Annotated in this window: 54 protein-coding genes and 2 pseudogenes (2 of these 56 running past the window's edge); 8 read left to right on the plus strand and 48 right to left on the minus strand. The window is 71.0% G+C overall.

Features of this window, described 5'->3' with window-relative positions; translation table 11 throughout:
* The 24 genes and pseudogenes from caldi_RS11380 to caldi_RS11495 all read right to left on the minus strand — a co-directional run.
* Window positions 1–602, minus strand: a pseudogene (locus tag caldi_RS11380) (LAGLIDADG family homing endonuclease) (its annotated part extends 2,689 nt beyond the left edge of the window); the annotation flags it as partial.
* A 42-nt stretch (window positions 603–644) separates the two neighbouring features.
* Window positions 645–2,393: pseudogene (locus caldi_RS11385) on the minus strand (ribonucleotide reductase N-terminal alpha domain-containing protein); the annotation flags it as partial.
* A 36-nt stretch (window positions 2,394–2,429) separates the two neighbouring features.
* A complete protein-coding gene (gene nrdR / locus caldi_RS11390; protein ID WP_264841883.1) occupies window positions 2,430–2,882 on the minus strand; it encodes a transcriptional regulator NrdR in 453 nt (150 codons plus the stop codon).
* A gap of 312 nt (window positions 2,883–3,194) precedes the next feature.
* On the minus strand, window positions 3,195–3,968 hold the full coding sequence (locus tag caldi_RS11395; protein WP_264841884.1) for an SIR2 family NAD-dependent protein deacylase: 774 nt from the start codon (window positions 3,966–3,968) through the stop codon (window positions 3,195–3,197).
* A gap of 41 nt (window positions 3,969–4,009) precedes the next feature.
* On the minus strand, window positions 4,010–4,507 hold the full coding sequence (locus caldi_RS11400; RefSeq protein WP_264841885.1) for a hypothetical protein: 498 nt from the start codon (window positions 4,505–4,507) through the stop codon (window positions 4,010–4,012).
* 89 nt (window positions 4,508–4,596) lie between these two features.
* Window positions 4,597–5,664, minus strand: coding sequence for a type IV pilus twitching motility protein PilT (locus caldi_RS11405; RefSeq protein ID WP_264841886.1), 1,068 nt, complete (start codon window positions 5,662–5,664; stop codon window positions 4,597–4,599).
* A 46-nt stretch (window positions 5,665–5,710) separates the two neighbouring features.
* Window positions 5,711–6,406 (minus strand): DNA/RNA nuclease SfsA, encoded by a 696-nt coding sequence (gene sfsA, locus caldi_RS11410; protein ID WP_264841887.1) that lies wholly within the window; start codon window positions 6,404–6,406, stop codon window positions 5,711–5,713.
* Window positions 6,407–7,155: 749 nt separating this feature from the next.
* The gene (locus tag caldi_RS11415) at window positions 7,156–8,385 is read right to left on the minus strand and encodes a cation:proton antiporter (RefSeq protein ID WP_264841888.1); all 1,230 of its coding nucleotides are present in this window, start codon (window positions 8,383–8,385) and stop codon (window positions 7,156–7,158) included.
* Between the two features lie 136 nt (window positions 8,386–8,521).
* Window positions 8,522–9,991: an NADH-quinone oxidoreductase subunit N gene (locus caldi_RS11420; protein ID WP_264841889.1), complete on the minus strand. Its 1,470-nt coding sequence runs from the start codon at window positions 9,989–9,991 to the stop codon at window positions 8,522–8,524.
* A gap of 3 nt (window positions 9,992–9,994) precedes the next feature.
* Window positions 9,995–11,461: a complex I subunit 4 family protein gene (locus tag caldi_RS11425; RefSeq protein WP_264841890.1), complete on the minus strand. Its 1,467-nt coding sequence runs from the start codon at window positions 11,459–11,461 to the stop codon at window positions 9,995–9,997.
* A 9-nt stretch (window positions 11,462–11,470) separates the two neighbouring features.
* Window positions 11,471–13,558 (minus strand): NADH-quinone oxidoreductase subunit L, encoded by a 2,088-nt coding sequence (gene nuoL, locus caldi_RS11430; RefSeq protein WP_264841891.1) that lies wholly within the window; start codon window positions 13,556–13,558, stop codon window positions 11,471–11,473.
* 13 nt (window positions 13,559–13,571) lie between these two features.
* Window positions 13,572–13,883 (minus strand): NADH-quinone oxidoreductase subunit NuoK, encoded by a 312-nt coding sequence (nuoK, locus tag caldi_RS11435; protein ID WP_264841892.1) that lies wholly within the window; start codon window positions 13,881–13,883, stop codon window positions 13,572–13,574.
* A complete protein-coding gene (locus caldi_RS11440; RefSeq protein WP_264844787.1) occupies window positions 13,883–14,386 on the minus strand; it encodes an NADH-quinone oxidoreductase subunit J in 504 nt (167 codons plus the stop codon). The genes nuoK and caldi_RS11440 overlap by 1 nt, the downstream gene beginning before the upstream one ends.
* Window positions 14,387–14,408: 22 nt before the next feature.
* Window positions 14,409–15,506 carry an NADH-quinone oxidoreductase subunit NuoH gene (nuoH, locus tag caldi_RS11445; protein ID WP_264841893.1) on the minus strand — a complete coding sequence of 366 codons (1,098 nt, stop codon included), beginning with the start codon at window positions 15,504–15,506 and terminating at the stop codon, window positions 14,409–14,411.
* A 3-nt stretch (window positions 15,507–15,509) separates the two neighbouring features.
* On the minus strand, window positions 15,510–16,655 hold the full coding sequence (locus caldi_RS11450; protein ID WP_264841894.1) for an NADH-quinone oxidoreductase subunit D: 1,146 nt from the start codon (window positions 16,653–16,655) through the stop codon (window positions 15,510–15,512).
* A 45-nt stretch (window positions 16,656–16,700) separates the two neighbouring features.
* Window positions 16,701–17,195 (minus strand): NADH-quinone oxidoreductase subunit C, encoded by a 495-nt coding sequence (locus caldi_RS11455; RefSeq protein ID WP_264841895.1) that lies wholly within the window; start codon window positions 17,193–17,195, stop codon window positions 16,701–16,703.
* Window positions 17,196–17,348: 153 nt separating this feature from the next.
* Complete coding sequence (locus caldi_RS11460; RefSeq protein WP_264841896.1) at window positions 17,349–17,705, minus strand: NADH-quinone oxidoreductase subunit A; 357 nt, start codon at window positions 17,703–17,705, stop codon at window positions 17,349–17,351.
* Window positions 17,706–17,913: 208 nt separating this feature from the next.
* Complete coding sequence (locus caldi_RS11465; RefSeq protein ID WP_406568127.1) at window positions 17,914–18,456, minus strand: NADH-quinone oxidoreductase subunit B; 543 nt, start codon at window positions 18,454–18,456, stop codon at window positions 17,914–17,916.
* Between the two features lie 184 nt (window positions 18,457–18,640).
* The gene (locus caldi_RS11470; RefSeq protein WP_264841897.1) at window positions 18,641–19,354 is read right to left on the minus strand and encodes a B3/B4 domain-containing protein; all 714 of its coding nucleotides are present in this window, start codon (window positions 19,352–19,354) and stop codon (window positions 18,641–18,643) included.
* A 12-nt stretch (window positions 19,355–19,366) separates the two neighbouring features.
* Window positions 19,367–20,080, minus strand: coding sequence for an HAD family hydrolase (locus caldi_RS11475; RefSeq protein ID WP_264841898.1), 714 nt, complete (start codon window positions 20,078–20,080; stop codon window positions 19,367–19,369).
* A gap of 17 nt (window positions 20,081–20,097) precedes the next feature.
* Complete coding sequence (gene dat, locus caldi_RS11480) at window positions 20,098–20,937, minus strand: D-amino-acid transaminase (RefSeq protein WP_264841899.1); 840 nt, start codon at window positions 20,935–20,937, stop codon at window positions 20,098–20,100.
* Between the two features lie 139 nt (window positions 20,938–21,076).
* On the minus strand, window positions 21,077–21,532 hold the full coding sequence (locus caldi_RS11485) for a YaaR family protein (RefSeq protein WP_264841900.1): 456 nt from the start codon (window positions 21,530–21,532) through the stop codon (window positions 21,077–21,079).
* A 36-nt stretch (window positions 21,533–21,568) separates the two neighbouring features.
* On the minus strand, window positions 21,569–22,273 hold the full coding sequence (nth, locus tag caldi_RS11490) for an endonuclease III (RefSeq protein WP_264844789.1): 705 nt from the start codon (window positions 22,271–22,273) through the stop codon (window positions 21,569–21,571).
* A 19-nt stretch (window positions 22,274–22,292) separates the two neighbouring features.
* The gene (locus caldi_RS11495) at window positions 22,293–23,228 is read right to left on the minus strand and encodes a 2-dehydropantoate 2-reductase (RefSeq protein ID WP_264841901.1); all 936 of its coding nucleotides are present in this window, start codon (window positions 23,226–23,228) and stop codon (window positions 22,293–22,295) included.
* Between the two features lie 206 nt (window positions 23,229–23,434).
* Here caldi_RS11495 and caldi_RS11500 point away from each other — a divergent pair, with 206 nt between their 5' ends.
* Entirely contained in the window at window positions 23,435–24,754 is a 1,320-nt protein-coding gene (locus caldi_RS11500; protein ID WP_264841902.1) for a glutamate-1-semialdehyde 2,1-aminomutase, read from the plus strand.
* Between the two features lies 1 nt (window position 24,755).
* Here caldi_RS11500 and caldi_RS11505 read toward each other — a convergent pair whose 3' ends face one another.
* The 3 genes from caldi_RS11505 to caldi_RS11515 form a co-directional block, all read right to left on the minus strand.
* Entirely contained in the window at window positions 24,756–25,358 is a 603-nt protein-coding gene (locus tag caldi_RS11505; RefSeq protein WP_264841903.1) for a hypothetical protein, read from the minus strand.
* Window positions 25,359–26,238: 880 nt separating this feature from the next.
* A complete protein-coding gene (locus caldi_RS11510; protein WP_264841904.1) occupies window positions 26,239–27,099 on the minus strand; it encodes an alpha/beta hydrolase in 861 nt (286 codons plus the stop codon).
* 136 nt (window positions 27,100–27,235) lie between these two features.
* Window positions 27,236–27,496 carry an RNA recognition motif domain-containing protein gene (locus tag caldi_RS11515; protein ID WP_264841905.1) on the minus strand — a complete coding sequence of 87 codons (261 nt, stop codon included), beginning with the start codon at window positions 27,494–27,496 and terminating at the stop codon, window positions 27,236–27,238.
* Between the two features lie 359 nt (window positions 27,497–27,855).
* On the opposite strand from caldi_RS11515, the gene caldi_RS11520 reads away from it, so the two are divergent.
* Entirely contained in the window at window positions 27,856–28,392 is a 537-nt protein-coding gene (locus tag caldi_RS11520) for a 2'-5' RNA ligase family protein (RefSeq protein WP_264841906.1), read from the plus strand.
* Between the two features lie 92 nt (window positions 28,393–28,484).
* Here the strand turns inward: caldi_RS11520 and rlmD are convergent, their stop codons facing one another.
* The 5 genes from rlmD to gatC are packed head-to-tail and all read right to left on the minus strand — an operon-like array spanning window position 28,485 to window position 34,183.
* Complete coding sequence (rlmD, locus tag caldi_RS11525; protein WP_264841907.1) at window positions 28,485–29,876, minus strand: 23S rRNA (uracil(1939)-C(5))-methyltransferase RlmD; 1,392 nt, start codon at window positions 29,874–29,876, stop codon at window positions 28,485–28,487.
* Window positions 29,877–29,901: 25 nt separating this feature from the next.
* Window positions 29,902–30,915 (minus strand): S66 peptidase family protein, encoded by a 1,014-nt coding sequence (locus caldi_RS11530; RefSeq protein WP_264841908.1) that lies wholly within the window; start codon window positions 30,913–30,915, stop codon window positions 29,902–29,904.
* Complete coding sequence (gene gatB, locus caldi_RS11535; RefSeq protein ID WP_319951749.1) at window positions 30,908–32,401, minus strand: Asp-tRNA(Asn)/Glu-tRNA(Gln) amidotransferase subunit GatB; 1,494 nt, start codon at window positions 32,399–32,401, stop codon at window positions 30,908–30,910. Before gatB ends, caldi_RS11530 begins: the two co-directional genes overlap by 8 nt.
* A 12-nt stretch (window positions 32,402–32,413) precedes the next feature.
* Window positions 32,414–33,889, minus strand: a complete 1,476-nt coding sequence (gatA, locus tag caldi_RS11540) for an Asp-tRNA(Asn)/Glu-tRNA(Gln) amidotransferase subunit GatA (protein ID WP_264841909.1) — start codon at window positions 33,887–33,889, stop codon at window positions 32,414–32,416.
* A gap of 3 nt (window positions 33,890–33,892) precedes the next feature.
* Entirely contained in the window at window positions 33,893–34,183 is a 291-nt protein-coding gene (gene gatC / locus caldi_RS11545) for an Asp-tRNA(Asn)/Glu-tRNA(Gln) amidotransferase subunit GatC (RefSeq protein WP_264841910.1), read from the minus strand.
* Window positions 34,184–34,467: 284 nt separating this feature from the next.
* Here gatC and caldi_RS11550 point away from each other — a divergent pair, with 284 nt between their 5' ends.
* Window positions 34,468–35,004, plus strand: coding sequence for a MarR family winged helix-turn-helix transcriptional regulator (locus caldi_RS11550; RefSeq protein ID WP_264841911.1), 537 nt, complete (start codon window positions 34,468–34,470; stop codon window positions 35,002–35,004).
* A 200-nt stretch (window positions 35,005–35,204) separates the two neighbouring features.
* On the opposite strand, the gene caldi_RS11555 is transcribed toward caldi_RS11550, so the two are convergent.
* The 4 genes from caldi_RS11555 to pcrA form a co-directional block, all read right to left on the minus strand.
* Window positions 35,205–36,206: an ABC transporter ATP-binding protein gene (locus caldi_RS11555; RefSeq protein ID WP_264841912.1), complete on the minus strand. Its 1,002-nt coding sequence runs from the start codon at window positions 36,204–36,206 to the stop codon at window positions 35,205–35,207.
* Between the two features lies 1 nt (window position 36,207).
* The gene (locus caldi_RS11560; RefSeq protein WP_264841913.1) at window positions 36,208–37,209 is read right to left on the minus strand and encodes an ABC transporter ATP-binding protein; all 1,002 of its coding nucleotides are present in this window, start codon (window positions 37,207–37,209) and stop codon (window positions 36,208–36,210) included.
* Window positions 37,210–37,336: 127 nt separating this feature from the next.
* On the minus strand, window positions 37,337–39,382 hold the full coding sequence (gene ligA / locus caldi_RS11565; RefSeq protein WP_406568128.1) for an NAD-dependent DNA ligase LigA: 2,046 nt from the start codon (window positions 39,380–39,382) through the stop codon (window positions 37,337–37,339).
* A 24-nt stretch (window positions 39,383–39,406) separates the two neighbouring features.
* Complete coding sequence (pcrA, locus tag caldi_RS11570; RefSeq protein ID WP_319951750.1) at window positions 39,407–41,605, minus strand: DNA helicase PcrA; 2,199 nt, start codon at window positions 41,603–41,605, stop codon at window positions 39,407–39,409.
* A gap of 176 nt (window positions 41,606–41,781) precedes the next feature.
* Between pcrA and caldi_RS11575 the strand changes: the two genes are divergently transcribed.
* The gene (locus caldi_RS11575) at window positions 41,782–42,039 is read left to right on the plus strand and encodes a hypothetical protein (RefSeq protein ID WP_264841915.1); all 258 of its coding nucleotides are present in this window, start codon (window positions 41,782–41,784) and stop codon (window positions 42,037–42,039) included.
* 2 nt (window positions 42,040–42,041) lie between these two features.
* Here the strand turns inward: caldi_RS11575 and caldi_RS11580 are convergent, their stop codons facing one another.
* From caldi_RS11580 to caldi_RS11595, 4 genes are all read right to left on the minus strand, one after another.
* Entirely contained in the window at window positions 42,042–43,004 is a 963-nt protein-coding gene (locus caldi_RS11580; RefSeq protein WP_264841916.1) for a LysR family transcriptional regulator, read from the minus strand.
* Between the two features lie 22 nt (window positions 43,005–43,026).
* Window positions 43,027–44,487, minus strand: a complete 1,461-nt coding sequence (locus caldi_RS11585) for a nicotinate phosphoribosyltransferase (RefSeq protein ID WP_264841917.1) — start codon at window positions 44,485–44,487, stop codon at window positions 43,027–43,029.
* A gap of 13 nt (window positions 44,488–44,500) precedes the next feature.
* Window positions 44,501–45,106, minus strand: a complete 606-nt coding sequence (locus caldi_RS11590; protein ID WP_264841918.1) for a cysteine hydrolase family protein — start codon at window positions 45,104–45,106, stop codon at window positions 44,501–44,503.
* A gap of 179 nt (window positions 45,107–45,285) precedes the next feature.
* Window positions 45,286–46,050 carry an NUDIX hydrolase gene (locus caldi_RS11595; protein ID WP_264841919.1) on the minus strand — a complete coding sequence of 255 codons (765 nt, stop codon included), beginning with the start codon at window positions 46,048–46,050 and terminating at the stop codon, window positions 45,286–45,288.
* A gap of 317 nt (window positions 46,051–46,367) precedes the next feature.
* On the opposite strand from caldi_RS11595, the gene caldi_RS11600 reads away from it, so the two are divergent.
* The 4 genes from caldi_RS11600 (at window position 46,368) to caldi_RS11615 (ending at window position 49,936) form a co-directional block, all read left to right on the plus strand.
* The gene (locus tag caldi_RS11600) at window positions 46,368–47,573 is read left to right on the plus strand and encodes an MBL fold metallo-hydrolase (protein WP_264841920.1); all 1,206 of its coding nucleotides are present in this window, start codon (window positions 46,368–46,370) and stop codon (window positions 47,571–47,573) included.
* Window positions 47,574–47,623: 50 nt separating this feature from the next.
* Window positions 47,624–48,502 carry a GntR family transcriptional regulator gene (locus caldi_RS11605; RefSeq protein WP_264841921.1) on the plus strand — a complete coding sequence of 293 codons (879 nt, stop codon included), beginning with the start codon at window positions 47,624–47,626 and terminating at the stop codon, window positions 48,500–48,502.
* 70 nt (window positions 48,503–48,572) lie between these two features.
* Window positions 48,573–49,493 carry a sulfite exporter TauE/SafE family protein gene (locus tag caldi_RS11610; RefSeq protein WP_264841922.1) on the plus strand — a complete coding sequence of 307 codons (921 nt, stop codon included), beginning with the start codon at window positions 48,573–48,575 and terminating at the stop codon, window positions 49,491–49,493.
* Window positions 49,490–49,936, plus strand: a complete 447-nt coding sequence (locus caldi_RS11615) for a DUF1634 domain-containing protein (protein ID WP_264841923.1) — start codon at window positions 49,490–49,492, stop codon at window positions 49,934–49,936. Before caldi_RS11610 ends, caldi_RS11615 begins: the two co-directional genes overlap by 4 nt.
* 5 nt (window positions 49,937–49,941) lie before the next feature.
* Here caldi_RS11615 and caldi_RS11620 read toward each other — a convergent pair whose 3' ends face one another.
* The 8 genes from caldi_RS11620 to hisG all read right to left on the minus strand — a co-directional run.
* Window positions 49,942–50,439 carry a hypothetical protein gene (locus caldi_RS11620; protein ID WP_264841924.1) on the minus strand — a complete coding sequence of 166 codons (498 nt, stop codon included), beginning with the start codon at window positions 50,437–50,439 and terminating at the stop codon, window positions 49,942–49,944.
* Window positions 50,440–50,519: 80 nt separating this feature from the next.
* On the minus strand, window positions 50,520–51,605 hold the full coding sequence (gene hisC, locus caldi_RS11625; RefSeq protein WP_264841925.1) for a histidinol-phosphate transaminase: 1,086 nt from the start codon (window positions 51,603–51,605) through the stop codon (window positions 50,520–50,522).
* Between the two features lie 108 nt (window positions 51,606–51,713).
* The gene (hisIE, locus tag caldi_RS11630) at window positions 51,714–52,493 is read right to left on the minus strand and encodes a bifunctional phosphoribosyl-AMP cyclohydrolase/phosphoribosyl-ATP diphosphatase HisIE (RefSeq protein ID WP_264841926.1); all 780 of its coding nucleotides are present in this window, start codon (window positions 52,491–52,493) and stop codon (window positions 51,714–51,716) included.
* Window positions 52,490–53,251: an imidazole glycerol phosphate synthase subunit HisF gene (gene hisF / locus caldi_RS11635; protein WP_264841927.1), complete on the minus strand. Its 762-nt coding sequence runs from the start codon at window positions 53,249–53,251 to the stop codon at window positions 52,490–52,492. Before hisF ends, hisIE begins: the two co-directional genes overlap by 4 nt.
* On the minus strand, window positions 53,252–54,625 hold the full coding sequence (gene hisH, locus caldi_RS17655; RefSeq protein ID WP_319951751.1) for an imidazole glycerol phosphate synthase subunit HisH: 1,374 nt from the start codon (window positions 54,623–54,625) through the stop codon (window positions 53,252–53,254).
* Window positions 54,625–55,218 carry an imidazoleglycerol-phosphate dehydratase HisB gene (gene hisB / locus caldi_RS11650; RefSeq protein WP_264841928.1) on the minus strand — a complete coding sequence of 198 codons (594 nt, stop codon included), beginning with the start codon at window positions 55,216–55,218 and terminating at the stop codon, window positions 54,625–54,627. The genes hisH and hisB overlap by 1 nt, the downstream gene beginning before the upstream one ends.
* The gene (hisD, locus tag caldi_RS11655) at window positions 55,205–56,539 is read right to left on the minus strand and encodes a histidinol dehydrogenase (RefSeq protein ID WP_264841929.1); all 1,335 of its coding nucleotides are present in this window, start codon (window positions 56,537–56,539) and stop codon (window positions 55,205–55,207) included. Before hisD ends, hisB begins: the two co-directional genes overlap by 14 nt.
* A protein-coding gene (gene hisG / locus caldi_RS11660) for an ATP phosphoribosyltransferase (protein ID WP_264841930.1) crosses the window boundary here: on the minus strand, window positions 56,523–56,938 show its 3' portion. It continues 244 nt past the right edge of the window; 416 of the gene's 660 nt are visible here — the last part of the coding sequence; its start codon lies off the right edge, out of view — the gene reads right to left on this strand; it ends in the stop codon at window positions 56,523–56,525. The genes hisD and hisG overlap by 17 nt, the downstream gene beginning before the upstream one ends.

Genomic DNA, 56,938 nt, shown 5'->3' on the forward strand with positions numbered 1-56,938 from the left:
CGGCCTCCCACGACCACGGCTTCGTTCCAGACGCGGTCGTCAGTCGCAACCTGAATCCAGCCCCCCTGCGCCCGGCGGTACAAGTCCTCGATGCGTTCGAGACCGCGCTCGGTGGCGATCCGTGTGTCGGGATGGAAGCAGGGGTTCGTTGCCTCGATGACCTCTACATGGTTGTTCGGATTCCGCCGGTTGATCCGGTCGATGAACACCAGGCCCGGCTCGCCGGTCGCCCAGGCGGACTGGATGAGCTCGTCCCAGACCTGCCGGGCCCGAAGCTTCTTCACGACCTCGCCGTTGCGCGGGTTGACGAGTTCATACTCCTCGTCCCGCTCCAGCGCCTCCATGAAGCGGTCGGTGATGGCGACGGAGATGTTGAAGTTCGTGACCTGCGTGAGGTCGTCCTTGCAGTGGATGAATTCGAGGATGTCGGGGTGGTCGACCCGCAGGATGCCCATGTTGGCCCCGCGGCGGGTCCCGCCCTGCTTCACCGCCTCCGTGCTGGCGTTGTAGACCTTGAGGAACGAGACCGGGCCGCTCGCCACGCCCTGGCTCGACCGGACCACGTCCCCGGCCGGGCGCAGCCGGGAGAAGGCGAAGCCGGTGTTGTGGACGACCGTGAACTTGCCCGGGCCGCCGCCCGCGAGGTAGTTGTTGTAACCCTCGACCGTGAAGTCGTAGAACGGCTTCGGTTCCTGCGCCCGCTCCACGCGCTCCACCACGGTCCAACCTTCGGCCAGCCGCTCAAGCTGGTCGAGCCGCTCTGCATGGGTGGGGGGTACCAGGGGGCGCAGCGCCCTCACCAGCCGGCGGAGTTTATCCTCGCCGATCCCGTGGCCCCACTTCGCGCGGTGGAGCCAGATGCGCTCTCCGGCGACCTGGACGGGTAGCCTGTGGATCGAGGTGTCTCTCGTCTCGACCCCGGCCGCTAGGAGGAGGCCCTCCAGCACCTCGAAGGGCAGCGGGATGCGGAGATGGGTGTTGTGCTGCGCCTGCTCCCGCAGGGCGGCGAGCCGCTCCCGCTTGAGCGGGTCGTGCACCCACTCCGCCACCAGGTCCACCAGGTCGGGCACCCGCCTTGCGTCCGCCAGGTGAATGCGATACTCGACCCGCCGGCCTTTCTTCCCGGGAGCCTTCGGATACATCGACGGGTTGAACCCGAGCGCGCTGAGGAGCGAGACCAACCGGCGCGCCAGTTGAGGGCACACCGTGGTGAACTCGACCCGCCGCCGCCTGACGCTCACGTGACCGTCGGAGTCGATCAGACCACCGAGGAAGGCCCCGACCACGGAGAGCGGCGATTTGGCCACCCATTCCGGCAGCGTGAGGTCCTCCTTGGGGCCGGGCGTCACCTGCGACAGGCGAGCGAACCTCGGCACGAAGTCCTGGTTCGTCGTGGTGAGCCGCCACAGGCCGCGGCCATCCTGGTCGGGCGTGACCTCCACGCCGTGCGCGGCCAGCACCTGTGCGGCGAACCGGATGCTCTCCGGGCGCCCGTCGAACAGCCGGAGGCGGAGCGCCTCGTACCGGGTCTTCCGGTTCCGGAACCGGTCCAAGCTGCCATCCCCGAGGAAGAAGCCGACCAGCCAGGCCAGCGGCTCGTCGAGCCGGAGTCCCTCTACCTCCAACGGCTCCTTGAATGGCCAGGCGGCTCGGACCGAGCCGTTCGACGTCAGGAGGATGTCCCCGGGACGGAGCTCGTCCGCACGGCGCTCTTCAATCCCCCTTGCTGTGAACACCAGGAACGGGTGCCAGCTGCTGGTGGTGATCTCCGTGCCGTCGCGGCACCGTACCGTGTACTGATACTCGGCCGGAACGTCCCACTGCCACAAGTGCGTGACCTGTCTCGTTTCGAACCGCCCCGTGGCCGGGTCGACCGCGAAGGTGCGGATGCCCAGGTCGGTCACGTCCATGACCCGATGTCCTGGCCGCTGCTCCTCCGGGACACCAAGGGCCCGTACCCGCTCGTACAGCGTGCGGATTTGCTCGACCCCGCAGAACGTCGTGTACACGTGCGCGTCCCCGGCCACGCAGCCGCCGCCCGTCTGGTGGATGAGGGCGGCCTGCTTCATCGTCTCGTAGATCTCGCCCAGGGAATCGCCGACGGGCAACACGAAGCACGCGGAGAGCTGGCCCAGCTCGGTCCCGGCGCCCGTGAACGTGGGGCTGTTCGGCATGAAGTCCTGGCTGTCGATCAGGTTGTAGAAGTCCTCTTCCGTCTTCCGGACGTCTTCCGGGCTGGCGCCGTAATTCGCGTCGACCGCGGCGACCACGCGCGCCACGCGGCGCACCATCTCGTCCGGCGTTTCCTGCGTGCCGTCCGGCTTCCGCCGCAGGTAGCGCTTGGCCATCACGGTCCTGGCGATGTGCGTCAGTCTCACGCTCTGACCTCCCATGGGGTGGAGGGCGGGGCCACGCACGAGCCCGCCCGGCTACCTGGAACCCAGAAGCTTCTCGAGCTGCTCACGGAACTCGTGAACGTCCTTGAACTCCCGGTACACGGAGGCGAACCGGACGTACGCGACACCGTCCAGGGCGCGGAGGCGCTCCATCACGAGCTCGCCGATGAGCTTCGACGGCACCTCCCGCTCCAGGGTGCTACGCACCTCCTTCTCGACCTCGGCCACCAGGCGCTCCACGTCCTCCATGCGGACCGGGCGCTTCTCGCAGGCGCGCAGAACGCCGCTGAGGATCTTGTTGCGGTCGAACGCCTCCCGGCGGCCGTCCTTCTTGATGACGACCAGCGGCGCCTCCTCGGCCCGCTCCATCGTCGTGAAGCGCCGGCCGCAGGCCAGGCACTCGCGCCGGCGCCGGATCGCGGCTCCCTCGTCCACGTGCCGGGACTCGAGCACCTTGGTCTCGCCGCCGCAATACGGGCACTTCAAGCCGTACAGCCCCCCTGCGGCCCGCCCCCCTTCGGGCCGCCCACGTGTGGCCCCGTCCCGTCCGGCTCCAGCCCGCCGGGCCCGGGCAGGCCGTATCCCGACGGAGACGGGACCCCACATCTAGTGGTACACAGCCCAAGTTTAGCACTACATGTAGGAGAGGTCAGCCGTGCTCCGAGCCGTTTGGTCGCACCTGTACCGGCCACGCGGCCCGAGGCTCACGCGCACGCGTTCGCACGCCCCTGGACGGGCTTTCCAGGGGCGCGAGCCGGAGAGCGGCCGGCCCCGCGGGCCGGTGCCCGCAGCCGGTGCTCACTCCCGGGGAACCTCGACCCCCAGCTCCCGGGCGACCTCCGCCAGTACCTCGCCGGCCTTGGCCGGCACGAGCCAGCGGGCCAGGTGGTCGAAGGGCGTGGGCATCAGGTTGATGATCGCCACCTCGCCCCCGTGGTCGGCGACGAGGCGCGGCAGCAGGTTCACCGGCCCCACCTGCAGCGAGGAGCCGACGACGAGGCACAGGTCCGCCTCCTCGGCCGCAGCGAAGGCCGCATGCACCGCGTCGTGGGGCAATACCTCCTCGAACAGCACGATGTTCGGGCGGATGACCCCGCCGCATGGGCAGCGGGGGATGTCCGCCGCGTCCTCCACGTCCACGTCGACCGCCTCGATCGGGTACGGCGCCCCGCACCGGTGGCAGCGCGCGGAGCGGAGGCTCCCGTGCACCTCGATCACCGTCTTGTGGCCCGCCGCCTGGTGCAGGCCGTCGACGTTCTGCGTCACGAGCCAGTGGATGTAGCCTGCCCGCTCCAGCGCCGCGAGCGCGCGGTGGGCCGGCCCGGGCCGCGCCCCCCGCAGGGTGGCGAGGCGGTGCCGGTAGAACTGGTAGAACTCGACCGGGTTGTACTCGAGCGCAGTGAGCGAGGCGACCTGCCTCGGGTCGCGGCTGCGCCAGATGCCGGACGGGCCGCGCCAGTCCGGCAGGCCCGCCTCCGTGCTCGCACCGGCGCCCGTCAGGACCAGGGTGCGGGGCCGGCGGCGAAGGGCCTCGGCAAGGGAACGTGCCGCCTCCGTGGACGGGTCCTGCATGAAAACCACTCCCGGGCGAGACTTCGCCTGGAAGCCGGCCCCTACCTGCCACCGGGCACACCGGGGTCGGGCCGCCGGCCCGGGTCGCCGCCCAGCCAGGCGCCGGCCCCCGCGTCCAGAACGTCGATGCTGACCCCTCGCGGGGACGGCGCGGGTTCCTGGCCCACCAGGAGGTATTCCACCCGGATTCCGAACAGAGCGCTGTACAGGCGGATCAGGTACGGGGACACCGGGTACTCCCCTCGGGCCATCTCGAACAGGTCTTTCTCCCCGTGCTCGATGTAGCGCAGCCAGCGGGCCCACTGCCCGGCCGGAAGGGCCTGGCGAAGAACGTCGTTCAGGAACTGCAGGCGGGCGTGCATCCCGCCTTCCAGCAGGCGGACGCGGTCCTTGTACGAGATCGCCCCGAAGCGGCACCAGAACGCCTTGCGCAGGCGGCAGAGGCTGACCTCGTCCAGGCCCGTGCGGCTGAGGAGATCCCCGTCGATCTCCGTCCGATGGTAACCGGCCTTGCGGCGGCGCATCGCAGCCGGCAGCACGCGGATACCCCCTCCGTCCTGCCGGTCGGCCCGGCAGTGCGCTCACACCAATGAGTACGAACAGGGGGTGGCGGCGGTTCGGCTGCCCCTCAGACTCCCTCCCCACCCCGGGGGTCACGCTCCCGGAGGATCTCCTGGTACTCGTCCGGATGGACGATGCCGCGCCGCGCCAGGTCCTGAACCGAAGCCTCCATCGTCCGCATGCCGAGGCGCCCGCCGGTCTGGATCACCGACAGCAGCTGGTGCGTCTTGCCCTCCCGGATGAGGCTCCGCACGGCCGGCGTGGCCACGAGGACCTCGCACGCCGCGATCCGGCCTGGGCGGTCCGCGCGCCGCAGAAGCCGCTGGCAGACCACCCCCTGGAGGACCCCGGCGAGCTGAACCCGCACCTGTGCCTGGTGCTGGGCGGGGAACACATCGATGATGCGGTCCACCGTGGCCGGGGCGCTTGCCGTGTGCAGGGTCGACAGCACCAGGTGTCCTGTCTCCGCCGCCTCCAGGGCGATCCGCATCGTGTCCAGATCGCGCATCTCTCCGACGAGGATCACGTCCGGATCCTGCCGGAGGGCGGCCCTGAGGCCGCTGGCGAAGGAACGCGTGTCCGAGCCGACCTCGCGCTGGTTGATGATCGACAGCCGGTGGCGATGGAGGTACTCGATCGGGTCCTCCAGCGTCACCACGTGCGCCCTTCGGGTGCGGTTGATGAAGTCGATCATCGCGGCAAGGGTGGTCGACTTGCCGCTGCCGCTGGGGCCCGCCACCAGCACGAGGCCGTTCGGCCGGGAAGCCAGGTCCGCAAGGACCTGCGCCACCCCGGGCTGCAGGCTCAGCTCCTCCAGCGGCGTCACGGTGTAGGGGATCAGCCGCATCGCGATCGCAGGCGTGCCCCGTTGCCGGTAGACGTTGACCCGGAAGCGGCCGGTCCCCGGGAGCGAGTAGGAGAAGTCCACCTCGCCGTGGCGGCGGAACGCCGCCTGCCGTTCCGGGGGCACGAGCGCCTCCGCCACGGACTCGAGGTCGTCCGGGCGCAGCACTGCGGCGTCGACGGGTTCCAGCACGCCGTTCACGCGCAGCACCGGCGGCTGCTCGACGCAGAGGTGCACGTCCGATGCCCCCCGCGCCACAGCCAGGCGGAGCAGCTCGTCCACGACCAGCATGTGCGTGGCCCCCTTCTCCTCCGGGAACCTGTCGCCGGCCCCGGGGTCACGAGAGGTCCACCGGGACCGGCTCGTCCGTCAGGACCTCGACCCGCGGCGGGTCGACCCGGCAGCGGTACGCATACACCTCGACGCCCTGCGCCGCCGCCCGCCGCAGGGCCTGGCCGAACGGCGGGTCCTGCCGGTCGTGCGGCCGGAAACAGCGCGCGTCGGGACGCTGCACCAGGAAGAGAACCGCCGCCCGCAGCCCCTCGGCCCGCGCCCGGGCAAGCTCGTCCAGGTGGCGGGCGCCCCGCAGGGTGGGCGCGTCGGGGAAGAGCGCCACGCCGTCCTGCACGAGCGTGACGGACTTCACCTCCAGGAGACAGGGCGGGAGACCCCGCTCGTCCCCGTTCAGGAGGAAGTCGATCCTCCCTGCGCCGTACGGGTACTCCGGTCTCACCCGGGTGTACGCGGCCAGAGGCGGCAGCCGCCGCTCCTGCAGCAGCCGACCGAGGATCCGCGTCGGCACCTGGGTGTCGATGCTCACCCAGACGTCGCGATCCCTCGCGAACACGATCCGGCCCTGGGTCTTCCCGCCGGGCCGCCGGGCGGCCTGCACAAGCACCTCGTTTCCGGGGAACAGGAGCTCTGCCAGCCGCCCGGACGACGGAACGTGTACGTACCACTCGCCGTCAGGCACGTGCACCAGCGCGCCGAAGCGGTGCAGGCGCCGGACCAGAGTTGCACCCACCAGGCTCACGCGGGCTGTCCGCCCGCTTTCCAGCGGCTCCGCACAGCCTTGCCCCTTCCCGTTCACCGGCGTCCCGAGGAGCCCTTCGCCTGGACGTCCCTCGGGTCCTGCAGCAGCGGGGCCTCAACGGAACGTGATCGACCCCGACCGCCCGTCGGGGCTGTCCCGCCGCAGCGGCCCGGCCGTCGCGCCCTCGGTCGCCGCAGGGACCGCGGCCGGAGCGGTGGGTCCCGGCACGGCTGACCCGGCGACCACTGCGCGACCGCCGGCAGGGGGAGCGGGCATCCCCACCGCGGCAACCGGCCCCCCTGCGCCGGGTGCCGCGGGCGCAGCCGGCACCGGCCAGGGCAGGGCCGCGGGCCCCGGCGGTATCCCCCAGAAGGGCGCCCACCACCCTCCCCAGACGGCCGGCGGCCACGCCGGGACCGGTGACCCCCAACAGGACCCAGGCGCAGGAAGGGAAAGCCCCCAGGCGCCAGGCCCCGGTGGCGACCACGGCGGCACCCAGGCGCAGGCCCTTCCCCCCGTTCCCACGTGCTGTGCCAGAGTGGCCAGAAGGCCGCGGGTCGCCAGGTCTCGCACGAGTTCGACGAGGGCGAGCGTCTCCTCGCTCACCGGCTCGGGGCGCCTGCGGCCGCCCACCGGCTCCGTCAGCCCCGCGGCGAGCGGCGAGAGGCCATTGTGCACGGGCCCACCCCCTCGCTCAGGGATATGGGCCCGTGCGGCCGGACTATGCCGGTGATGGGAGGCGCCGGCGACTAGGCCTCGGTCACCCGGGGCAGGGACGACCCGCCGCCCCGGAACGCGAACCGGAGGAGAATCGGCGTGATGAGGGTGGTCACGAGGGTCATGACCACCATGACGGAGTAGATCGGCTGGCTGATGACCCCGGACTCCAGCCCGATTCCGGCCACGATCAGGGCCACCTCGCCGCGGCTCACCATGCCGATGCCCACCCGCATCGACTCGCTCCAGTCGAATCCGAACGGCCGGACCCCGGCACCGGCGCCGATGATCTTGGTCAGGATCGACGCCAGCACGATCCAGGTCATGAAGCCGACGCCGCTCTGGGCGATCGCCTGGGGGAGATTGGCCTCTAACCCGATGCTCACGAAGAAGATGGGGACGAAGAAGCCGTAGGCGAGCACCGACAGCTTCTCCTCGACCTCATGCTTGAGGTCGTGGTCCAGTGTCATCATCACGCCCAGGGTGTACGAGCCGGTGATGGCCGCCACCTGGCCGAACTCCTCCGCCGCCACGGCGAAGAGCAGTCCCAGGACGATGGCGAGCGCGAACCGGGGCTCCGTACCGGGCCAGTTCCGCGCCCACCGCAGGAGGGGAGGCACGATCCACTTCCCGACGGCGATCGCTCCGGCGAAGAAGAGGACCATCAGGAGCAGGATGAGCCAGATGGGCTTGCCGGCCTCGCCCCCCGCTGCAGCACCGTGGAGGGCCACCACCAGGGACAGGACGATGATCCCCATGACGTCGTCGATCACCGCCGCCCCCAGGATGGTCGTTCCCTCCCTGGAGCGGAGCTGGCCCAGTTCGAGCAGGGTCTGGGCCGAGATGCTGACGGAGGTGGCGGTGAGAATCGTACCGATGAAGACGCTCTCGTATCCCGGGTACCCGTACGCCAGGGAGATGCCCGTCCCGGCCAGGAGCGGTAGCAGCACCCCGCCCGTGGCGCCCACGAGGGCCGCGGCGCCGACCTTCCGCATCTCGCCCAGGTCGGTCTCGAGACCGGCCAGGAACATGAGGAAGATGACGCCCAGCTCGGCCAGGTCCTTGACCAGCCGGTGCAGGTACTCGCCCTCGGTGAAGATGGGCCACTCGAGCAGGTTGAAGAGCGTCGGGCCCATGAGCAGTCCGATGAGCAGCTCCCCGAAAACGGCAGGCTGCCCAAGGCGCTTGGACAGCGCCCCGGCAGCCTTCGCGACCGTGATGATGACGGCCAGGACAACGGCGACCTGGAGAAAGGGCTTCATTCAGTCGGAGCCCCGCGCCGCGGCGAGGCCTGCACCTCCCCGTCGTGGTGCTGGGTGCCTGAAAGGAACCGAGCACCAGTATACCACGAGGAACCGAAGCCGTCCCAGGCCAGCAGGAACGGTCAGCAGGAACGGATCACGGGAAGAAAAGCGCCACCGTGCTGCGGGCGTAGTCGATGAACGGCGCCGAGGACAGGCCGACGAGGAGCACCCCGAGCACAGACAGGGCGATGACCGCGGCGGGGCCGGCGCCGGCATGCAGCGCGGGCTTCTCGGTCGGGCTCAGGAACATGTTCCGCACCACGCCGTAGTAGTAGCCGATCGACACGGCGCTGTTCACCGCCATGATGACGGCGAGCCACAGGTACCCGGCGTCGACGGCGGCGGTGAACAGGAAGAACTTCCCGAAGAAGCCCACCGTGGGCGGCACGCCGATGAGGGACACCAGCAGGAACACCATCGACCAGGCGTAGATGGGCGCCCGCTGGCCAAGGCCCTTGAAGTCCTCCAGGTCGGTCCCGGTGCCGGCGTTCTCCATGGCGACCATCACCGCCCACACGCCGAGGTTCGTGAGGGCGTACCCGAGCACGTAGAACAGGACTGCGCCCGTACCCGCCTCGGGCACGTGAGCCGCCGCGACGACGCCCGTCAGGATGTACCCGGCGTGGGAGATGGACGAGTACGCCATCATCCGCTTGAAGTTCGTCTGCCACAGGGCGGTGAGGTTCCCGATGAACATCGACGCCGCCGCCAGGATCGCCCAGAGCATGCTCCACTCCGGAGCGAGCGCCCGGTCGCCGAGGCCGACCAGGAACACCCGCAGGATGGCCGCAAATGCGGCCGCCTTCGGGCCGATCGAGAAGAAGCCCGTGACCGGCGTGGGAGCGCCTTCGTAGGCGTCAGGGGCCCACAGGTGGAACGGGGCGGCGGCCACCTTGAAGCCGAACCCGGCCACCACGAAGACCAGCGCCGCGATGCTGAGCCCGCGGCTCGTGCCGCCGAGCGCGGCCGCCATGTCGGGCAGGTAGGTGGTGCCGGTCAGGCCGTACAGCAGCGAGATGCCGTACAGGAGCACCGCCGAGGCCAGGGCCCCGTTCAGGAAGTACTTCAGGGCCGCCTCGTGGCTGCGGGTGTCGCGGCGCAGGAGTCCGGCCAGGATGTACGAGGCCTGGCTGGCGAGCTCGAGCCCCAGGTAGATGAGCACGATGTCACGGGAGCCGGCCATGAAGACCATGCCCAGGGTGGCGAACAGGACCAGCTCGTAGAACTCCACCTGCACCTTGGGCATGCGGGCCGCGACCCAGTCCATGGAAAGCAGGATGATCATCCCGGCCACGAGGAGGAAGACGGCCTTCATGAAGTAGGTGAAGGTGTCTGCCGCCACCATGCGGCCGAAGTAGTCCCCCGGCTCGACGACCCCGGGCCGGCTGGTGAACCACAGGGTCGCCATGGCCAGGGCCACGCCCAGGAGGCTCACCCACCCCAGGCCCTGCTTCTCCCGGGCGTACAGGTCCCAGACCAGGACGACCAGGGTGAAGGCGAGGAGGACGAGCTCGGGCAGGACCACGAGAAAGTTGGCGTTCACCGAGCTCAGGTCGATCGGCATCCGTCACGCGCCTCCCAGGAGCCGCACCAGCGACTGGATCACGGGGTCCAGCACCCGGAAGATCGGGGTCGGGTACACGCCGAGCAGGACGATCAGCACGGCCAGCGGGGCGAACACGATCCGCTCCTTGAGGGTGATGTCGGGCAGCGACTCGTACTTCTTCTCGCCCATGAGCACCTGGCGCATCATGATGAGGTGGAACGCGGCGATGATCACCATGCCCGCGCCGGCCGCCAGCACCCACAGACCGAAGGTCTTGAACGAGCCGGTGAGCGTGTAGAACTCAGCGATGAACCCGGCCAGGCCCGGCAGGCCGAGGTTGGCGAAGGCGGTGAACGCAGCGACGAAGGACACCGCCGGCACCGTCAGGTACATGCCGCTCAGGCGGGCCAGCTCACGCGTGTGGGTCCGCTCGTAGTACATGCCGACGACGAAGAAGAAGAGGGGCGAGATGAGGCCGTGGGCGATGGTCTCGTAGTACCCGCCCGCCAGGGCCTCCGGCGTCCCGGCGGCCAGGCCGAGGATGAAGAAGCCCATGTGCGCCACGGAGCTGTAGGCAACCATCTTCTTGAAGTCCTTCTGGGCCATGGCCGCCAGCGCCCCGTACACGATGCCGACGATCCCGATCACGGCCAGGAGCGTGGTGTAGCGCACCGCCACCTGCGGCAGGAACGGGTGGCTGATCCGGACCATCGCGTACGTGCCCATCTTCAGGAGGATGCCGGCAAGCAGCATGGAGATCGGGGTCGGCGCCTCGACGTGGGCGTCCGGAAGCCACGTGTGGAACGGGAACGCGGGCACCTTCACCATGAACCCGACCAGGAGGGCGAAGAAGGCGAACACCGTCAGGCCGCTCACCGGCAGGTTCCGGGTCTGCTCGGCGAGCCGGAGCAGGTCGAAGGTCTTCTCGGGCACGTTCAGGTAGAGGGCGATCGTGCCCACCAGCATGATGACCGAAGCGATGAACGTGTAGAGGAAGAACTTGATCGCCGCGTACTCCCGCCGCGGGCCGCCCCAGATGCCGATGAGGAAGTACATCGGCAGGAGGACGACCTCCCAGAACACGTAGAACAGGACGAAGTCCAGGGCGGCGAAGACGCCGTTCACGCCGGTCTCGAGGATCAGCAGCAGGACGAAGTAGTCCTTCACGCGGTGCTCGATGTACCCGAAGCTGGCGATCACCGCCAGGGGGAAGAGCAGCGCGGACAGCACGAGCATCGTCAGGCCCCAGCCGTCGACGCCCAGATGGTACTGGATGCCGAGGCTCGGGATCCACCGGTAGATCTCCTCGAACTGGATCGCGTCGGTGCCGAGCTGGAACCGGGGGATCAGGCTGATCGCCAGCGCCAGCGGCACCAGCGTCCCGACCAGGGCGATCCCCTTGATGGCCTTGTCCTGTTCACGCGGCACCAAGAGGGTCACGAGCGCCGCCAGGAGCGGGAAGAAGACGATGATGGTGAGCGCACCCATGGCCGTCCGTTAGCCTCCTACACCCGAGAATGTCCACCAGGCAGCGATGGCACCGATGATCACCACGAGGGCGAAGGTCGTCATGTAGGCCTGGACCTGGCCGGTGGCCAGACGCCGGAACTGCCGGCCCGCGAGCATGGCGGCGTACCCGGCACCGTTCACCAGGCCGTCGACGAACACCCGGTCGAACCAGCCGCCCACATCCGACAGGGCCACGCCGACGTCGCCGACCAGGTTGACGATGCCGTCCACGACCACCCGGTCGAACCAGCCGACCAGCCGGCCCAGGGCCAGCGTGCCCCGGACGGCCGTGGCGTGGTAGAGCTCGTCGACGTAGTACTTGTTCTTCAGAACGGCGTACAGCGGGCGGAGCGCCGCGATCGCCCGCCGCCGGAACTCTGCCGAAGCCAGCTTGTACACCGCGATCCCGGTGGCGATGCCGAGCAGGCCGAGCGTGGTCGCCATGGCGGTCACGAGTTCGGCGCCCTCGTGCGGCAGTTCCTGAGCCGGATGCTCGGTGAAGTGCTCCCAGAAGAGGAAGACTTCGTTGCCCGTCCACTTGTAGACGATCGCCGCCCACGCGTAGCCCGCCAGCAGGGCGAACACCGCCAGCACCACGAGCGGTACCGTGATGAGCGGCGGCGACTCGTGGGCGTGCTCGTACGCGTGGTGGTCACGCGGCTCGCCGAAGAAGGTGAGGTACGTGGCCCGGGTCATGTAGTAGGCGGTGAGGAACGCCGTCCCCATGCCGAACACGAACGGCAGCCACTTGACCCACTCCGGCCAGGCCAGGTCGGCCGCCCCCATGTGCGGCCAGTTGTAGGCCGCCAGCAGGAGCTCGTCCTTGGAGAAGAAGCCGCTGAAGCCCGGGAACCCGGCCAGGGCCAGGTAGCCCACCATCCACGTGAGGTACGTGACGGGCATCTTCCGGCGCAGGCCGCCCATCTGGTGCATCTCCTGCGTGTGGACGGCGTGGATCACGCTGCCGGAAGCCAGGAACAGCAAGGCCTTGAAGAAGGCGTGGGTCATGAGGTGGAAGGTGCCGGCGCTGAAGCTCCCGACGCCCAGGGCCATGATCATGTACCCGAGCTGGGAGACCGTCGAGTACGCGAGCACCTGCTTGATGTCCGTGCGCAGCGTGGCGATGGACGCCGCGAAGATCGACGTGAAGGCGCCGACCAGGGCGATCACCGCCATCACGCCGGGGCCGGCGGCGGCGAAGATCGTGAAGCCCCGGGCCACCAGGTACACGCCGACGGCCACCATCGTGGCGGCGTGGATGAGGGCGGAGCCCGGCGTCGGGCCGGCCATGGCGTCCGGAAGCCACACGTGGAGCGGGAACTGGGCGCTCTTGCCGATCGGCCCGCCGAACAGGAGCAGCGCCGAGGCCGCCACCCACCACGGCTGTTCCCGCACCAACTCGGGCAGCTTCTCCGCCAGCTCGCCGAAGTCCAGGGTGCCCGAGAGCATGTAGAGGCCGAAGATGCCCAACAGCATGAACGTGTCGCCCACGCGGGTGGTCATGAACGCCTTCATGCTCGCCGCCTGAGGCACCTCGTTCTCGAACCAGTGCCCGATCAGGAGGTACGAGCAGAGGCCCATGATCTCCCAGCCGATCAGCAGGAACAACAGGTTGTCCGCCATCACGGCCAGGAGCATGCCGGTCGTGAAGAGGTTGACGGCGGCGAAGTACTTGGTGAACCGCTTGTCGCCGTGCATGTAGCTGATGGAGTAAACCTGCACGGCCAGGCTCACCAGCGTCACCATGAAGAGCGTGGCGGCCGACAGGTTGTCCACCATCAGCCCGAGGTTCAGGGAGTGACCGCCCAGCGGCCCCCCGACCGGAAGGCGCCACTGCCGCAGCGGCTCGAGCGCGTGCCCCTCCGCAGCAGCGCCGTAGATCGCTGCCTCGTGTCCGCCGTGCGTGATGGCGTAGCCGAACACGCCCACCGAGAGCAGGAACGAGACCGCCATGACGGCGGACCCGAAGTACCCGGCCCCGGGCTCCCGCAGCTGCCTGGCGAAGGCCGCGATGATCAGGCTGCCCAGCAGAGGGAGCAGCGGGATGAGCCAGGCGTAGTCGATGGCGAACTCCACGTCGTGCTCCCCCCTAACCCTTCAGCAGGTCGACCTTGTCGACGTCGACCGTGCCGCGGCTCCGCACGAGTTGCAGGATGATGGCCAGGCCGATGGACGCCTCGGCGGCGGCGACTGTCATGACGAACAGGGTCAGGATGGGCCCGGCCGGCTGGTCCGGATAGTAGTACCGCGTGAACGTCACCAGGTTGAGGTTCACACCGTTCAGCATGATCTCGATGAACATCAGGATCCGGACGGCGTTGGTCCGGGTGAGCGCCCCCCACAGCCCGAGGCCGAAGAGGAAGGCGCCAAGACCCAGCGGCAGGTAGATGGGCAGGGCCATCACTCCGCCTCCTTTGCCGTGAGGATGATCGCCCCGATCATCGCCAGCAGGAGGAGCACGGACGCCAGCTCGAACGGGACGGTGAACCGGGTGAAGAGCTCCGCCCCGATCTGCCGGACCGTGAGCGGCACCGTGCCGGCCTGCGCGCCGGGCAGCCTGGCCCCGTAGTAGAGGTAGAGCATGAACGAGGCGAAGAGGAGCCCGACCACCAGGGCCAGGAGCGCGGAGCGCCGCCACCAGGACGCGCCGGCGCCCACGACCTTGACCTCCCGGATCTCCGAGAGCATGATGGCGAAGATCACCATCGTGGTGATGGCCCCGGTGTAGATGAGCAGCTGCAGGGCGGCGACGAACTCCTGCTGGAGCATGAGGAAGACGCCCGAGACCGCGGTGAAGGACAGGGCCATCCACAGGGCGGCGTGGGTGATGAGACGCGTGGTGATCATCTTGTAGACCGACACCAGCGTCACCAGCGCCAGCGCGCCGAACGAGGCATACTCCATGACCACGACGCTCACCCCCCGCCTACCGCCAGAGCCAGAAGAGGTACCGGAGCGGGCTCGAGCTCTCCGCCAGCGCCGCCCAGCCGTACTTCATGACCCCGGTCAGGAAGATGTTGAAGAGGGACACGGGCAGGAGGAACTTCCAGCCCAGGTCCATGAGCTGGTCGATGCGCACCCGGGGGAAGGTCCACCGGATCCACATGGCCAGGAAGATGAAGACGTAGGTCTTGAAGATGAACCAGAACAGGCCCCACAGGTACGGCCAGAAGCCCTCCCGCATGAAGCCGAAGAAGCGCTCGCCGATGAAGGGCAGGTCGGCGGGCGTGGGCCCCAGCCAGCCGCCCAGGAAGAGCGTGGCCGCGATCGCCGACCAGCCGATCAGGTGCACGTACTCGGTGAGGAGGAAGCTGGCGAAGCGGAATCCCGAGTACTCGGTGTGGTAGCCGCCCACCAGCTCCGACTCGGCCTCGGTGAGGTCGAAGGGCGCCCGGTTCAGCTCCGCCAGGGAGGCGATCACGTACACCACGAAGCCGATCAGCTGGGGGAAGAGGTACCAGCCGAAGAGACCCCGCTCGGCCTGGGCGGCCACGATGTCGCTCAGCCGCAGGCTTCCGGCCATCATGGCCACCCCGATGACCGACATGACCAGGGTGACCTCGTAGGAGATCATCTGGGCGGCGCCCCGCATCGCGCCCAGGAGCGAGTACTTGTTGTTCGAGCCCCAGCCAGACATGAAGATGCCGATGACCGAGAAGCTGGAGACCGCCGCGATCAGGATGATGCCGATGTCGTAGTCGGCCACGACCATGTTCGGGCCGAAGGGCACCACCAGCCAGATGAGGATCGACGGGATGAAGGCCACGAAGGGGGCCAGCACGAAGACCAGCTTGTCCACGTTGCGGGGCACGAACTCTTCCTTGAGGAGCAGCTTGAAGAGGTCGGCCATCACCTGCAAAAGGCCCCAGGGACCGGCCTGCATGGGCCCGAGGCGGTTCTGCATGAAGGCGGAGAGCTTGCGCTCGAGGTAGAGACAGATGTAGAAGTTCCCGAGGGCCCAGACCAGGACGAGCGAACCGGTGACAATCCCCCGGAACCACGGCTCAGCCCAGAGTTCGGCCATGGTTCAGCGGTCCACCTCCCCCAGCACGATGTCGAGCGACCCGATGATGGCGATCATGTCGGCAACCTTGAAGCCGGGCGCCAGGAGCGGGATGAGCTGGAGGTGGGTGAACGCCGGGGAACGCCACTTGACCTTGTAGGGCTTCTGGGTCCCGTCCGAGACGAGGTGCACGCCCACCTCGCCCCGGGAGCCCTCGACCCGCACGTAGACCTCGCCCGGCGGGGGCTTGGGATAGCGCTGGAGCTTGGGCACCATGACCTCGCCCGGGTTCTCCGCCAGCCACTGGAGGGCCTGCTTGACGATCCGCGAGGACTGGCGCATCTCCTCGACCCGCACCCACCAGCGGTCGAAGCAGTCGCCGTTCTCCTTGCCGACCGGAATGTCGAACTCGAAGCGGTCGTAGATGGAGTAGGGCACGTTCTTGCGCAGGTCCCACTTCACGCCGGAGGCGCGCAGCACCGGGCCTGAAGCGCCGTAGGCGATGGCGTCCTGGCTGGAGAGCGGGGCGACGCCCTGCGTGCGCCACTGGAAGATGCGGTTGCCGGTGAGGAGCACGTCCCACTCGGGGATCACGTAGCTGTCGAGGTAGTTGATGAAGCCCCAGAACGTCTTGTCCGCCTTGTCACGCCCGTCCTGGGGGGTGCCGATGATGCCCTCCGGCAGGTCGTTGCGCACCCCGCCGATGCGGAAGTAGTTGTAGAGCATCCGGCCGCCGGTGATGCGCTCGAAGATGGAGTACATCTTCTCCCGGTCCCGCCAGGCGTAGAGGAACGCGGAGACCGCTCCCAGGTCGAGCGCCATGGAACCCAGGCCCAGCAGGTGGGAGCAGATGCGCTGGAACTCGGCCATGAGCACCCGGATGTACTCCGCGCGCTCCGGCGGCTGGATCCCCAGGAGCTTCTCCACGGCCAGCACGTACGCGTGCTCGTTGGTGATGGCCGAGAGGTAGTCGGTGCGGTCGGTGTAGGGGATGACCTGGGGATACATCTTGTTCTCCGAGAGCTTCTCGAAGCACCGGTGCAGATACCCGATGTCGGGCTGCGCCCAGGTCATGGTCTCCCCGTCGAGCTTGACCAGGATCCGCAGCACCCCGTGGGTGGACGGGTGCTGGGGTCCCATGTTGATCAAGAGCTCTTTCGTTTGCTCCATTGTTGTTACAGGCATTCCGATCACCGCCTTTGTTCATGCCCGCGCCTAGACGCGCTGGCGGACAAGCCGCGGCCGCTGCGGCCGCCGGTCCACGAAGTCCTTCAGCAGCGGGTGACCGCCCTGCCAGTTGTCGGGGAGGAGGATCCGCCGCAGGTCCGGGTGGCCGTCGAAGCGGATGCCGTACATGTCGTACGTCTCCCGCTCGTGCCAGTTGAGGCCCGGGTAGAGGGGCGTGATCGACGGCACGACTGCCCCCTGGCGCGGAAGGCCGTCCACCTTGACCTCCACCACCGGGGAACCGAGGTAGTCGGGGTGCAGCTTGTAGATCTGGGCCACCAGCTCGAGGCGGTCCTGCCAGTCGATGGCCGTGATGCACGACCCGTAGTTGAACCCTCGCTCCCTGAGGAAGCGCACCACGTCCAGGTAGTTCTCCAGCGAGCACTTGACCTCGTACCCGCCCGCCGGAATCGCTGCCACGGTCACGCCGGGGAAGCGCTCCGCCAGGAGATCCAGGTCGGCCTGGACGTTCACCGGCTCCACGAAGGCTCCACCCCCTGACAAACGTCCGCCGCACGCCGGGCCGGTTCCGGACCCGGACGTGCGACCCCACCAGCGACCACGCCTTGCACCCGCGCGGCGCCAGGGCGGCCCGGCAGGACGCGCCGATGGCCCGGCTCCGCGCGGAACCCGGGCTCAATACCAGTGGAGAACCTGCTTCTTGTAGGCGTACAGGAGGCCGATGCCCAGAATGGCCAGGAACACGAACATCTCGATGAGGCCGAAGATCCCCAGGCCCTGGAACACCACGGCCCATGGATACAGGAAGATGGCCTCCATGTCGAAGACGAAGAACGTCAACGCGAAGATGTAATAGCGGATGTTAAAGTTGATGAGGGCATCGTCGAACGGGAGTTCGCCGCACTCGTACGTTTCGAGCTTCTCGCCGTAAGGGTTGTACGGGCCGAGCACGCGGGGAATTCCGATCATCAGACCGAGAAACCCCGCCGCGATCAACGTGAAGATGGGCAAGTACGCGTAGCTGATCGCCATCGAGGTGCCTGTACCCCTTTCACCGGCGTCCCTGCCGCCGTGAGCACCCTGACCCGAAAGGGCCCGGGGCCTGGCATGACACGACTTTCACAGGGCCCCGGGCGCCGCCCCCATTATACTCGAGCCCTGTAGGGGCGTCAACTTGAATCACCGGTTGACATTTCCATGTCTAAACAAAAACGGCAGGGCTCGCGCCCTGCCAGAAGAATCATGCGCCGTTCGCGACGAGTTCCTTGGTGACCAGCCCCCGCTGGCCTTTCTTGAGCATCTCCTGGATCTCCATGAGGGCCTGCAGCAGCGCCTCCGGGCGGGGCGGGCAGCCGGGGACGTACACGTCCACCGGTACCACCTTGTGAACGCCGTCGACGACGTTGTACGTGTCCCAGTACGGACCCCCGTTCGAGGCGCACGCGCCCATGGCGATCACGAACTTGGGCTCCGCCATCTGGTCGTACAGGCGCCGGACCACCACGGCCATCTTCTCGTTCACCGTGCCGGCGACGATCATGAGATCGGCCTGGCGGGGCGAGAAGCGCATGGCCTCCGACCCGAACCGTGCGATGTCGAACTTGGAGGCGGACGCGGCCATCATCTCGATGGCGCAGCAGGCGATGCCGAACCCCAGCGGCCAGACGGACTGCCCCTGGCCCCATTGCAGCACCTTGCGCACGACCGCCGGCAGCTTCCCGACGACCACGTTCTGGTTGACTTCTACGTCCGACTCCACGACGGGCTGGTTCAGCCACTCCAGTTCCCTGGGGTTGTTCTCGAGGGGCACGCCGATGCACCTCCCCCTGGCCCGGGCACCGCTCAGAAATCAACGCCATTATAGCCGTCGCTCATTAAAACGGTCAACGCCTTGCATTGGGCCCGCAAGGCCCGCGGGCCGCTTGCCAGGCGACATGCGCCACGGGAATGCGCGCCATTCCGATTCCTCATCGGTCCCCGGGCAGCGGCGCCTCGGGCCGGTGCCGGTCGACCCAGCCTACGTGGACCCGGCCGCCCAGGATGCGTGGAGCCTGCTCCGCCAGCCAGTCACGGGCCCGCTCCGCCGCCTCTCGCGAGACCGGGGAGAGGCCGTCGACCGGGAAGAACAGCCAGGTGCTGGCCGGCGTCGCCTTGGCCCGCTCTCCCTGGCGCCAGATCCAGCGGCGGGTGCGCACCTCGGCGGCGTCGGCGTACACGATCTCCCCCGGGTCGACGGGCTCGGCCTCCTGCGCCCCCATCGGGGTGAACACGTCCCCCTGCCGGCTGGGGCGGACCTCCAGGTCGCCGCTCATGGCCCCCAGGTCGTGGCAGCCGACCGGCACCACGTGCCGGAGCGCCGCAGCATTCGCCAGGTCCACGGCGGCGTTGATCGAGGGCGGGCTGCCTCCCTTCGCCACCCGGGAGGCCAGGGCTTCGATCGAGTTCGGGAAACGGTTCGGGTTGATGCCCGCCTCCTGCATCGCCCCCCGCCACACAGCGATGCGGGGATGCTCCCGCACCGACGACACCTCCCCCAGCTCGCGGCGCAACACCTCCACCGCCTCCGCCAGGAGTCGCGCGGCATCGGGGCTGGCGCCGTTTCGGGCGCCTACCACCACCACGAACCCCACGTAGAGCCCCGGAAACCGCCGCAAGACGTCCGGGTGCAGCCGGAAGAACACGGCACCGCCTCCTCACGCCCCGAACCGGTTCTCGAGCCACCCGGGGAAGGCGGCCAGCGGGCCGCTGTCGGCAGGCGGCCCCGTGCCCCGCCGGTCGATGAGGAAGTCGGTGGCGATGTAGACGGGCATGCCGAGCCGGGCCGCCACCCCGTCCTCCTCGACGTCGTTGCCGACCATCACGCACTCCTCCGGCCGGAGGCCAAGGCGACCCAGAACCTCCTCGTAGTACTCCAGCCTGGGCTTGCAGGCGTGCATGTTCTCGATGGTCGTCACCACGGCCCAGGGGTAGTCCAGGACACCGGCCCACCGCATGCGCTCCCGGATGGCCTCCGCCGGGAAGAGGGGGTTGGTGGCCAGCACGATGGCGCACCCGCGCCGAGTCGCCGCCTCCACGGCGGCCCGGGACGCCGGCGCACGGTCGAGGTCGGCCGGCCGGAGCCGCGGATACTCCTGACGGTAGAACCGCAGGAAGTGTGGCTCGAGCTCTTCCCTCGGCCGGCCGAGCCGCCGGGAGAAGTGGGCCCAGAACACTTCCTCGTTGGTGAGGGCGGGGTCGGTGTTCCGGATCATCGCCATGGTCGACTCCCAGAGCGCCTCGGTGAACGTCTCCGGGGCCACCAGGTGGGCCGAGAACTCGGCCAGCCGCTTCATGTAGCCCGCGATGAACGCATCCGTGTCGACGGGGAAGAGGGTGCCGTCGAGGTCGAACAGCACGGCCCGGACCACGGGACACACCTCGCTGTCTAGACCAGGCGCATGAACGCCTCCAGGAGGCTTGCGGCCACGGGCCCCGGCCGGCCGGCGCCGACCGGGTTGCCGTCGACGGACACGATCGGCATGACCTCGGCGGTGGTCGAGGTGACGAACAGCTCGCTGGCCCGCCCGAGGTCCGAGACCCGGATGGGCGCCTCCACGACGCGGTACCCCAGGTCGCGGGCAAGCCCGAGCACCACCGCCCGGGTGATCCCGCTCAGGATGTGGGGCCCCTCCGGGTGCGTCACGACGGCGCCGTCCAGAACAGCGAAGAAGTTCGAGCTCGACCCTTCGATGGCCACCCCGTCCCGGACGAGGATGGCCTCGTAGGCACCCGCCCGCACCGCCTTCTCCTTTGCAAGCACGTTGGGCAGCAGGTTCACGCTCTTGATGTCGCACCGCGCCCAGCGGAGGTCGGGATGCGTGATGGCAGCCGCGCCGCGCTCCCGGTACTCCGGCGGCACGCCGGGGAATTCCCGCGCCAGGGCGAGCACCGTGGGCGGCGTTCCGGCTGGGGGGAAGTGGTGGGCGCGGGGGCCGCTGCCCCGGGAGACCTCGATGTAGACCGTGGCGTCCCGGTCGGCCAGGCCGCCGCCCCGGACCAGCCGGTCGACGACGCCTTCCCAGTCCACGTCCGGCAGTTCCAGGAGGATCTCCCGGGCGCTGCGCTGAAGGCGCGCCAGGTGCTCCCGGAGCCGGAAGGGCCGGCCCCGGTAGATCTTGACGACCTCGTAGACACCGTCGCCGAAGAGGAAGCCCCGGTCCTCCACCGGGATGCGCGCCTCTGCGTACGGGACGTACTGTCCGTTCAGGAACACCTCGCCGCTCAAGCCGCCGGCCACCCCCGAGTGAGGGGTGGCCTGCCCTCCCTTCCGTCAGGCGGTCCGTCCTCCACGATACCACACCCGGGCGCCGCGCGGCACGCCGCGGCCGCCGGAAGGGCCCGCCACGGGCCCCCCGCACGCGCCCTCAGACCCGCAGGTCCAGGAGCAGCCCCTTGATCTCCCCGATTCGCTCCAGGAGCTTGAGGCGATCCTGCTCCCGGGCCATGACCTGGTGCGCCAGCTCCTCCAGGGCGGCGTCCACCCGGCGGACCACCGTGACCGTGCGGTGCTGCCACTCGCGGTAGTCCCACTCCACCTCGTTCTGGACGGTCACCGCCGCCTCCTGGGCTGCGGCCAGGAAGGCCCGCACCGCCTCCCGGTACGCCTTCAGGTTGGCGAGGGTGCGCTCCTCGACCAGACGGGCGGCGGCGGCGTCCACTTCGGCCAGCAGGATGTCCAGGTGGGCCCGGGCCCGGTCGCCCCGAGCCGCCCGCAGGTGGGTCGCGAAGGCCGGTCCCTCCGGGGTCCGCCCCGCCCGGGCAGCCTGCGCCCCGCCGGCCGTCACCCCTGCCCGATCCGTCGCTCCCCGCACCCGCGCCATGCCCGCATCCCTCCCCGCCGGGAGCCCCCGGCCGCCCTAGGTCCGCTCCCGTGCGCCGGCGCCCGATCCGCCTGCCACCCTCTCTCCGGCCCAGGCCGCCGGCCCCGTTCCGGCGGCCTGGGCCCGTGCGTGGGCGCACTCCGGCCGGAGCGGGCAGGCCTCGCAGCGCGGCGAACGGGCGTGGCAGACGTTGCGCCCGTGGTAGATGAGCCAGTGATGGGCCGGGATCCACCTGTCCCGGGGGATCCGGGCCGTCAGCTGCCGCTCGACCTCCTCGGGCGTTCGCCCGCGGGCCAGGCCGAGGCGGTTGGCGACCCGGAACACGTGCGTGTCGACGGCCAGCGCCGGGATGCCGAAGGCGTTCGCCAGCACCACGTTCGCGGTCTTCCGCCCCACGCCGGGCAGGCGGACCAGGTCCTCGAAGCGCGCGGGCACCTCGCCGCCGTGGCGCTCGAGGAGGAGCCGGCACGTCTCCCGGATGTTCCGCGCCTTTTCCCGGTAGAGCCCGCAGTCCCGGATGAGGTCCTCGAGCGCCTCCTGGGGCAGCTTCAGGAAATCCTCGGGCCCCCCGAGACGCGGGAACAGCCGCTGCGTGATGATGTTCACCCGCTTGTCCGTGCACTGCGCCGACAGCATCGTCGCGATCAGGAGCTGAAACGGCGTCTCGAAGTGCAGGGCCGTGCGCGGGTTCGGGTACAGTTCGGCCAGGGTGGAAAGGATCCACTCGGTGTCCGGCTGCATCGGTTCGCCCGTCAACGCATCACACCCCGGAGGCCGCCGGGGGCGCCCCCGGCTCGTAAAGCTTGAGCAGGCCGTACATCGTCTCGGTCACCGGAACCGGCACCCCGTGCTGCCGGCCGAGGCGCACCACGGGGCCGTGGATCGCCTCGACCTCCAGCCGCCGCCCGCGCTCGCGGTCTCGCTGCATGGAGGTCTTCATGGTCGGGGGCAGCTCGTTCATGAACTGCGCGGTCCGGTCGGGGTAGTCGTCCGCCAGGCCCACGCCCGCTGCCCGCCCCACCGACCACACCTCACGCAGCATCGCCTGCATGAGGGCCCACGTCTCGGGACAGGCGCGCAGCGGACCGATCGGCAGGCCGGTCACCGTGGTGAACGCGCTCATCGTCGCCAGGAACCCGAGCTTCTCCCACAGCGCCCGGCGGATGTCGTCCACCAGGCGCACCTCCACACCGGCGGCGGCGAAGGCGTCCCGGATCCGGCGGGCACGGGGCGAGTCGGCACCGTCGAGTTCGCCGAGGGTCACCCTGGCGAGCCGGGACGGGTGCACCACGACCCCGGGCTCGGCGATGGCCGCCTCGATCTGGCACGAGCCGCCGAGCACGTGCTCCGGCCCCAGCACCGCCCCGATGCGGTCCGGGTTGTCAACCCCGTTCTGCAGGGTGAGCACCACGGTGTCGGGGCCGACGAGCGGCCGGGCGGCCTGAGCCGCCTGGTCCGTATCCTGGGACTTCACCGTGAACAACACGAGGTCGACCGGCCCCACCTCGGCCGGGTCGTCGGTGGCGGGCAGCTGCGCCGCGATGTCCCCCAGCTCGCTTCGCACCACCAGCCCCCGCTCCCTGAGCGCCCGCAGGTGCTCGCCCCGGGCGATGAGGTGCACTTCGTGACCTGCCTGGGCGAGCCGGCCGCCGAAGTAGCAGCCGATGGCCCCGGCCCCCATCACCGCCACGCGCACGCCGTCATCCGCTCCTTCACGCCGGGCGCCTTCCGTCGCTGGCCCGACCTGTCATCTGAGTTCCCGTCCGGGGGGCGCCGTTCCTGCCGGCGGGTCGTGCCGGGGCGCGGCGCTGCAGGGCGCCCTCCGGGGGTTGCCCGCGCCGGCGCCAGCCGGTAGTCTTGTGAGCGGGTCCTCGCAGGGCCCGTCGCGGAGGTGGCTGCCACATGGGCTATCCCGGACCGACCTCCCGCTCCGCCGAGCTGTACGAGCGGGCGCTGCGGCGCATCGTCGGGGCCGTCAACAGCCCGGCCCGGTCGTACGCAGCCGTGGGGCTGCCCTACCCGGTCTTCATCGCCCGGGGGCAGGGGGCGTACCTGTGGGACGTCGACGGGAACCGGTACATCGACTACCTGGCGGCGTTCGCCCCGGGCATCCTGGGGCACGCGCACCCGGAGATCGTGGAGACCATCGCCCGGGCGGCCGCCGACGGAACGCTCTTCGGCACCCCGACCCCCTACGAGGTGGAACTCGCCGAGCGGCTCCAGGCGGCGATCCCCTCCCTGGAGCGGGTGCGCCTCGTGTCCACGGGCACGGAGGCCGTCATGTCGGCCGTCCGGGTGGCACGGGCCTTCACCGGCCGGCCCAAGGTGGTGAAGTTCGAGGGCTGCTACCACGGCCACTCCGACTTCGCCCTCATCCGGGCCGGGTCCGGCCCCGCGACGCTGGGGCAGCCGGACAGCGCCGGCATCCCGGAGAGCACGGCGGCCGAGGTCATCGTGGTGCCGTACAACGACGCGGCCGCGCTCGAGGCCGCCCTCGAGCGGTGGGGCGACCAGGTGGCGGCCGTGCTGATCGAGCCCATCGTGGGCAACATGGGCATCGTGCTCCCGGAGCCGGGCTACCTCCAGGCGGTGCGTGACCTGACCCACCGCCACGGGGCGCTGCTCATCTTCGACGAGGTGATCACCGCCTTCCGGGTCACCTACGGCGGCGCCCAGAACGTGCTCGGCGTGGAGCCGGACCTGACGACGCTGGGAAAGGCGATCGGGGGCGGGCTGCCCCTCGGCGCGTACGGGGGGCGGGCCGACGTGATGGACCGCGTGGCGCCGCTCGGGCCGGCCTACCAGGCCGGCACCCTCGCCGGCAACCCCCTGAGCGTCCGGGTCGCCCTCAAGGCACTCGACATCCTCGGCCGGCCCGGGGTCTACGAAGAGCTGGACCGCAAGGGGCGCTACCTGGCCGAGGGGGTCCTGGCCGCCGCGCGCCGCCACGGCTTCGCCGCCCAGGTGAACCGGATGGCCTCCGGCTTCACGCTCTTCTTCACCGACCGGCCGGTGCGCGACTACGCGTCGGCCTCCACGGCCAGCAAGGAGCTGTTCGCCCGCTTCTTCCGGGAGATGCTGGGCCGTGGCGTCCTCCTGGCCCCGTCCCGGTTCGAGGCCTGGTTCGTCCAGATCCCCCACTCGCAGGCCGACCTCGACGAGACCCTCGCCGCCGCGGACGCGGCGCTCGCGGCCATGGCCGCAGACGGCCTGGCCGGCTGAGCTAGCGCCGCGACCGGTTCCTGGGGACCACGGTCAGGCCCGTCGTCCGTTCGAACCAGTCCAGGAGCCGCCCGACGAACCACACCACGTCCCCCGGCCGCCTGAGGGCGATTTCCTTGCCGAGTGCCTTGCCGCCGATGGTCAGACTGGCCACCAGCCCCACCGCCACGATGGTGGACAGCTCCTGCCAGGCGCCCGGGCCACGGTCGCCCCCGAGCCACAGCGCGACCTGTACGGCGATGGTCGCTGCCGCGGCCCCGCCGATGGTCCCGGCGATGTCGCCCACGATGTCGTTCGAGAAGTTGGCGACGGCCGCAGCGTTGCGGATGAGCCAGAGCGAGTGCCGGGTGCCCGGCAGCTTCTTGGCCGCCCGCGCGTGAAAAGGCGGCTCCTCCGCCGCCGTGACGGCCGTCCCCAGCATGTCGAACGCCACCCCGACTCCCACGATCAGGAGCAGCAGGGGAAGCGCCAGGGCCACGTGCAGGTCGCTCATCGCCTTCTGGGACAGCCACGAGATCCCTGCGGCCGTGAAGAACACCAGCACGGCCACCCGGAGCCCGCGCGACCAGGGGTCGCTCCGTCTGCCGCCGTTGCCCGAGGCCAACTCACACCACCCACAGCAGCTACGGGGGAGGGCTTTGAGGAACCCTCCCCCGGGGCGGAATCAGGGTGGCAGTCCGACCGGGTAAACTTTGCGGCTTGAGGTCCAGCAGGATTTCCCCGCAGGCCACCCGGCATCGCTGCCCGGGCGGTTTCCCTTTCAGGCCTGCGCCGCCCCGTCGCCGGCGGCGGGGCTGGATTGCCACTGAGACCGCACTGTAATCCCCGGCGGACCTCCGGAGCGGAACAGCCTAGGAGCTTTCCTCGACAGCGATCGCTTCTCCTAGCCTCTTTTGCAGGGCCGGTTTCAGGGTTACTCCAGCCCGGTAGCCGGCCGGCCGAGCCGCCACCGGGCAGGGCCCGGAGGCCCACCACCCATCCGCCCGTCCCCGCTCAAGGCAGGCTACACTGCACACAGCGCCACGCCATGCCGGGCACCGCATGCAGGTGTTCACTCCGCCGTAGCCTCGCTGCGCTCTCGGTGCAGCCGCCACGCACGGAGGCCTCCGCAGGGGCAGGGTCTACGCCCGCATGCCGTTGCGGATCGCCCTACCCCCTAAGTCCCCCAGCACCAACCCCCGATTGGGCATCGGCAGCCAGCACCAGGGGCTTCATCGACTGTGCCCTTGACGGATTTTTAGGCCCGTCTTCAGAGAAGCGGTTGCTGACTAGGATACTGCGCCACCCCAAATCCCCTGCGCGACGTCCCCGTCACGCAAGTCGGAACGCTGTATCGCGCATCCGGGGCGTAGTTTAACACATGCTCACAGTTCCGGCAAAAGCCGCACCCGCCGGGCTATCTCCTTGCCGGCGCCGCCCGATCGGGAGAAGCCCTCCAGGTTGGCGGCACGCATCGAAGCAAGCCCACGCAGGCCCGCTCTCCCCTACACGCCCGGCGGCTGGGCCAGCCCCCGCGCGACCAGCCAGCGCCAGAGCGTCTCCATGACCTCCTCGTATCCGGGGTCGTTGAACACCTCGTGGTAACGGTCCTCGTAAAGGTGCCACTCCTTCGGCCCCCGGGCCGCCTCGTACACGGCCCGGGTCGCCTCAGGCCACACGAGGGTGTCGCTGCCGGCCACCAGGAAGAGCACGGGCACCTCCAGGGCTCCGGCCCGCTCCATCACCCGGGCCTGCTCCTGCTCACAGGATACGAACCAGCGCGCGGTGACCGACCGGGCCACGAGGGGGTCTTCCCGGTACTGCCGGACCACCTCCGTGTCCCGGGAGATCCCTGCACCCTGGTCGGCGATCGGAAACCGGAACCGGGGCCACACCCCGCTCAGCACCCGGGCGACGGCCCGGCGGAAGGTGGAGATGGGCACGCGGGTCCTCAGCCACGGCGAGGACAGGACCAGGCCGGCAAGCCGCTGCGGCCGCGCCAGCGCGTAGCTGAGCGCGATCAGCCCGCCCATGCTGTGGCCCAGGAGGACGGGCGTCTGCCCAGCGTCGGCCTGGACCCGGTCGAGGAACCGGTCCAGGTCCTCGAGGTAGTCGTCGAAGCGGTCCACGTGCACCCGCGGGCCGTCGGACCGGCCGTGTCCCCGGTGGTCGAACGCCCAGACCGGCACGCCGCGACCGGCCAGGAAACTGCCCAGCCGCTCGTACCGGCCGGAGTGCTCCGCCAGACCGTGGGCGATGACGACAGGGGCCCCGCCGCCCTCCGGCTCGGGGCGCCAGCGGCGGAAGAAGAGCCGGATACCCCCCCGGCCCCCGAAAGACCCCTCATCCATCCGGGCAACCGGCACGGGTGATCCCCCCACCCACGCCTCCGTACGGCAATCTACGGCAGTCGCCGGCGGTTCTCCTGCGGGTCCCGGGACCGCTCCGCGTGACGAAGCGGGCCCCCCTGCGCCTGCAGGGGGGCCCGCTGGCCTGGCCCGATCAGAAGCGCCCGCCCCGACGGGGCTGAGCCTCGTTCACGGTAATGGGACGGCCGCCCAGGAGGGTGCCGTTCAGGGCCTGGATCGCGTTCTCCGCGTCGGCCTCGGCGACCTCCACGAAGCCGAAGCCGCGGGAGCGGCCGGTCTCCCGGTCGGTGATGATCCGGGCGGAGATCACCTGGGCATACTGGGAGAAGGCAGCCACCAAGTCGTCCTCGGTCGTGGCCCAGGGCAGGTTGCCGACATACAGGGTCTTGGTCATCGCGGGTCTGTCCTCCTCAGACGTGTGGATTGGCCCCGGGGCCCGATCGGGACATATACGAAACGGCACCCAGGGTCCGAGCCCGGGTGCCGTTCACGCTCGACCTCTCGACCGGAACCGTAGATGCGACCTTACGGAGCTCATCACCATGGAAGCCGTATTCGCTTGTCCCTGACCCCAGCGACAATCCGTTGCTTTCATCTTACCAGGCTTCGCACGGCATGACAAGAGCGGCCCCCCCACCGTGGCCTGCGTGTCAGCAGGAATCCCGGGCACCCTGTCAAACCTATGCGGGACGGCGGCAGGCGGCCGCAGGCCCGGCGGCCCCAGGAACACCCCCCCTGCAGGGAGGCCCGGCATTGGCCCAGCGTGTCTACGCGTACGGAATCGTCGTGTTGCCCCCGCCACACGTGCGGCGGGAGATCGCGGCGCTCCGGCGCCGCCACCCTGTCCTGCACGCCAGCGTGCCGCCCCACATCACCGTCAAGGCCCCGTTCGTCCTCCGCAGCACCGGCGCCTGGGCGCTCGAGCGCCTCGAAGAGATCTGCGCCGCCCACGAGCCCTTCGAACTGGAACTCGACGGGCTGGACAGCTTCGGAACCGAGGTCCTGTACGTACGGGTTGCCGAATCCGAACCGCTCCGGCGACTCCACCAGGATCTGGTCGACGGCCTGGCGGGGTACGTGGAAACCCTGCGGGACCGCTACGAGGGCAAGGCCTACACCCCTCACCTGACCGTCGCCGACCACCTCACGCCGGAGGAGTTCGCCCTCGCCCGCCGCGAGCTGGCCGGCTGGCACCCGCGCGCCCGCTTCGAGGTGGACGCCGTCCACCTCCTCCGCGGGTGGAACCGCTGGGACGTCACCCGCAGCATCCCATTGAGTTGTGAGTTGTGAGTGGTGAGTGGTGAGGTGTGAGTGGTGAGTGGTGAGGTGTCCGTGGGGGGCCGGGAGCGGCGACCCGGCCGGCGCACGCGTCACGGCATCCGTCACCGGTGTTCTCTGTGCAGCAGCGTGACTGCCTCGATGTGGGCCGTGTGGGGGAACATGTCGACCGGCTGGACCTCCACCGTCCGGTAGCCCAGGCCCGCCAGGATGGCCAGGTCGCGGGCGAGGGTCGAGGGGTTGCAGGACACGTAGACGATCCGCTCCGGCCCCATGGCGGCTGCCGCCTCCAGCACCGTCCGGGCGGCACCCTGGCGGGGCGGGTCCAGCACCACGGCGCGCGGCCGCAGCCCCTCCCGCCACAGACGTGGCAGGATTTCCTCGGCCTCGCCCGCGTGGAAGCGGACGTTCGTGACGCCATTGCGCCGGGCATTCTCCCAGGCGTCCTCAACCGCCTCGGGGACGGACTCCACCCCGTGCACGCTGCCCCAGTCGCGGGCGAGGAGGAGGGAGATGGTGCCCGTCCCCGCGTAGAGGTCGACCGCCACGTCCCGCGGGCCACGGCCGGCGTATGCCAGGGCCCGCTCGTAGAGAATCTCCGCCTGCGCGGGGTTAACCTGGAAGAAGGAAACCGGGGAGATCCGGAACTCGAGGCCGAGGATCCGCTCGGTGATCCGGGGACGGCCGGCGAGGTGCACGTTCTCGGGGCCCAGGATGACGTTCGTACGTGCGGGGTTCACGTTCTGCCAGACGCTGGCCACCCCGGGCACCCGCGCGATGAGGCCGGCGGCCATCTCCGCCAGGCCCGGGACCTCCCGCCGCGCGGTCACCAGCACCACCAGTGCCTCCCCCGTGGCGTGGGACACCCGGACCAGCACGTGACGGAGGTCGCCGCGGTGCGCGGCCTCGTCGTACACGCTCACGTCCCGCTCCCGGATGAGCTCGCGCGCCTCCGCCAGCACCCGGCTGGCAAGGGGGTGCTGGATGCGGCACTCCACCACGTCGACGATGTCGTGCGTACCGGGTGCGTAGAACCCGAGGACCGCCCGCCCGCCGGCCCAACCGACCGGGAAGGCGGCCTTGTGGCGGTACCACCAGGGGTCGGCCATGCCCAGGACGGGGTGCACCGTCACCCCCCTGAGCCCGCCGATCCGCTCCAGCGCGTCGCGGACCCGCTGGCGCTTCTCCCGGAGCTGCGCGGCGTAATCGAGGTGCTGCAGCTGGCACCCGCCGCAGCGGGCGTACACGCCGCACGGCGGTGGAACCCGTTCCGGGGACGGGTCGAGGACCCGCATCAGTTCCGCCCGCCCGTAGCGCGGGTGAACTTCCGTGACCCGGGCCTCCACCCGCTCCCCCGGAAGCGCCCCCGGCACGAACAGGGCGAATCCGCCGGCGCGGCCCACCCCCTCCCCGGCGTGCCCGAGGCCCGTCACCGTGACCGTGACGGTCTCGCCGGGGCGGACGGGCGGCGAGCGGTCGGCGCGGCGGCCCGGCAAGCAGGTTCCCTTCCTCGGCGGTCGTTCAGGCTCCGGCCGGCGCGGTGGCCGGTTCGAGGACGCGCAGCCGCCCGGCGCCGGCGTCCAGTTCGGCCATCGCCCCGATCGGCAGGGTGGCCCGGTAGCGGCTGTGGCCGCAGGGGAAGCCGTACAGCACCGGCACCCCCAGCGGCGCCAGGTGGTCCTCCAGCACCTCGAGGAGCGTCAGGGACGGCCGGCCCGCCGGCGCGGTCATGCAGGAGGGCGAGTCGCCGAACACCACCCCGGCGACCCGGTCCAGGAGCCCGGCCAGCCGGAGGTGCACGAGCATCCGGTCCACCCGGTAGGGTGCCTCGTCGACGTCCTCCAGCACGAGGATGGCCCCCGCCGTACGGGGATGCCACGGGGTGCCGACCAGCCGCGTGAACACCTCCAGGTTGCCGCCCACCAGCCGGCCCCGGGCGACGCCGGGACGGATCGTCACCGGCTGCGGCGCGTCCGGCGCATCCGGCCAGGGAATCTCGCCGGGGAAGGCCTCGCCGAAGAGGGCCCGCCGCAGCCCCTCCCGGTTGTAGGCCGGCATGCCGGACGGGTCGCGGACCTCGAGCATGGGGCCGTGGAAGGTGACGAGCCCGACCTCCTCCCAGGCAGCCAGCAGCAGCGCGGTGAGATCGCTGAAGCCGGCCAGGATCTTCGGCTGCCGGCGCAGGACGGCCAGGTCGAGGGACCCCAGGATCCTCAGCGTGCCGTACCCGCCCCTGGCGGCCACCACCGCCTTCACGCCCGGGTCACGGAGGAACCGGTTCACGTCCGCGGCCCGCACCGCGTCGGGCCCGGCCAGATAGCCGCGCGACGCGTGCACCGAATCCCCCGGCACCGGCCGGAGGCCCCATTCCTCCAGGAGCCTCAGCCCGCGCCCCAGGGCCTCCCGATCCACGGGGCCCGCCGGAGCGACCACCCCCACGACGTCGCCGGGGCGGAGGGCCGGAGCCCGGAGGGATTGCCGGTGGCCCGCCGTCGGGAAGGGCGGGCGCCCCCGCCCGCCCTCGTGCTCACTCATTCGTGACCCCGGTGACCTCGGCCAGGGCCGCGCGCACCAGACGGCCCGCCAGCTGCGGGTTGGCCCGGCCCCGGGTGGCCTTCATCACCTGCCCGACCAGGAACTGGGCTGCCGCCGCCTTCCCCTTCCGCCAGTCCTCGACGACCTTCGGGTTGGCCTCGATCACCTGCCGGGCGATGGCCGCCAGCTCCGCCTCGTCGGTCACCTGGACGAGCCCCCGCTCCTTCACGATGGCCGCCGCCTCCTGGCCGGTCTCCACCATGGCCTCGAAGACTTCCTTGCCGATCTTCCCCGAGATCGTGCCCTCGTCGATCAGCTTCAGCATGCCGACCAGGTGCGCCGGGGTGAGCGGCGTCTGGCCGAGCTCCAGGCCGCGGTCGGCGAGGATCCGCTGCAGCTCGTTGATGACCCAGTTCGCGAGAGTCTTGGCCCCCGCCGGCCCCTTCGCGTACTGCCGGACGGATTCCTCGAAGAAGTCCGCCACCGCCTTGTCCCGGACGATCAGCCCGGCGTCGTAGGCGGAAAGCCCGTATTCGGTCACGTAGCGGGCCTTGCGGGCGTCCGGCAGCTCCGGCAGTCCGGCCCGGATCTTCTCGATCTGCTCGTCCGTGAGCACGACCGGGGGCAGGTCGGGCTCCGGGAAGTAGCGGTAGTCGTGCGCCTCTTCCTTCCCGCGCAGGGAGAGGGTGATCCCCCGCTCCTCGTCGAAGTGGCGGGTCTCCTGAACGACCTCGCCGCCGGCGCGGATGACCTCCCACTGCCGGCGCGCCTCGTACTCGATGCCCCGCATGACCGCCCGGAACGAGCTCAGGTTCTTGAGCTCGGTGCGTGTCCCGAACGCGGTGGAACCCACGGGCCGCACCGAGATGTTCACGTCGGCCCGCATCTGACCCATCTCCAGGCGGGCCTCCGACACTCCGGTGTAGATCATGATCGCGCGCAGCTTCTCGAGGTAGGCCCGCGCCTCCTCCGGGCTGCGGATGTCCGGGGCGGAGACGATCTCGATGAGCGGCACCCCGCAGCGGTTGAAGTCGACGTACGACGCCCCGGAGTCCACCACGCCCCCGGCGTGGAGGAGCTTGCCGGCGTCCTCCTCGAGGTGCACCCGGACGATGCCGATGCGCCTGGTCTCCCCGCCGACCTCGATCTCCACCCAGCCGCTGTGGGCCAGAGGCTGGTCGTACTGGGAGATCTGGTACCCCTTCGGGAGGTCGGGGTAGAAGTACTGCTTGCGGTCGAACTTGGAGAACCGGGCGATCTCGCAGTTGAGGGCGAGCGCCGCCCGGATCGCGTACGCCAGCGCCTGCTCGTTGAGCACGGGCAGAACGCCCGGGTACCCCAGGCACACCGGGCAGGTCTGGGTGTTCGGCTCCGCTCCGGGGGCGGTCGAGCAGCCGCAGAAGATCTTGGAGCGCGTCCCGAGCTCCACGTGGACCTCGAGGCCCACGACCGTCTCGAATTCCAGTTCCTGAGCCGCTGTGTGCACTGCCGGTCCCCCCTACCCGTCCAGAGGCGGCCGCGCCTGCCCGTGGGTGGTGGTCTTCTCGAATGCGTGGGCCACCCGGAAGAGCAGGGGCTCCTCGAAGTGGCGCCCGATCAGCTGCAGCCCCACCGGCAGGCCGTCCACCCGACCGCAGGGGAGCGACAGGGCCGGCAGGCCGGCGAGGTTGACCGGGATCGTGTACACGTCGGCGAGGTACATGGCCAGCGGGTCGTCGGTCTTCTCCCCGATGCGGAACGCCGGGGTCGGCGTGGTCGGGGTGGCCAGGACGTCGACCTCCGCGAACGCCTGCTGGAAGTCCCGCACCACCAGGGTGCGCACCTGCTGCGCCTTCTTGTAGTAGGCGTCGTAGTACCCGGCGCTGAGCGCGTAGGTGCCGATCATGATCCGGCGCTTGACCTCCGGCCCGAACCCGTCGCGCCGCGTGCGCAGGTACATGTCCAGAAGGGACTCGGCACCCGGGCTGCGGTAGCCGTACCGCACGCCGTCGTACCGGGCCAGGTTCGAGGACGCCTCGGCGGGGGCGATCACGTAGTACGCGTCCAGCGCGTACTCGACGTGCGGCAGGGAGACCTCCCGCACCTCGGCGCCGAGGGAGCCCAGGTGCTGGATCGCCGCTTCCACCGCCCGCCGGACGCCGTCGTCGAGCCCGGCCGCGAAGAACTCCCGCGGGACCCCGACGCGCACGCCCGCGAGGGAGGTGTCGGGTCCGGGCTGGAATTGCGCGACCCGGTCCGCGTTCGGGGCCGAGGTGGAGTCGCGCCGGTCATGCCCGGCGATCACCGAGAAGAGCAGGGCCGCATCGGCCACGTCGTGGGCGATGGGGCCGATCTGGTCGAGCGAGGAGGCGAAGGCCACGAGCCCGAAGCGGCTCACCGCCCCGTAGGTCGGCTTGAGGCCGACCACTCCGCAGAAGGCGGCCGGCTGCCGGATCGACCCGCCGGTGTCCGACCCGAGGGCGACGGCACACTCGTCCGCCGCCACCGCGGCCGCCGACCCGCCGGACGAGCCCCCCGGCACCCGCTCCAGGTCCCAGGGGTTGCGGGTGGGAAAGAAACCGGAGTTCTCGGTGGACGAGCCCATGGCGAACTCGTCCATGTTGGTCTTGCCGATGAGGATCGCGCCCGCGCCCTGCAGGCGGCTGATGACCGTCGCGTCGTAGGGAGGGACGAACCCCTCGAGGATGCGCGAGCCGCAGGTGGTCGGGATCCCCTGCGTGACGATGTTGTCCTTGACCGCCACCGGCACCCCGGCGAGGGGGCCGAGGTCGCGGCCGTCGGCCTTGCGGCGGCTGTCCAGGCGCTGGGCCCGTTCCCGGGCCTCGGCCGCTGTCACCGTGATGAAAGCCCGCACCTGGGGCTCCACCTGCCCGATGCGGGATAAGAACGCGTCCACGATCTCCGTGGCGGAGAGTTCGCCGGCCAGAAAGAGGCGGTTCAACCTGGCGGCGCTCAGTCGCGTCGTCGCACTCAACGTTCAGCCCTCCGTGATCTTGGGGACCCTGAACGTCCCCTCCCCCGTCTCCGGTGCGCGCGCCAGAGCCTCTTCGCGGGGAAGGGAAGGCAGGACCTCGTCTGCCCGGAGTACGTTCTGCAGCGGCAGCACGTGGAAAGTCGGCGGCACCCCCTCCGTGTCGAGGCGCTGGAGGGCGGCCACGTGCTCAAGAATGCGCCCCAGCTGCACCGTGAACCGGTCCTTCTCCTCCTCCGACAGCCCGAGCCGCGCCAGCCGCGCCACGTGCTCGACCTCTTCCCGGCTGATGGCCAACCCCTTCCACCCCCCTCCGGAGCCGGAGTGCCCCGCAGGGAACCGCTCCCCCGGGGCAGGCACGGCGCTATTGTAGCACGGTAGGAATTGCCGGGCAACGCCGCCTCCGGGCCGCCTCCGGCGCCCGAAACCGCGTGAAGGCACCCGCGCCCCGGGCGACGAAGAATGGAAAGGTCACGGCAACAAGGATTTCGGTTCGGCCGGGTGAAACGGGGGAGAGGAGGAGAACCTGGATAGTCGAACTATCTCGGCAAGAAAGAATGCATGGTAAAGGGGGTGTCGGGATGACCTTCCAGGAGGATCTGGAGATGGAGCAGATCATCCGGCTGATCGGGGCCATCCAGCGGGCGCAGGAGAACCAGATCGACCGGTTCGCCCAGGCCAACTGGAACCTCACTTCCGGGCAACTGCGCCTCATCCTGAGCCTGATCCCGGGCCGGGCCCACCGGACCCTCGAACTCGCGCGCCGGCTGTACACCGACCCGGGCACGGTGTCCGGCTTGCTCCACCGGCTGACACGCAAGGGCCTCGTCACCTGCCGGCAGTCGAACCGCGACCGGCGCGTCCAGCTCGTCTCCCTGACGCCGGCGGGGGAACGGATCCGGGCGGAGTACCAGCGCCGCTCGCGCAGGGAACTGGCCCCGTACCGGTACGCGGCGATGCTTTCCCAGGAGGAGCGGCACCAGCTCCTCGACTGCCTGACCCGCTACGCCGCGCACCTCATGGGGGAGGAAGAGGCCCAGAGCTTCCTCCAGCTGGTGGAAGAGGTCACCCGCTTCGAGGGACCGGAGAGCAGCGAGAACGTAGAGAAGATCTCGTGACGCTGCCGGAGCCGCCTCCACCGTGAGCGGCCTGACGATCGGGGCCCGGGGGAGTGGGAAGGGCCCCGCGCCCGGGGCGGGAGAGCTGCCCGCGGGCTCTTCGGCGCGCCCGCCGTCTTGCGCCGAAAGGCGGCCGCCGGCCTCCGGCGCCAGGCCGGAAACCGGCGGACCCTCCACTGCACACTACCGCTGCGACCTGGCTATCCCGCCCGCACGTGGCAGGCCACCCAGTGGCCGCCGCCGACGTCCACCAGGGGCGGCTCCTTCTCCCGGCAGACGTCCTGCGCCAGCGGGCAGCGGGTGTGGAACCGGCACCCGCTCGGCGGGTGGATGGGGCTCGGCACGTCGCCCTCCAGGATGATCCGCTCCCGCTTCACCGTCGGGTCCGGAATGGGGATGGCCGAGAGCAGCGCCTCCGTGTACGGGTGCCGGGGGCTCCGGTACAGCGCCTCCTTGTCCGCCAGCTCCACCAGCTTCCCCAGGTACATCACCCCGACCCGGTCGGAGATGTGCTTCACCACCGCCAGCCCGTGGGCGATGAAGAGGTAGGTCAGCCGGAACTCCTTCTGCAGGTCGGACAGGAGGTTCAGGATCTGCGACTGGATCGAGACGTCCAGGGCGGAGACCGGCTCGTCGCAGACGATCAGCTTCGGGTTCAGCGCCAGCGCCCGGGCGATCCCGATCCGCTGCCGCTGTCCCCCCGAGAACTCGTGCGGGTAGCGCCGGGCGTGGTAGGACGCCAGCCCCACCACCTCCAGCAGCTCGGCCACCCGCTTCTGCTTCGCCGCGCCCCGGGCCACCCCGTGGATCTCCAGCGGCTCGCCGATGATCTCCCCCACCGTCATCCGGGGGTTCAGCGAGGCGTACGGGTCCTGGAAGATGATCTGCATCTCCCGCCGGAGCCGGCGCAGCTCCTCCTTCCCCATCTTGAAGACGTCCCGGCCCTCGAAGCGCACCGACCCGCCCGTGGGCTCCTGCAGGCGCAGGATCACCTTCCCCAAGGTCGTCTTCCCGCAGCCCGACTCCCCCACCAGGCCCAGCGTCTCGCCCCGGCGGATGTCAAAGCTCACCCCGTCCACGGCCTTCACGTGGCCCACGACGCGCGAGAATACCCCACCGCCGGTGACCGGGTACCACTTGCGCACGTCCCGGACCTCGACCAGCACCTCGTCCGGGCGGCCCAGGGGCGCCACCGCCGCCATCTCAGACCGTCACCTCCCGCGCCAGCCGCTCGGCCGCCACGTGGCAGGCCACGGCGCCGCCCTCCTCCACCCGCTCGAGCGGCGGCTCCACTTCCCGGCACGTGTCCGTGGCGTACGGGCAGCGGGGGTGGAAGCGGCAGCCCTTCGGCATGTGCATGGGGTTCGGCACCACGCCCTCGATCACGTGCAGCCGCTCCCGGGTCTCATCCAGGCGCGGGATCGACCGCAAGAGCCCCTCCGTGTACGGGTGCAGCGGGTTCCGGAAGATCGAGTAGACGTCCCCCTCCTCGACCACCTTGCCGGCGTACATCACCACCACCCGCTCGGCCATCTCCGCCACCACCCCGAGGTCGTGGGTGATGAGCAGGATCGCCATGCCCAGCTCGGCCTTGAGCCGGCGCATGAGGTCCAGGATCTGCGCCTGGATGGTCACGTCCAGGGCCGTCGTCGGCTCGTCGGCGATCAGGAGCTTGGGGTTGCACGACAGCGCCATCGCGATCATCACGCGCTGCCGCATGCCGCCCGACATCTGGTGCGGGTAGTCCCGGACCCGCTTCTCCGGCGCCGGGATGCCCACGTGCCGCAACATCTCCACCGCCCGGGCCATGGCGTCCCGCCGGCTCAGGCCCTGGTGGAGCATGATCGCCTCGGCGATCTGGTCCCCCACCGTGAAGACCGGGTTGAGCGAGGTCATCGGCTCCTGGAAGATCATGGAGATCTCGTTGCCCCGGATCCGCCGCATCTCGGCCTCGGACAGCTTCAGGAGGTCCCGGCCCTCGAAGAGGATCTCGCCCGCCTCGATCCTGCCGGGCGGAGACGGGATGAGCCGCATGATGGACAGCGAGGTCACGCTCTTGCCGCAGCCGGACTCCCCCACGACCGCCAGGGTCTCACCCCGGCGGACGTACAGGTCCACCCCGTCCACGGCCGGCACCACGCCCTCCTCGGTGTAGAAGGAGGTGCGCAGCCCCCGGACCTCGACCAGCACGTCCCCGCTCGCCATCCGCCTCACGCTCCTCCAGCCCTGTGCGCCCCGCCGGCAGCGGGCAGGCTCCTTGGTTCGTCATCCGGGAACCGAATCCTGCCTCCCGCCGGGCGCGAGTTTGCGGAAACGCAGCCAGGCGCTGCCGCTACCTGAGCCCGAAACGGGCCTTGAACTCGTCCTCGGTCAGCACGGGGATGCCGAGTTCCCGGGCCTTCTCCAGCTTGGAGCCGGGCGACTCCCCCACCAGGACGAAGGAGGTCTTCCGGCTCACGCTACCGGCCGCCTTGCCGCCGAGCCGCTCGATGAGTTCCTCGATCTCCTTGCGCCCCCACGACCTCAGCGTGCCGGTGACGACCACGGTCTGACCGGCGAGCGGCCCGGCCGGCTCCCCGGCGGGGACCTCGTCCGGGAGCGCCTCCATCCGCACCCCGGACGCCCGCAGCTTCTCGATGAGCCTGCGGCTGCGCTCCTCCCGGAAGAAACTCACGATGTTCTGCGCGATGACCGGCCCCACGCCCTCGATGGCGGTGAGCTCCTCCTCGCCGGCTCGCGCCAGATCGTCCAGGGACCGGTAGTGTCGGGCCAGCACCCGGGCTGCCCGCTCGCCCACCCCCCGGATGCCGAGCGCGTAGATGAGCCGGTGGAGCGGGTTCTCCTTGCTGCGGGCGATGGCGTTGACCAGGTTCTCGGCGCTCTTGGGCCCCAGGCGCTCAAGGACCTCGAGCTGCTCCTTGCGCAGCGCGTACAGGTCGGCGGGGTCCCGGATGAGCCCTTCGTCCAGCAATTGGCCGATGATCGCCTCGCCCAGCCCCTCGATGTTCATGGCGTCGCGCGACGCGTAGTGGAGGATCGCCCGGAAGGTCTGGGCCGGGCAGGCGATGTTCGGGCAGCGGGTGGCCGCCTCCCCCTCCGGCCGCACGAGGGGCGTGCCGCAGACGGGGCAAGTCTCGGGCATGCGCCAGGGCTCGGTCCCCGGCGGGCGCTTCTCCGGCACCACCCGGACGACCTCCGGGATGATCTCCCCTGCCTTCTGGACGACGACCGTGTCTCCCACCCTTACGTCCTTGGCCCGGACGTAATCCTCGTTGTGGAGGGTCGCCCGCCGGACCACCGTACCCGCCAGCCGCACGGGCTCCAGCTCGGCCGTGGGGGTCACGGCCCCGGTGCGCCCGATGTCGACGGTGATCGCCACCACCCTCGTCTCCCGCTGCTCGGCCGGGAACTTGTAGGCGACCGCCCAGCGGGGCGCCTTGCTCGTGGCGCCGAGCACCTCCCGCAACGCGAGATCGTCCACCTTCACCACGAGCCCGTCGATCTCGTAGGGCAACGTGAAGCGCTTGTCCCGCCACTCCTCGGTCCACGCCACGACCTCGTCGATGTTCTCGAACACACGCCGCTCCGGGTTCACCTTGAACCCCAGCCGCGCCAGCAGCTCGAGCGCCTCCCAGTGCGAGGTGACCGGCGGCAGCCCGTCGGCCCGCACCAGCGCGTACATGAAGCTGTCCAGGCCCCGCGAGGCCGTCACCCGGGGGTCCTTCTGGCGCACGGAGCCCGCCGCGGCGTTGCGGGGGTTGGCGAAGACCTTCTTCCCCTCGGCGGCCTGCCGGGCGTTCAGTTCCTCGAAGGAGCGGATCGGCATGTAGACCTCCCCGCGCACCTCCAGGAAGGCCGGCAGGCGGCCATCGACGGGCCGGAGCCGCAGGGGGATCGACCGGACCGTCTTGAGCTGCTCGGTGACCTCCTCGCCCTCGAACCCGTCGCCCCGGGTGGCGCCGCGCACGAAGACGCCGTTCTCGTACCGCAGGGCGATGCTGAACCCGTCGATCTTCAGCTCGCCCACGTACCGCACCCGGCCGTCCGGGGCGCGCCCCTCCGCCAGCTGCCGCACGCGCCGGTCGAAGTCCCGCAGCTCGTCCTCACCGAAGGCGTTGTCGAGGGAGAGCATCGGCGGGTCGTGGCGCACCTTGGGGAAGTCGGGGAGAGGGGCGCCGCCCACGCGCTGGGTGGGCGAGTCCGGCCGCCGCAGGTCCGGATAGGCGGCCTCCAGGTCCTGCAGCTCCCGCATGAGCGCGTCGTATTCCGCGTCGCTGATGACGGGGTCGTCCAGGACGTAGTACCGGTGGTTGTGGTACTCGATCTGCTCCACCAGCTCGGCGATGCGCGCCGCGGCCTGCTCGCGCCCGGGTGCCACCCTCACCTTTGCCGACCTCCCCCATCAGCCCTTCTGGAGGTAGCTGGCGATCAGCCGCTTCTCCCCCACGTCCCGGAACAGCACGGTCACCTCGTCCCCGTGCACCTGCTTGACCACCCCGTGGCCGAACTTCACGTGGCGCACGGAGTCGCCCGGGCGGAAATCGGGGGTCGCCTGGACCGGCCCAACCGGCACGCGCAGCCGCCGGCCCCACCCCGGGCTGCCGACGGCCGGCGAGAAGTCGCCGCCGCCATCCGCCCAGGCGCCGGGCACCCGCGCCTCCCCCCGGACCTCCAGCACCTCCTCGGGCACCTCCTCGAGAAACCGCGACGGCGGGTTGCCCTGGGTGCTGCCGAAGAGCGTGCGAACGGCGGCGTGGGTGAGGTAGAGCTGCCGCCGGGCCCGCGTCATGCCGACGTAGCAGAGCCGGCGCTCCTCGGCCAGCTGTTCCTGGTCCGTCAGCGACCGGTTGTGGGGGAAGATGCCCTCCTCCATGCCGACCATGAACACCACCGGGAACTCCAGCCCCTTGGCGGTGTGCAGGGTCATCAGGACCACCTTGTCCTGCCCCTCCTCGTACTGGTCGGCGTCGGCCACCAGCGCCACCCGGGCGAGAAAGTCCTCCAGGGGGGTGAGCGGCACGTCCGGGTCGGCCGGCAGCACGGACTCCTCCAGGGCGACCGACTTCAGTTCCTTCAGGTTCTCCAGGCGGCCCTGGGCCTCCAGGGTCTCCTCTGCGAGGAGCTCTTCCACGATGCCGCTCGCCTGCAGGACCTCCTCGATCAGGTCCGCCACGCTCAGGAACTCCGCCTGACGGCGGAACCCGTCGACGAGGCGGGCAAACTGCGCGACCTTGGCGGCGTGGGCCTTGCTCAGCCCGGGGACGTTCGCGGCGTCCAGCGCCACCTCCAGGATCGGCCGGCCGGTGGCCGCGGCGTGCTCCTCCAGCCGGTCGACGGTGGACGGGCCGATCCCCCGCCGGGGCACCTGCGCCGCCCGGCGGAAGCTGAGGGCGTCGGCCGGGTTGGCGGCGAGACGCAGGTACGCCAGCACGTCCTTGATCTCCTTGCGCTCGAAGAACTTCAGGCCGCCGACGATGCTGTACGGGATCCCCCGGCGCACGAAGGCTTCCTCGAGCGCGCGCGACTGGGCGTGGGTGCGGTAGAGGACAGCGAAGTCGCTGTACCGCATCCCTTCCCGCACGCCTTCCTCGATGCGGTCGGCGACGAACCAGGCCTCGTCCTGATCGTCGAGAGCCCGGTACCGGACCACCGGTGCGCCGGCGCCCGCGTTCGTCCACAGGCGCTTGTCACGCCGGCCCGGATTGCGGCGCACCACGTGCCAGGCGGCGGTGAGGATGTTCTGGGTGCTGCGGTAGTTCTGCTCCAGCTTGACGACGTGGGCGTCGGGGTAGTCGGCCTCGAACTCGAGGATGTTGCGGATGGTCGCACCTCGAAACTTGTAGATCGACTGGTCATCATCGCCAACGACGGTCAGGTTGCGGTGTTTTCCCGCCAGCAGGCGCACGAGCACGTACTGCGCGTGGTTCGTGTCCTGGTACTCGTCGACCAGGATGTGCTCGAACTTCTCCTGGTAGTACGCCAGCACGTGCGGGTACTCCTCGAGCAGCTTCACCGTGAGGCGGATGAGGTCGTCGAAGTCCAGCGCGCTGTTCGCCGTGAGCTTCTGCTGGTAGGCGCCGTACACCCGGGCCACGATCTCCTCCCGCCGGTCCCGGGCGCGCGCCTGGACCGCGGGCGGGTCCAGGAGTTCGTTCTTGGCGGCGGAGATCGCCGCCAGCATGGACCCGGGCGAGTACTGCTTCTCGCTCAGGTTGAGCTGCTTGAGGACTTCCTTCATGACCGCCTGCTGGTCGCCGCTGTCCAGGATGGCGAAGTTGCGGCTCAGCCCGAGCTTCTCGATGTCCCGGCGCAGGATCCGGACGCAGGCGGAGTGGAAGGTACTGACCCAGACGTCGCGGGCGGCGGGTCCGATCAGCCGCTCCACCCGTTCCTTCATCTCCCGCGCAGCCTTGTTCGTGAACGTGATGGCCAGGATCCGGAAGGGGCTGACCCCCCGGCTGAGCAGCACGGCGATGCGCGCCACCAGCACCCGGGTCTTCCCCGAGCCCGCCCCCGCGAGGATCAGGAGCGGCCCGCCCGGATGGGTGGCCGCCTCCCGCTGGGGCGGGTTGAGGGTGGCGAGCATGTCCTGCAAGTCCACGCTACCGGTGCCCCCTAACTTGCCGCCGGGGACGGCTCGGCGCCGGCCCCGGCTTCGAGACGTGGATTCGCCGCAGGAGCGGACCTGTCCTGCCGGTGACCCTGCCGGTGACGGGCATCACAACGGCCCCGCCCGCGCCCGCGGCACACTGTCGGAAAGGGAAGGAAGTGAACCGGATGCCGCTCCTTCAGGTCACCTGCGCCTGCGGCACGCGCTGCCGCGAGGAGCTCTACCGGCCCTCTGCCGACCGCTCCCTCGACCCCGGCTGGCAGAGCCAGGCAGACTACCTCTGCCCCACGTGCAACCGCCTCGCCGCCCAGTTCCAGTGGCGGCGCGAGGGGAGCGCGTTCCGCCGGCGCATCTTCTGGGCCGGCCCGCCGGGGCGCGCTGAGGGGGTCGGCTGCCTGGCGGGGATCGTGGAAGGGGCCTCCTAGCCTCACTCGCTGCGGCGGCCGCGCGGGGCACGGGGGCGGGCCCTGCCTGCCGGCGCAGGAGCCGTCGGCCGCACCGGGGCGGCCGGGTACAGCTCGCGGAGCGTGTCCAGGAAAGCCCGGGTGGCTTCGGGGATGGGCCGGCGCGCCGGCAGCACCACGTAGGTCGCCGCCGTCGGCAGGGGCAGGTCGGGCACCGGCACCTCCATGAGCCGGCCTTCGGCCAGCTCCCGCGTGACCGTCGACTCCGGCAGGAACGAGACGCCCAGACCTTCCTCGATGAAGCGCTTGGCGATGTCGACCTGCGTCACCACCATGGTGCGCACCTTCAGGCCCCGGGCCCGGATGGCGAGCAGGAGGTCATCCCAGTAGAGCGGATGGTTGTGGGTGAGAAGCCGGTAGGACTGGAGCACCTGCGCGTAGTCCGGAGGGGCGGCGTTCGGATCGCGGCCGTCCCCCGGCATGACGAGCATCACCGGGTCCGAGTAGAGGATGAAGGTGCGGGTGTCCCGCTCGGCCGGCGGCATGCGGGAGATGCCGAGGTCGACGGCCGCCGAGGCCACCGCCTGTCCGATCTCCTGCGACTCCCCGATCCGCACCTCGACCTCGACGTCGGGATGGGCCGCGGTGAACTGCTTGATCGCGTGCGGAAGGGTGGAGCGCGCCACCAGCGGCGAGGCCATCAGCACGAGCCGCGTCCGGTAGCCCTGCGACCACCGCAGGAGATCCTGGAGGCTCTCGTCGTAGGCGGCCAGGAGCGCTTCCGCGCGGGGAAGGAACCGCTCCCCGGCGGGGGTCAGGCGGAGACGGCGGCCGTCGCGCTCGAAGAGCTTGTGCCCCAGCTCGGCCTCCAGCTGGCGGATGTGCGCCGTGACCGTCGGCTGCGCCAGGTAGAGCTTCTCCGCCGTCCGGTGGAAGTTCAGGAGCCGGGCGGCCGTCTGGAACGTGCGCAGGACCCGCAGGTCCACCCCGCCGCCTCCTCTCGCGGGGTCAGTCGTCCCCGAAGGGCGCCCGGACGCGCTCCACCATCTCGTTCTTGAGCCGCCACAGCTCGACGGAAAGGTCGACCGGGTAGGGCTCGGGGTTCACGAGCCGCTTGTACTCGTCCCAGAACGTGGAGAGCTCGTGCCGGGCGTAGTCCCGGATCTCGGTCAGGCTCGGCAGGTCGTAGACGAGCTGGCCCCCGCGGAAGACGGGAACCAGGAGCTCGCGGCAGGAGAAGTTCTCCACGGTCTTGCGCTTCCACGGGTACACGGGGTCGAACAGGGTCACGCAGGAGCCCGCAGGGAGCGGTTCGTCCTGCAGCATGAGGAGGTCGCCGGCCGCCTTGCCGGTGGCGTTCTCGTAGATGCGCACGGCCTTCTTCACGCCGGGGTTCGTCACCTTCGCGGGGTTCTCCGACACCTTGATGCGTGGCACCATGACCCCGTCCTGCTCGACCGCGGCCAGCTTGTACACCGTCCCGAGGGCCGGGGTGTCCAGGGCGGTGATCAGCTTGGTGCCGACCCCCCACACGTCCACCTTGGCGCCCTGGGCCTTCAGGTCGCGGATGAGGTACTCGTCCAGGTCCGAACTGGCGACGATGATGGCGTCGGGGAAGCCGGCGGCGTCGAGCATGGCCCGGGCCTTCTTCGACAGGTAGGCGATGTCGCCGCTGTCGAGGCGCACGCCGAGGAACCGCCCGCCGGCCGCCTCGACCTCCCGGGCGACCTCGATGGCATGCGGAAGCCCGCTGCGCAGGGTGTCGTAGGTGTCGACGACGAAGAGCACCCCCGCCGGCATGGCCCGCGCCCAGGCCCGGAAGGCCTCGAGTTCGTCGTCGAAGAACTGGACCCAGGCGTGGGCGTTGGTGCCGGCAACGGGCACCTCGAAGTACTTCCCTGTCAGGACGTTGGACGTCGAGTGGCAGCCGCCGATGATGGCCGCGCGGGCCCCGTACGTGGCCGCATCGGGGCCGTGCGCCCGCCGGGCGCCGAACTCGAGCACGCGGTCGCCCTGGGCGGCCTGTACCACCCGGGAGGCCTTGGTGGCGATCAGCGTCTGGTGCCCGATGATATTGGTGAGCGCCGTCTCGATGAACTGCGCCTGGGCGATCGGCGCCTTCACCCGCACCAGCGGGATCCCGGGGAACACGACGGTCCCCTCCGGCACCGCGTCGATGTCGCCGGTGAACCGGAACTCCCGCAGCATCTCCAGGAAGGCGTCGTCGTAGGTGCCCAGGCTGCGCAGGTAGTCGATGTCGTCCGGTTCGAACCGCAGGCCCTGCAGGTACTCGACTGCGGTCTCCAGCCCTGCGGCCAGGGTGTACCCGCCCCGGAAGGGGTTCTCGCGGAAGTACAGGTCGAAGACCGCGACGCGGTCGTGGGTCCCGTTCCGGAAGTGGGCGTACATCATGTTGAGCTCGTAGTAGTCCGTCAGAAGCGTCCAGTCCCGCGGAGCCCGCCGTCGCATGGGCCGCACTCCCTCACGCCGGAACGATCTCGCACCCCGCCGCCCGCATCTCCTCCAGCCCCTGGCGGTGGCTCTCCGGGCTGAAGCTGGCCACCCCGGCCTCGTAGACGGCGACCTCGAGGCCCCGCCGACGCGCCGCCTGCGCGGTGTGGTTCACGCAGATCGGGGTCACGAGCCCGACCAGTTCGAGCCGGGTGATCCCGTGACGGAGCACGTACGCGTCCAGCGTGAGCCCGATGTCCCCGGCCGGGCCGTCGACGATGCGGCCGTGGAAGGCGTCGAATGTCGGTTTCTCGATGAGGATGACCGGCCGGCCTTCCCGGCGCTGCCGGTCGACGACCTGCTGCACGCCGTCGACCAGTTGCCACCCCCAGGAGTACTTGACGCAGTGGGGCCCGAACTGCTCGAACTCCGCCCGGCCCCAGACCTCGAACTCCGGCGTGCCTTCCTGGTGGGTGTCGAGCGTGCACCCCACGAGGTGGCCTGCCGCCAGGGCCCGCTCCATGGCCCGCACCACGAACGGCGTGGTGGCCTGCGCGGCCGCGCCGGAGGTGAGGGCGCCGGCGTCGTCCTCAAAGTCCCGCTGCTTGTCGATCACCAGGAGCAGCGTCCTGCCCATGGCTGTCCCTCCAGTCCGCTCGCGGGCCGCCTCGCCCTGTCCCCGGCGCCGGGAACCCCTCGCCGTGCGCATAACCGTGTCATGATTACACGGTTTTGGGCCCGCGACAGCTTCAATCTCCATAGTAGCCCCGGGTGGAAGGGCTTGCAACCGCGTCCCGGAGCCCCGCCCGGGTGCGGTCACTTGGTGATCAGGGTGATGTCGCCGACGAACCGGTAGAGGTGCGCCGCCGGCCCGCGGGGCCCCTTGCGGGTGCGGCCGGTGCGGACGATCGGCGGCTGGAAGACGCCGGTGCGCGCCTCCATGAGCCGCCCCACCCGCTCGTTGAGGAGGCGGATGCTCCGCTCGAAGTTCGCCTTGCGGCGCTCGTCGGAGGTGCCCAGGTCTTCCCCGAGGATGGCCTCGTAGACCTGCCGCAGCTCGGACATCGTGAACTCCTCCGGCAGCATCTGGAATGCCAGGAGGGTGTAGTCGACCTTGTTCCGCAGTCGCTGCAGTGCCTCGGCCAGCACGCGGGCGTGCCCGGCAACCAGCGGCAGCCGGCCGGGGGCGTGCAGCGGGGGCTCGTCGACCGGCACCCAGGTGGCCGGTGAGGACGGGCGCACCGCCTCCCGGACCGCCGGCGGTACCAGGCCGATGTGCGCCACGACGATGGTCCGCGGCGGGCCCGGGTCCAGGTCGTCGTACGTGCGTAGCTGTTCCAGGTGGATGCCCGGGCCCACCCCCTCCCCCAGAGTGCGAAGCGCGGCTCGCACCAGGGTGTCCTGCCCCGTGACCGGCCCGCCGGGCAGGCGCCAGGCGCCGCTGTCCCCCTCCGGACCCAGCAGGAGCACCTTCAGCTCCTTCGGCGGCTGCCCGGGCGCCCGCCGGCCGGGCGGACGGTCATCGATGGTGAACAGCGCCACCAAGCTCTGCACGCACACGGCGTCCGGGGTCTGCGTCAAGGATCCCCACCTCCGCCGCGCCTGCCGACGAGACGCTCCGCCGGCCGGTTCTCCTGCTCTCAGACTACCACGATCCGGAGCCGGGTGGCCCGCTGTGGGAACCTTCGACCCACTTGACACGCAAATACGCCATGGGGTATATTTGCAGCACAGTCGCCTTCGTCGATTAAGATTTAAAAGAAAATCTAAAGCAGCGGGAGATCGCACCGGCCCGTTCCCCGCCGATGCGCGCGGCTGCTCCGGGCCGGAGTGACGATACCGCAGAGCGGGCCGGACACGGGTGGCAGGCCATCTCGCCGAACGGGGAGGTTCACGCCGTGAGCACGGAGGTCAGGGAGTTCACCGCCGGCGACCTGAAGCGGCTCCTGGACAGGGGCGACGACCTGTTCGTCGTCGACCTGCGGCTGCGCCCGGAGTTCGAGGCATGGCGCATCGAGGGCAGGAAGCCCGTTCCCACGATCAACGTCCCCTACGTCGAGATCCTGGGCGACGGGGACACCGACGACCCGGCGGAAGCTTTCACGGCCTACGCCCGGAAGGAGTGGGACGGCCAGCTTCCCCGCGACCGGCTGATCCTGGCCGTCTGTGCCAAGGGCGGCACGTCGGCGTTCCTGGCGCAAGCCCTGCGCGGGCTGGGTTACGACGCTGCCAACCTCGCGGGCGGCATGGTCGCCTGGGGCAACCACTACGACGTCCAACCGGTCGTGGAGTCCGACGCGCTCGGCATCTACCAGGTCAACCGCCCCGCCCGGGGCTGCCTCAGCTACGTGCTGGTGTCGGGGGAGGAGGCGGTCGTCGTCGACCCCCTGCGCCACGTCGAGCACTACCTGGACTTCGTCCGGGATCGCCGGCTGCGGGTGACCGCGGTCCTGGACACCCACGTCCACGCGGACCACATCAGCGGCGGCCGCCGGCTGGCCGACCTCCTCGGCGCACCTTACTGCTTCCACCCGTACGACGCCATCCACCCCATCGACGTGCTGCCGGCGGCGATCGCCTTCTCGTACCTGCACCCCGACCAGGAGTTCGCCTTCGGCAGCGCCCGCATCCGGGCCCTGCACATCCCCGGCCACACCCTGGGCAACACCGCCTACCTGGTGAACGACCGCTACCTGCTGACGGGGGACTCCATCTTCATCGAGTCCGTGGCCCGGCCGGACCTCGGCGGCCGGGGCGAGACCTGGGCTCCCATGCACTACCGGTCGCTCGCCCGGCTGCTGACCCTCCCGGACGACACCGTGGTGCTCCCGGGCCACTTCAGCAGCCCGGCCGAGGCCAACGCCGGCGGGGCCTACGTCGCCACCCTGGGAGAGCTGAGGGCAAAGAACGAGGGGCTGCGCATGGTTCTGGCGGGCGAAGAGGCCTTCGTGCGCTACATGCTCTCCAGCCTGCCCGTGTTCCCGCCGCAGTACGTGCACATCAAGCGCGTGAACACCGGCCTGCTCCAGCCTGACGAGGACAAGGCCTCCGAGCTCGAGCTCGGGCGCAACATCTGCGCGTTCGCCCAGGCTTACCGGCACTGACCGGGCGCTGCGCGGACCGGATGCGGTCGCTCCACCCGGATTCCGGACGGGTGGGGCGACCCTTCTCGTCGCGTCCGGCGTTCTTGCCGGAGCCCGGCCCTCCCGAGCCGGGCGCGGTACGGCGGTTCCCCTGCGGTGTACAATGGGCTCGCGGCTTCAGCCACACCGTCCAGGAAGGAAAGGGGGAAACCGCTCTGCCGCTCAACGCCAACAGCCCGATCCCGCTGTACCACCAGCTCAAGTCGGACCTGGCCGCGCGGATCGCCGGCGGCGAGTGGCGCCCGGACGAGCCCATCCCCTCCGAGCGCGAGCTCATCGAGCGCTACGGGGTGAGCCGGACCACCGTCCGGCAGGCGATCAGCGACCTGGTCGCCGCGGGCCTGCTGTACCGGGTTCAGGGGAGGGGGACGTTCGTGGCACCGCCCCACATCGTCCAGACCCTGGCCGAGCTGACCGGGTTCGCCGAGGAATTGCGCCTGCGGGGGCTGGACCCGGACGTGCGGGTGCTCGACGCCCACGACGCCCCGCTGCCCCCGGAGCCGGCCCGGGCGCTCGGGATGGCGCCGGGCGAGCCGGCGTGGCGGGTTCGGCGCGTGGTGAGCGTGGACCGCTCGCCGCTCTTCGTGGACGACAGCTACTTCCACCCGGAACTGCGTGACGCGCTGTCCGGCCGGGACGTGGCCGGCACCTCGTTCTACGCACTCCTCGAATCGAAAGGGTGGGTCATCGTGCGGGGCGAGCAGCGGATCGCCGCCACCCTGCTCGATGAGGCGGCGGCCGGCCTGCTCCGCGTGCCGCCCGGCGCCCCCGCGCTGGCGATCACCCGCGTGACCTTCGCCGAGGGGGACCGCCCTGTGGAGTGGGCCCGGGCGCTGTACCGGGCCGACCGGTATCAGTACCTGGTCGAGCTGCGCCGCCGGGCACGCTAGTCCGATCCCCGTTCGCGGTTGCCGCGGGTGCAGGTCGGTGGTAAACTGGTCATGATGAGATGACATCATGATGACAGCAGAAGGGGGGAACCGCCGGGACACCGCCGGCCGGGCGCAGTGCGCGTCCAGGGCGGGTACCGGGCAGGAAGTGAGCCTGACCACGTTCACGTTGCTCAACTTTCTCGTATCCACAGTGGCGGGGTTCGTGGGGGCGCTTCTGGGGCTGGGAGGCGGCGTGTTCCTCGTCCCGGCCCTCACGCTCCTGTTCGGCGTCAGCATCGGCGAGGCCGTCGGTGCCAGCGCCGTCTCCGTGATCGCCACGTCCAGCGGGGCTGCCGTGGCGTACCTCCGGGATCACATCACGAACATTCGCATCGGCATGCTCCTGGAGGTGGGCACGACCACGGGAGCCCTCACGGGGGCGCTCATCGCCGGCCTGCTGAACCCTCGCTACCTGTATTTCTTCTTCGGCGTGCTGCTCCTGTACAACGCCTATCTCACATTCAGGGCCCGCCGTCAGGAGCTTCCGGAGGGTGTGGTCCCCGACCGGCTGGCGCTACGCCTGCGCCTTCAGGGCGCCTACCGGGACCGGGCCCTGGACCGCACCGTGGAGTACACGGCCACCCGCACCCTGCCGGGGCTCCTGGTGATGTACGCCTCAGGCATGGTGGCCGGACTCCTGGGCATCGGCGCCGGAGCCTTCAAGGTCCTCGCGATGGATCAGATCATGCGTTTGCCGATGAAGGTGTCCACCGCCACGTCGAACTTCATGATCGGGGTCACGGCAGCAGCGTCGGCGGCGATCTACTTCGCCCGGGGGCAGGTGAACCCGGCCATCGCCGCGCCCGTGGCCCTTGGGGTTCTGCTCGGGGCGTCCCTCGGGACGCGCGTCATGAACCGGATGCGCAGCCGTACCCTCCGGGTCCTGTTCGCGCCCGTGCTCGGCTGGATCGCCGTCCAGATGCTGTGGAAGGGGTGGGTCATGCCATGAGCGCCGGGGCCGACCGGCCGGCGGTACGCCCGTTCTCGCCGGGTTCCACCCAGCCGGCGTTGCCCGTTCCGGGCGCCGGGCCAGCCGGCGAGCACATCGAACGTGTCGAGATCCTGGTCGGTCACCTGCTCCGCTACGGGGTGGCGCTCGCCGCGGTGATCATGGCGGCCGGCCTGGTTCTCCTCCTCATGCGGTCGGGGACCGCACCCCACCCGTCCGTGCCGGTGCCGACTTCCATCTCGGAGGTCCTGGGCGGCCTCCTGCGTCTAGACCCCACCGCGCTGATCGACCTGGGCCTTGTCGTCCTCATCCTGACCCCGGTCCTCCGGGTCGCGGCTTCGCTGGTCGCGTTCGCCATCGAGCGGGACCGGACCTACACCCTCATCACGCTGATCGTCCTGATCGTCCTGGTCGCCGGTTTCGCCCTCGGCGCGGCCGAGTGAGCGGCCTAGCTGCCGCCCCCTCCGCCGCCTCCGCCGCCGCTGCCTCCACCACCGCCTCCGCCTCCGCCGCCCTGCTGCTGGCCGCCCCCGCCCTGCTGCTGGCCGCCGCCGGCGCCGCGGGACATCAGCTCCAGGATGGCGTTCCGGGCGGCCTGCTGGACGGCCTGGCGGACCTCGGGCTTCTCGACGAGGCGCATGATGGCCTCCTCGAGCTGTTCCCGGCCGGTGGCCGACTCGAGGTGCTTCTTGACGGCGTCGTTCAGGGCCTTCTTGCCGTCCTCGGTGTCCAGCGACTTCTCGAGCATCTCCGCCGCGGCCAGGTTCCGCACCTGGCTGGCGATGTAGTCCTTCATGTCCTCCGAGTGCAGTTCCTCGGCGACCTGCTTTCGGATCTGCTCCCGGTCCAGACCGCCTTCCGCGCCGCCGCGCCGCTGGGGGGCTGCGGCACAGCCGGCCACCCACAGCAGCGCGGCCGCCACGACGACGGGCAGCGAACGCCTCATCCGCTCCGCCCTCCCGGTGCAAGTGTGGCTGAGCGAAACGTTCCCGCCCGGCTCGCCCGGTATGCAGGCGGCGCTCGCGGTCAGGCGTTCAGGACGTCCGTCAGCGCGCGGACGAACTCCCGGTTCTGCTCCTCGGTGCCGACGGTGACGCGCAGGGCGTTCGGCAGGTCGGCAGGGTCGGGGAGGCGCACGACCACCCCGCGGCGCAAGAGGCCCTCGAAGACGGGCGCGGCGGGCCGGCCGAGGTCGACGAGGACGAAGTTCGCCTGGGTGGGCCAGGGCCGCAGGCCCATCTCCCGGAAGAAGGCCGTCAGGAACTGGCGCCCCGCCTGGTTCATGCGCCGGCTGGCCTCGAGATGGTCGTGGTCGTCGAGCGCGGCGAGCCCGGCCGCCTGGGCGAGGCGGTTCACGCTGAACGGTTCCCGCACGGTGTAGAGGGGCTGCCAGATCCCCGGGCGCCCGACCCCGTACCCGAGCCGCAGCCCGGCCAGCCCGTAGATCTTCGAGAAGGTCCGGGTCACGATCAGGTTCGGGTACTCCGCCAGGAAGGCCCTGCTGTCGAAGAGCGTGTCGTCGTACTCGCGGTAGGCCTCGTCGAGCACGACGAGGGTGTCGGGATCGACTGCCCGGAGAAAGGCGTCGAACGCCTCCGCGGCGAAGACGCCGCCGGTCGGGTTGTTCGGCCGGCACAGGAAGACGATCCGGGCCCCCCGGGCTCGCGCCGCCATCGCCGGGAGATCCATCGCGCCGTCCTTCAGCGGGACGGCGTCCACCTGCGCCCCCATGAGCGCCGACGCACCGGCGTACACGGGGAAGCTGGGGCGCGGCACCACCACCCGGTCCCCCCGGCGCAGGTACGTGGTGGCCAGGAGGCGGAAGATCTCGTCCGAGCCGTTGCCCACGAAGATCCAGTCCGGGCCGACCCCCCAGCGGGCACCTAGCGCCTCCCGGAGCGCGGTGGACGGCCCCTCGGGGTAGATGTTCACCCCCTCCGCCGCCTCGCGCAGGGCCTGCAGGGCCCGCGGCGACGGGCCCAGCGGGTTCTCGTTCGACGCCAGCTTGATGATCCGGGTGAGGCCGTACTCCCGCCGTACCTCCTCGATGGACTTGCCGGCCGAGTACGGCTTCAGCGCGGCCACTTCGGGGCGGACGAAGAACGTGCTCACGGCCCTGGTCACCCGCCGCCGTGCCCTCAGGCCGGCCTCCCGGGCCGACCTGAGGGCCGCGGGTGACTTCCCCCTTTCCTTGACTCACAACTCACAACTCACTACTCACTACTCACCACTTCTTCGCTTCCCCCGCCGCCGCGCCAGCTCGGCGGCGATCTCGTCCAGGGAGATGCCCGCCTGCTCCAGCACGACCAGCGTGTGGAACCACAGGTCGGCGACCTCCCAGACCAGGCCCGCCCGATCCGCGCCCTTGGCCGCCAGGAGCACCTCGCCGGCCTCCTCGGCCACCTTCTTCAGCGCGGCGTCCGGCGCCCTGGCAAAGAGGCGCGAGGTGTACGAGCCGGGATCGGGGTGCCGGCGGCGGTCGGCGAGCACCGCCGCCAGCTCGGACAGCACGTCGCCGAGGCGGGCGGCGGAGGCTGGCGCACCCGGCCACCAGGAGGGCACGTGGACGGCCTCCGGGGCATCCGCGTGGTCGCCGGAGCCGGCCGGGGCCGCGGCCGGACCGTCCGCCAGCCGGGGCCACTCTGCCCGGCGGTGCATGAAGCAGGAGTACGTGCCGAGGTGGCAGGCCACCCCTTCCTGCTCGACGAGCACGAGGAGCGTGTCGCCATCGCAGTCGGTGCGGATCTCCCGGACGTGCTGGACGTGCCCGGACGTCTCCCCCTTGTGCCACAGGGCCTGGCGCGACCGGCTCCAGAACCAGGTCTGGCCGGTCTCCAGCGTCCGGCGCAGGGCTTCCCGGTTCATGTAGGCGAGCATGAGCACCTGCCCCGTGCGGGCATCCTGCACCACGGCCGGCAGGAGGCCGTCCGGGCCCCAGCGCAGGTCCTCCTCCCGCAGGCTCGCGGCGGTGCCCGCCGCGGTGTTGGCAGCGCGGTTCACGGCCGTACCGGCACCCCCCGGGCGGCCAGGTACGCCTTGGCGTCGGCCACGGTGTACTGGCCGGAGTGGAAGATCGAGGCGGCGAGGGCGGCGTCGGCCCGGCCCGCGGTCAGCACCTCGGCGAGGTGCTCGAGGCTGCCGGCCCCCCCGGAGGCGATGACGGGGATGCCGACCACCTCGGCCAGCCGGCGGTGGAGCTCGAGGTCGAAGCCCTCCCGGGTGCCGTCGGCGTCCATGCTGGTCACGAGGAGCTCGCCGGCGCCCCGCCGGGCCGCCTCTTCCGCCCAGGACAGGGCGTCGATCCCCGTCGGCGTTCGCCCGCCGTGGAGGTACACCTCCCAGCCCCCGGGCCGCCGGCGGCAGTCGATGGCGACGACGACGCACTGGCTCCCGAAGGCGGCCGCGCCCCGCTCGATGAGGGTCGGATCCTTCACGGCCGCCGTGTTGATGCTGACCTTGTCCGCCCCCGCCAGGAGGGCGGCGCGCATGTCCTCCACGGACGTGATCCCGCCACCCACCGTGAGGGGAATGAACACCTGCTCGGCGGCCCGGGCGATGACGTCGAGGAGCGTGCGGCGACCCTCGGCGGAGGCGGAGATGTCGAGGAAGACGACCTCGTCCGCCCCCTGGGCGTCGTAGCGGGCGGCGAGCTCCACCGGGTCGCCGGCGTCCCAGCGGCCCGTGTGGAACTTCACGTTCTTGACGACGCGCCCGTGGTCGATGTCGAGGCACGGGATGATGCGCTTGGCGAGCGGCATTCAGGTCACCGCCTCCAGGGCTTCCGCCAGGTCGAGGGCCCCTGTGTACAGGGCCTTGCCCACGATGGCCCCCGACACGCCGGGGATCTCGCGCAGCCGGCGCAGGTCGGCTGCCGACGCAATCCCTCCCGACGCCACCACCAGGAGCCCGGTCGCGGCGAGCTCCCGGACCCCCTCCAGCGACGGGCCCTCGAGCATCCCGTCGCGGCGGATGTCCGTGTAGACGGCGTGCCGCACGCCGGCCCGGCGCAGCGACCGGGCCAGCTCGACGGCCGACACCCCGGCGGCGCGGGTCCAGCCGGCCACCGCCACCATCCCGTCCCGGGCGTCGATGCCCGCGACGACGCGCTCCGGGCCGAACCGGGCCACCGCCTCCCGGACGAGGTCCGGGTCGAGAGCGGCCGAGCCCAGGACGATGCGGTCGGCGCCCATCTCGATGGCGGCCGCCATGTCGGCCAGCGTGCGCAGGCCGCCGCCGAGCTGGACCGCCGCCCCGGCGCGGCGCGCGGCCTCGACGATGGCCCGCACGGCGGGGGCGTTCACCGGACGGCCGGCAGCCGCGCCGTCCAGGTCGACCACGTGCAGGGCCCGGGCCCCCGCCGCCAGCCAGCGCGCGGCGGCCGCGGCCGGGTCGCCGTAGTCGGTGGCGGTGGCGAAGTCGCCCTGGCGCAGGCGCACGGCCCGGCCGCCCTTGAGGTCGATCGCCGGGAAGACCGTGAACCCCCGCCAGGCGGCCACGAGCCGCAGCCAGTTGGCGTAGATGCGGATCCCGGCCGCCGAGGACTTCTCCGGGTGGAACTGCGCCCCCATCACGTTGCCGCGGGCGACCATGCTGGGGAAGACCCGCCCGTACTCGGTGAGGGCCAGCGCGTCGGCGGGATCGGCGGCCTCGGCCGCGTAGGAGTGGACGAAGTACCCCCAGAGGCCCTTCTCCAGGCCTTCCAGGAGCGGGTGGGGGTACTGCGGCGTCACCTCGTTCCAGCCGATGTGCGGGAGCTTCACCCCCCCGGGCAACCGGGTGACCCGGCCGGGGACCAGGCCCAGGCCCGGGGTCCGCTCCCACTCCTTGGACTCCTCGAACAGGAGCTGCTGGCCGAGGCAGATCCCGAGCACCGGCCGCCCCGCCCGGGCGGCGGCCTGCACGGCCCCGCCGAGGCCGGTGCGCCCCAGCGTCGCCATCGCCGCCGGGAAGGCGCCCACGCCGGGGAGGATGACGGCGTCGGCGGCGGCCACGTCCTCGGGCCGGTCGGTGATGACCGCATCCCAGACGGCGCCCGCCGGGCCCGCCTTCACGTCCCGGGCGGCCCGCAGCACGGCCTTGCGCACGTTGGGCAGGTTCCCCATGCCGTAGTCGACGATGGCGATCCGCCGCATCACAGGAGACTCCCCTTGCTGCTCGGGACGTCCCGGACCCGGGGGTCGAGCGCCGTGGCGGCGTCCAGCGCCCGGGCGAAGGCCTTGAACAGGGCTTCGACCATGTGGTGGGCGTTCTCGCCGTACTCCACCCGCAGGTGCAGCGTCATCCCGGCCCGGGCGGCGACGGCCTGGAAGAACTCGCGCACGAGCTCGGTGTCCATCTCCCCGACCCGCTCCCGGGGGAACGACGCCTGGAAGACCAGGAAGGGCCGGCCGCTCAGGTCGACCACGGCGCGGGCCAGCGCCTCGTCCATCGGCACGGTGGCCTCGCCGTAGCGGCGGATGCCCCGGCCGTCCCCGAGGGCCTGCCGCAGGGCCGTGCCCAGGGCGAGCCCCGTGTCCTCGACCGTGTGGTGGGGGTCGACGTGGAGGTCGCCGTCCACGTCCACCTCCAGGTCGACGAGGCCGTGGCGGGCGATCTGGACGAGCATGTGGTCGAAGAACCCGATCCCGGTGCGGACCCGGCAGCGCCCGCTGCCGTCGAGGTCCAGGGCGAGCCGCACCTTCGTCTCGGCGGTCTGGCGGCTCACCTCCGCGCTACGGCCGGCCACGGCCGTTCACCTCCCCCTTCGCCAGCGCCTCCAGGCGAACCTCCAGGGAGGCGGCGTGGGCCGGCAGCCCCTCGCCGTGCGCGAGCCGGACGGCGGCGGGGGCGTTCTCCCGGAAGGCCCGCTCGGAGTAGGCGGTGATGGCGCTTCGCTTGATGAAGGTCTCCACGTTCACCGGCGACGTGTACCGGGGCGCGCCGCCGGTCGGGATCACGTTGGACGGCCCGGCGATGTAGTCGCCCACGGGCTCCGGGGTGTACGGGCCCAGGAAGATCGAGCCCGCGTGGCGGATGGCCGGCAGGAGCGCCCACGGATCGGCGACCGCCAGCTCGAGGTGCTCGGGCGCGATCGTGCTGGCCAGGTCGGCGGCCACCTCCAGGTCCGGCACCGCGATGGCGCAGCTCCCCCGCTCGAGGCTGGCCGCGATGGTCTCGCGCCGGGGAAGGCCGGCGGCCTGCCGGGCGATCTCGGCTCCCACCGCGTCTACCCGGGCGGGGTCCAGGGTGACGAGGATCACCGTGCCGCCGGGATGCTCGGCCTGGGAGAGGAGGTCGGCCGCCAGCCAGGCGGCGGGCACGGACCCGTCGTCGATCACCAGCAGTTCGGTCGGGCCGGCCAGCATGTCGATCCCGACCTCACCGAAGACGAGCCGCTTCGCCGCCGTGACGTAGGGGTTGCCCGGCCCGACGACGAGGTCCACCCTGGGAACGGTCTCCGTCCCGTACGCCAGGGCCGCGATCGCCTGGGCGCCGCCGATCCGGAAGATGCGGTCCACCCCGCAGAGACGCGCCGCCGCCAGCATGGCGGGGTGAAGGCGACCGTCGGGCCCCGGCGGGGTCGCCAGGTACACCTCTCGCACCCCCGCCACCCGGGCCGGGATCGCGGTCATGAGGAGGCAGGAGTACAGCGGAGCGGATCCGCCCGGCACGTAGATCCCGACCCGGTCCACGGGGCGGACGAGCTGGCCCAGCACGGAGCCGTCCGGCCGGGTTTCCAGCCACGAGCGCGGCACCTGGGGCCGGTGGAAGTCCTCGATGTTGCGGGCCGCCCGCTCCAGGGCCTCCAGGAGGTCGGGCGGGACGGCGGCGGCGCCCTCGTCCCGCTCGGCGGTGGAGACCTCGAGGCCGGCCGGGGCGGAGCCCCGGTCCGGGCGCAGGTCCACGCCGTCGAAGCGGAGCGTGAGCTCGTAGAGCGCCGCATCCCCCCGGGCGCGCACGGCGTCGAGGATCGCACGGACCGCTTCCTCGACCCGGGTCCGTTCCTGCAGCCGGTACCTCTCGACGTGGGTCAGGAAGTCGACCGGATGCTCAAACCGCCGGAGCACCGCTCACCGCCTCCCGCAGCGCCTGGATGAAGGGGGCGATGCGCTCGCCCCGGAGCCGGTACGACGCCCGGTTGGCGATCAGCCGGGCGGTCGACTCCATGACCGTGTCCAGCACCACCAGCCCGTTCTCGGCCAGGGTGCGGCCGGTCTCGGAGATGTCCACGATGAGGTCGGCCAGCCCCACCTGCGGCGCCACTTCGACCGAACCGGCCAGGTAGATGACCTCCGCCTGGATGCCCCGGCGGCGGAAGTACTCCTCCGCCACCCGGGGGTACTTCGTGGCCACCCGCAGGTGGCCGGCGCCGTCCAGCAGCCGGGTCGGGTCGGTCCCGGCCGGGCCGGCGACCACGAACCGGCACCGCAGGTAACCCAGGTCCAGGAGCTCGTACACCTGATGCC

It is taken from the genome of Caldinitratiruptor microaerophilus, assembly GCF_025999835.1.
Lineage (GTDB): Bacteria > Bacillota > Sulfobacillia > Symbiobacteriales > ZC4RG38 > Caldinitratiruptor > Caldinitratiruptor microaerophilus.

What these genes read in the sequence shown, in the direction of transcription:
- caldi_RS11440 (WP_264844787.1), bottom strand. Translation starts at nt 14,386, where the DNA reads ATGGAGTATGCCTCGTTCGGCGCGCTGGCGCTGGTGACGCTGGTGTCG.
- caldi_RS11550 (WP_264841911.1), top strand. Translation starts at nt 34,468, where the DNA reads ATGACCTTCCAGGAGGATCTGGAGATGGAGCAGATCATCCGGCTGATC.
- caldi_RS11515 (WP_264841905.1), bottom strand. Translation starts at nt 27,496, where the DNA reads ATGACCAAGACCCTGTATGTCGGCAACCTGCCCTGGGCCACGACCGAG.
- caldi_RS11585 (WP_264841917.1), bottom strand. Translation starts at nt 44,487, where the DNA reads ATGCGACGGCGGGCTCCGCGGGACTGGACGCTTCTGACGGACTACTAC.
- caldi_RS11460 (WP_264841896.1), bottom strand. Translation starts at nt 17,705, where the DNA reads ATGGCGATCAGCTACGCGTACTTGCCCATCTTCACGTTGATCGCGGCG.
- nuoK (WP_264841892.1), bottom strand. Translation starts at nt 13,883, where the DNA reads ATGGCCCTGCCCATCTACCTGCCGCTGGGTCTTGGCGCCTTCCTCTTC.
- caldi_RS11575 (WP_264841915.1), top strand. Translation starts at nt 41,782, where the DNA reads ATGCCGCTCCTTCAGGTCACCTGCGCCTGCGGCACGCGCTGCCGCGAG.
- hisH (WP_319951751.1), bottom strand. Translation starts at nt 54,625, where the DNA reads ATGCGGCGGATCGCCATCGTCGACTACGGCATGGGGAACCTGCCCAAC.
- caldi_RS11560 (WP_264841913.1), bottom strand. Translation starts at nt 37,209, where the DNA reads ATGGCGAGCGGGGACGTGCTGGTCGAGGTCCGGGGGCTGCGCACCTCC.
- nuoH (WP_264841893.1), bottom strand. Translation starts at nt 15,506, where the DNA reads ATGGCCGAACTCTGGGCTGAGCCGTGGTTCCGGGGGATTGTCACCGGT.
- caldi_RS11425 (WP_264841890.1), bottom strand. Translation starts at nt 11,461, where the DNA reads ATGGGTGCGCTCACCATCATCGTCTTCTTCCCGCTCCTGGCGGCGCTC.
- caldi_RS11450 (WP_264841894.1), bottom strand. Translation starts at nt 16,655, where the DNA reads ATGGAGCAAACGAAAGAGCTCTTGATCAACATGGGACCCCAGCACCCG.
- caldi_RS11485 (WP_264841900.1), bottom strand. Translation starts at nt 21,532, where the DNA reads ATGGCGCGGGTGCGGGGAGCGACGGATCGGGCAGGGGTGACGGCCGGC.
- caldi_RS11405 (WP_264841886.1), bottom strand. Translation starts at nt 5,664, where the DNA reads ATGCTGGTCGTGGACGAGCTGCTCCGCCTGGCTGTGGCGCGGGGGGCA.
- caldi_RS11500 (WP_264841902.1), top strand. Translation starts at nt 23,435, where the DNA reads ATGGGCTATCCCGGACCGACCTCCCGCTCCGCCGAGCTGTACGAGCGG.
- caldi_RS11415 (WP_264841888.1), bottom strand. Translation starts at nt 8,385, where the DNA reads ATGAAGCCCTTTCTCCAGGTCGCCGTTGTCCTGGCCGTCATCATCACG.
- nth (WP_264844789.1), bottom strand. Translation starts at nt 22,273, where the DNA reads ATGCAGCCGGACACCGAGTGGATCCTTTCCACCCTGGCCGAACTGTAC.
- hisF (WP_264841927.1), bottom strand. Translation starts at nt 53,251, where the DNA reads ATGCCGCTCGCCAAGCGCATCATCCCGTGCCTCGACATCGACCACGGG.
- caldi_RS11530 (WP_264841908.1), bottom strand. Translation starts at nt 30,915, where the DNA reads ATGAGTGAGCACGAGGGCGGGCGGGGGCGCCCGCCCTTCCCGACGGCG.
- caldi_RS11615 (WP_264841923.1), top strand. Translation starts at nt 49,490, where the DNA reads ATGAGCGCCGGGGCCGACCGGCCGGCGGTACGCCCGTTCTCGCCGGGT.
- caldi_RS11555 (WP_264841912.1), bottom strand. Translation starts at nt 36,206, where the DNA reads ATGGCGGCGGTGGCGCCCCTGGGCCGCCCGGACGAGGTGCTGGTCGAG.
- caldi_RS11590 (WP_264841918.1), bottom strand. Translation starts at nt 45,106, where the DNA reads ATGGGCAGGACGCTGCTCCTGGTGATCGACAAGCAGCGGGACTTTGAG.
- caldi_RS11620 (WP_264841924.1), bottom strand. Translation starts at nt 50,439, where the DNA reads ATGAGGCGTTCGCTGCCCGTCGTCGTGGCGGCCGCGCTGCTGTGGGTG.
- caldi_RS11420 (WP_264841889.1), bottom strand. Translation starts at nt 9,991, where the DNA reads ATGCCGATCGACCTGAGCTCGGTGAACGCCAACTTTCTCGTGGTCCTG.
- caldi_RS11610 (WP_264841922.1), top strand. Translation starts at nt 48,573, where the DNA reads ATGACAGCAGAAGGGGGGAACCGCCGGGACACCGCCGGCCGGGCGCAG.
- caldi_RS11395 (WP_264841884.1), bottom strand. Translation starts at nt 3,968, where the DNA reads ATGCAGGACCCGTCCACGGAGGCGGCACGTTCCCTTGCCGAGGCCCTT.